Origin of the sequence: Hymenobacter terrestris (assembly GCF_013377905.1) — a bacterium.
Taxonomy (GTDB): domain Bacteria; phylum Bacteroidota; class Bacteroidia; order Cytophagales; family Hymenobacteraceae; genus Hymenobacter; species Hymenobacter terrestris.
Map to the genome: position 1 here is coordinate 1 of NZ_JABKAV010000027.1, position 44,623 is coordinate 44,623.

Sequence of the window (44,623 nt, forward strand, 5' to 3'; positions counted from 1 at the left end):
CGCCAATGCGAGTGCGCACGAGCTTCGTGAGGTGGGCCCCGCAGTGCAGCGCTTCGCCCAGGTCGCGGGCCAGGCTGCGGATGTAGGTGCCTTTGGAACAGCTAATGCGGAAGTCTATTTCAGGCAGCGCAATGCGAGTCAGCTCGAAGCTGGCAACGGTTACCTGCTTGCTCTTGATAACGGCCTCCTCACCGCGGCGGGCCACCTCGTAGGCCCGCTCGCCGTTCACCTTCACGGCCGAAAATACCGGGGGCGTCTGGGTGATTTCGCCTATGAACTGCGTCACGGCGGCCCGGATGTCGGCTTCCGTGAGGTGCTCATAGGGCCGCTCCTGGTCGACGGGCGTTTCTAAGTCGAAGCTGGGCGTCGTCTGGCCCAGGCGGAACGTGCCGGTGTACTCCTTTTGCTGGGCCTGAATCAGGTCGATCTGCTTGGTCTTTTTGCCGGTACACAAAATCAGCAGGCCGGTGGCCAGTGGGTCGAGGGTACCGGCATGGCCGATTTTGCGGATGCGCAGCGTGTTCTTCACCTTGCGGACCACATCAAACGACGACCAGGTAAGCGGCTTATCGACGAGCAGGACTTCGCCGGTTTCGAAGTCAAAATCGGCTACTGTTTTCTCGCTCATAGTAGTTGTAAATCAACGCCCAGGCCAATCATCAGCAACAGAATGCCGCCCACAATGATGCGATATATGCCGAAGGCCCGGAATCCGAACTTGGTTACGAAGCCAATAAAGAGCCGAATGGCCAGCAGCGCCACCACGAAGGCTATTACGTTACCGAACAGAATCAGCTTGACATCGGCGCTGGTGAGTTGGCCGCCGTCCTGGTAAAAGTCGAGCAGGTCTTTGGCGGCGGCGGCGGCCATAGTGGGCATAGCCAGGAAAAAGGCGAATTCGGCGGCGGCTTTGCGAGTGAGTTTCTGGGTGAGGCCGCCAATGATGGTGGCGGCCGAGCGGCTAACCCCCGGCACCACGGCCAGGCACTGGAACACACCAATCACGAAGGCCTGCCGGAAGCCGGGCGTTGTAACCGGGCTGCCGCCCTCCTCAATGCTTTCCTGCGGAAACCACTTGTCCACAAACATCAGTACTACGCCGCCCATCAGTAGCATAAGGCCCACTGTCGTCACCGATTCGAGCAGAATATCAATGTACTTCTTGAGCGTGAGGCCCACCACCACAACCGGCAGAAACGCGACCAGTAGCTTTAGATAGAAGTCGAAGCTCTGGAAAAACCGCCGCCAGTACACCACCAGCACCGACAGGATGGCTCCAAGCTGAATGACGACCAGGTAGAGCTTGGTAAACGGGGTGGCCGGAATGCCCATCAGGGCCGAGGCGATAATCATGTGCCCGGTGCTGGAAACCGGCAGAAATTCGGTCAGGCCTTCCACGATGGCCAGAATAAGGGCTTGCCAGTAGGTCATTAATAAGGAGCTGGGTAACGTAAGGTCCGGGGAACAGGGGTGCGGGGCAAAAAACGCCTGTCATCCTGAGCCATGCAAAGCATCCGGACAGAAGCCAGCCAGTAGCTTCGGTGTAGATGCTGCGCGCAGCTCAGGATGACAGCGGGTTTCCTTTGCCGACTACCGCTTATAGGTAGGGGCGGTGGGAGCGGCCGGGGCAGTTGTGGCCGGTGGCACGGGCTGCGAGGGCACGGTGGTTACCGTGGCTTCGTCGCGGGCTACCGGGGCAGTACTGCCGGGCCGGGCCATAATGGCCCAGAACTCGATCAGGAAGCCCACGGCCAGCAGAATCGGGCCCAGCGTAATACCCAGAAACCCCAAGCCGTACTCTTCCGAATCGAGGGTCATAGTGATGAAGCCGGCCGCCAGCACGGCCAGCCCGATAAACATAAGGCGGTAGTTACGCGGCCCGAAGGCAAAGCGGGGAGTAGTCGATTCCATGGGGGCAAAGGTAGCGGAGTTGCGGCAAGCCGCCACCGAAATTCAACCAATGAGGTATTTGGGAGAACGAGTGGGGTAGCAGCGACGAACTGAAAGAACGGCCGTAGGGGCGGGGCTTGTCCCCGCCCGCCGTCGAACGATGCGTTGAACAGCTGCTTGCAGGTCCCGCAAAGCACCTGCTAATGGCGGTCAGGGGCAAGTCCCGCCCCTACGGCTTCCAAATCCCCTAATACAGCTCGTCCAGCGACATGCCGGTGTACTTGCGCACGGCGCGCCAGGAGCTGAGGAAGCCGATGCCCATGCCCAGCGCCACCAGCAAAATGCCAAGCGCCGCAAACAGACGGTTGTCTTCGAGCAGGCGTAGTTCGCTAAGCTGCAGGTAGGCGTACTGTAGCAGCGCCGCCAGCAGCAGGCTCGCCAGAATGCCGCTCACCAGCCCCTGCCACACTGCCCGGCGCAGAAACGGCCACTGAATAAAGCCCGGCGTAGCGCCTACCAGTTGCATGCTCCGAATAAGGAAACGCTGCGAAAACAAGGCCAGCTTGATAGTATTGTTGATGAGCACCACCACCACGAACGTGAGAACGGCCGAGAAACCGATGAGTACCAGACTTAAGGTGCGCAGGTTTTCGTTGACCGATGTAATCAGGCTCTCTACGTACTCCACTTCGAACACACCCGGCATCTGGCCCAGCTCCTGCTTGATGCGGGCCAGGTTTTTGGCGTCGGCGTAATCCGCATTCAGCTTGAGCAGGTAGGCGTCGCGCAGAGGGTTGTCGCCCAGAAACTGCTGGAAATCCTCGCCGGTCTGATCGATAAAGCGACGCGCACCTTCCTCTTTGGAGAGAAAGCGTACCTGGGGCTCGTCGTTTTTACGGGCCACGAAGGGCTTGCGGGCCAAATCCTGCTGGAGCTGGAGCAGCTGGGTTTCGGGCAAATCACGCTGCAGGTACACCTGCATCTCCAGGTTTTCCTTCACCAGCCGCGTGCCCTTGTGGGCATGAATCAGCAGCAGCCCGAACAGGCCCACCACCAGCAGGGCCAGCGTAATGCTGAACACCACCATCAGGTGCGGATAACTACCGAGCTTCTTTTTGCGGGCGGGCTGCTTCATGCGGTGAAATGGATGAATGAGTGACTCGGTGAATGAATGGGCTGGTGAACAAAGAAACGTCATTGCGAGCGAAGCGAAGCAATCCGGGCGGGTAGAGCACAGCTCTTTGGTAAGCGCCAAGCCCTTCACGTCTGTGCCTGTCCATAGGGTGTGCGTTTTACAGGGCTTCGCACTTTGCCCGTGCGGATTGCTTCGCGCTGCTCGCAATGACAGCCCTATCAATCAGTCTGTTTTTTACCCCTCATATCTCCGTGCGCGGGTCGTTGTCTACCTGCAGCTCGCGGGCCTTGCGGGCGTCCCGGTCGCGGCGGCTCAGGCGCTTGCGGGCAAACAGCTCGCGGAAGGTGTCGAACTGCTCGGTGTGTAGCAGCGAGATGCCGGCGCGGGCCTGGTTCACGTTCTGGCCCAGGCCGGTAAAGTCGCGGGGGGTGGTTTCGTAGCGCAGCTTGGCCCGGAATTTTCCGTCGGGGCGCAGGTAATATTCCATGCTCAAATCACCGATAACCGAATTTTGGCCCGTGCCCACCGGCACGCCGCCCGCGCTGGTGCCCGCGTTGCTGTTGCTGCCGAAACTGCCGTCGCGCGTGATGCGTAGGCGGCCGTTGAGGAAGGAGTAGCTTAACCGCAACTGCAGGGCCGCCAGGTCGTCGGCCGAGAGGCCGTTGATGTTGAAGCTGATTTCCAGGTTGGGGTCAATCTGCGAAGTCAGCAGCCCAAGCTGGGTGCTTAAAATCTGGCCCAGGCTGTTGCCCAGCGCATTGTTGCCGCCTTCAAACCGGGTAACGGCCAGCGAGCCGGGCGGCGTAAGCTGCCGGAATACCACCAAGCTGAAGACCTGCCGGTTCAGCTCCTGCTCGTCGTTGCGGATGGCCGACAGGAAGGGCGCCAAATCGCCTTCCAGCGACGACGGGATATCGTTAAATTCGAGGTTGAGCTTGATGATGGGCTGCAGAATGGGGCCGGTCAGGTTCATGACGGCCGTAACGGGCACCTGGGAATTATTGGAGTTCGTATTGTTGGTCTGGAACAGTACGGGCGCCAGGCTAGTGCGCTGGGTATAGGTGGCGGTTACGTTCAGCTCGCCGGCCAGCGGGTCGCCGTTCCAGGCCACAGTGCTGCCGGGCCGCACCACAAATTCCTTGTTTACCAGCCCCTGCAGCGTGAAATTATAGGCCCCGCGCACGATTTCCACCTGCCCGTACATGTTGAAGTCGCCGCGGGTATCGATGTTGAGCCGCAGCTGGCCGGTGGCCGTGCCGCGCATAATGTCGCCGGTGCTTTCATCCAGCAGCAGCTCCACGTAGGCATCGGGCGTAATGTCGAGGTTCATGTTCAGCCGCAGGCCCGACAAATCGGCTTTGCTCGTAGTGAGGCCCTTGGGGTTCTGGGCCGCCAGCACCGCCCGCGCCGAGTCGGAGAGGTTGCGGTTGACGAACTTGATGTAGCTAGCCTGCTCAGCCTTGGCGGCGTTGTCAAACGGCAGCGACATGCGCGTGCCGGCCTCGCTGCGGGCCGTTACGTTGATGAACAGGTTGTTGGCCGGACCACGCACCACGGCAGTGCCCGTAGCGTAGGCCTGCCCGAAGTACAGCTCGTTGTCGCGACGGGTGGTGTTGAGCACCTGTAGCTTGCGGAACGAGGCGCTCAGGTCCAGCCGCATATTCTGGAAGCCCCGCTGGTAAATGTTGCCATTGATGACGCCCGAATTACCCTGGGGGTCGCGCATCGTAATATTCTGCAGCGCAATACGGTCCTCTAAAAACCGGATGCGGTCGGCAAACCGGTAAGTAGTGCCCAGGTAAATAAACGTGAGCTGGCCATCCGACACATCAATGTTGCCGGTGAGTACGGGGGCCGCAAACAGCCCATTTACGCGCAAAGTGCCCACGCCGGTGCCGCTCACGTCCTTGAACAGCGTGTTGAGAAAGGGCTCGGCCAGCTTGATGGGCGTCTGTTCCAGCACCCCGCTCAGGTTGAGCTGCTGGGTGTCGGAGCCGGGCGCGATATAGCCGGTTACGGCCAGCACCCGGCGGGCGTCGCGGGCCACATCAAGGTTCACGTTGAGCCGGCCAAGGGCGTTGTCCCAGTCGCCGCGGCCTTCCACATTGCCAATCAGCGTTTGGTCGAGCGTCAGCGAATCTACTTTCAGCGTCGAGTTTATGACCAGCGGGCCGAACACGCCGCTAATGGTGCCCAGCGCATTCACCCGGCCCCCGAATTTCTGGGTGCCGGTGAGGCCGTTGAGCGTGGCCAGCTCGAAGTTGGTAACCGTGAGGGCCAGCGGCTTGTCGGGGTTTTCCGACAGGAAACCCTGGGCACTCACGCTTTGCTCGCCATTGCTGAGTGTCACGTTCTGGAAATCCAACTCGCGCCCGCCGCCCGAAATCACCAGCGAGTTGTCGGGCGCAATCGTCCAGTTCTTGCCCAGCAGGTTCACACCCGACTGCCGGAAAATGATTTTCACGGCATCTTCTAGAAACACCAGCGCCCCGTTTATCTGGGCCTTGTTGGTGGTGCCAGTCTGGGCCAGGGCGGTCGAGAAGTTGATTTTCTCCTGGTCCCACACGCCTTCCACGTAGAAGTTCTCGGTTCGGCCCAGCCCCGGCAGCCGCTGCCGCTCCGACGTGACGCTGGCCTGGGCCAGGATTTCTGGCTGGTAGGGGAGCTTGGAAGTCGTCAGGTCCACATCGGCATTGAACACCTGCACACTGTCGTACTGCACGCGGGCCATCCGGCCGCCCAGCTGGAAAATAGAGGTTTGCCCGTTGCGGAACGAGCCATCGAAACGGGTGGAATCGGAAATACTGAGCTGCGGCACAAACAAGTGCAGCACCGGATTAAACCGCTTCAGGTACAGGTTGAGGCCGATTTGGTAGTCGGGCAGCGGCTGCTGGCGCTTGCGGCGGTAGTAGGCGGCAATGGCGTCGTCGTTGCTCTCGAAGTTGAGCTTGTATTCCTGCACCAGCGTTTTCACGTCGCGGATAACGGTACTAGGCGTAAAGTCGCCGGCCAAGCTCAGGTTAAGTATTTCTGAGCGCACCCGAACCTGGCGCTGCCCGGCCTCCAGCTGGCTCAGTATATCAAGCGTGTCGATGTTTACGGTGCGGCCGGCGTAGCCCACGCGCGAGTTGCGCAGGCGGGCATAGCCCAGCAGCGCATCGAGGCGCAGGCCCTGAAATTTCACATCGGCGGTGGTGGCCACCGTTACGCTTTGGTTGGTGAGGCCCAAGGCCCGCAAATCGGCCTTCTGCACCCGGGCCCGCAAGTCAAACGCCTGCTCGCGGGGCCGCAGGTTAATGGTGCCGTCGGCGTCGAATTTGAGGTTGGGATCGTTGGCGGCAATTTTACCCGTGAACGAGCGGCGGCTATACACGCCGTTGGTGACAATGTTGCGGTAGCGGTAGCCGTTGAGCCAGATCCTTTGCACGTTGGCGTTGGCCGTAAGACGCAGGCTGCTGGCTTCGAAGCCCACGCCCTCTACCCGGCCGTTGAACGCCACGTCGCGCACCACACTCTCGTCGCCCAGCAGCTTGCCCAGCTGAAAGCCGCTGGTGCGCAGCTTGCCCTCGTAGGTCGAGTTGCGCGGGTTGTCTTTCAGCTTGAGGTTGACGTCGGAGGTAACCGAGCCCAGGGCCGTCTGGAACGATCCGTTGGCCACGAAGTCGTTGTAGAAACCCAGAAACTGCCCGTTCAGCTTCACCGTGCCCAGCCGTTGCACGTAGGGCCAGCCCTTGGCCGGAATGTAGCGCCGCAAATCGGTGCCGCGTAGCACCGAGGGCTGCAGCCGCATCACAATAAAGCTTTCCTTGAAGTTGGGCAGCCCTTCCACGTTGATGTCGCCGCGCACCCGTGTGCCCTTACCGTAGCTGATGTCGAGGTTTTTGGTGGTGAAGTTGCGCACGTAGCCCTTCGCCTGGCCCGAAATGAGGATGGTTTCGTTCAGGTCGCGCATGCTGGGCTGGGGCGCGAACTTGGCAATGTCGTCGGAATACAGGCGGCTCGGCTGCAGCCGGGCAATCACCTTCACCGAGTCGTTGAAGCTGGTAAAGTTCAGGAACTGCTCGTACTCAAAGCGCAGGTAATCGTGGATTTTGCTCTTGCCCACCCGCAGCATCAGCTTGTCGAATTCCCAGAATTTATCGGCGTACGTCATGTTCGCCGTCAGCTCGCGCAGACGGGTGCCCGAGGGCGTGTCCACGGTGCGCAGGCCCGTAATATTGGCATGGATGGAGTCGCCCCGCAGCCAGAGCTGGTCGGCATCGACATAGATGCTGTCGAGCTGCATGTGGGCGTAATCCATAGCTCGGCCGTACTCCGGGATACGCGGCACGTCCTGCCGGTTGAGCACGAACTGTCCGTTGCGCAAACTCAGGGCCTCAATCTGAAAATCGAAGGGCTTATTGACCTTGGTGGTATCCGAGGGGCCCAGCAGCCGTTTCATGGAGCTGATGAACTGGTCGAGCGTGGTCGAGTCGGGGTTGTTTTTGTAGGTAACCAGATGAAAGCGCGGCTCCTCCAGCGTAAGCCGGCCCACATGCAATTCGTTGGGTTTGAAGATGCTGAAGAGCTTGATGTCGGCATCGGCCCGGCCGATGTTGAACAGCTCGTTGCCGCGCTTATCGAGCACCCGCACGCCTTCGAGCAGCACCCGCGAGAAGGGGCGCACGTCCACACGGTTCACCAGCACTTTCTGACCAAGCTTTTCGCTGAGCATCAGCGCCGCCCGCTGGGCCAGGTTGGTTTGCACGCTCGGCACCCGCAGGGCCACCAGCGCGCCCACCACGGCCAGCACCAGCAGCAGCAGCAGGCCGAAAAGCACTTTTAGTATAATGGAGAGAAACCGGGGCACGAAGCAAAGTTAGGAGCTTCTGGGGAAGCTAGGAGTCAGGCGTTATAATAGGTGGAGATAGAATAGGTATACCGGAACGACGTAGGGGCGGGGCTTGTCCCCGCCCGCCGTTCGCGCCGCTGCAACGATAATTGTTCAACGATAATTGTTCAACGGTAGCCGTTCAACGGTAGCCGTTCAACGGCGGGCGGGGACAAGTCCCGCCCCTACGTCGTGCAGCTTCGTTGTAGTTTTGCTTTCGGCTCCTCGCTTTCAACTTTTAGCTTCTTTAAAAATGCCCACTATTCTCGCCATCGAATCTTCCTGCGACGACACCTCGGCGGCCGTACTCGTTGATGGCGAGATGCGCTCCAATGTGGTGGCCACGCAGCAGGTACACGTGCAGTACGGCGGCGTAGTGCCCGAGTTGGCCTCGCGCGCCCACCAGCAGCACCTGGTGCCAGTGGTAGCTGCCGCCCTCAAGCAAGCCGGTATCAGCAAGTCCGACCTCGACGCGGTGGCTTTCACGCAGGGTCCGGGCCTTCTGGGCTCGTTGCTGGTAGGCGGCATGTTCGCCAAAACCCTGGCCCTGGCTTTGGGCAAACCGCTTATTGCCGTCAACCACATGCGGGCCCACATTCTGGCGCATTTCATTGAGGAGCCCCGGCCCGAGTTTCCGTTTCTGTGCCTTACCGTGAGTGGCGGCCACACTCAGCTGGTGGTAGTGCGCGGGCCGCTGGATATGGAAATCATCGGCCAGACCATCGACGACGCGGCCGGCGAGGCCTTCGATAAAACGGCCAAGCTGCTTGGGCTGCCCTATCCCGGCGGCCCCCACCTCGACAAGCTGGCCCGCCAGGGCGACCCGTTGCGCTTCCCGTTCCCGGTGGGCACCATGCCGGGCTACGATTTCAGCTTCAGCGGCCTGAAAACGGCGGTGCTCTATTTCCTGAAGAAGGAGACTGCCAGAAACCCCGACTTCGTGCCGCAAAATCTGGCCGACCTCTGTGCCAGCATCCAGCACACCATCATCCAGACGCTGCTGCGCCAACTGCGCCGTGCCGCCGCCGACCAGCAGCTAACCCAGATTGCCCTGGCCGGTGGCGTGGCCGCCAACAGCGGCCTGCGCCAAGCCCTGCAGGACGAAGCCACTACTCAGAACTGGCAGGTGTTCATTCCCGCCTTCCAGTACTGCACCGACAACGCCGCCATGGTCGCCCGCACCGCCCAGTTCCAGTACGAGGCTGGTGATTTTGCCACCCAGCTAGTCAGCTCCGACCCACGCCTGAAACTGGCGTAGCGAACGTCATTCAGAGCGCAGCGAAGAATCTCGCGCGGTGCCGTTGAAACATTACTGGATAGTCAGCACGTGAGATTCTTCGCTGCGCTCTGAATGACGTTCTCCAATCCAACTATTGAAGACATGACCAACCCCTTCCGGCCCGGCGATGAGCAGACGTACCAGCTGACCGTAACGGCAGCTGACTTCGCCGTGCTTAACGGCCGGCTGATTCATCCGGTGCTCAGCACGTTTGCGCTGGGGCAGGCGCTGGAATGGACCAGCCGGCAGTTTGTGGAGCAGATGCTGGAAGCGGGGGAGGAGGGCATTGGTACGCTGCTGACAGTGGAGCACCGGGGCCCGGCCTTCGAGGGGGAAACGGTGGAGTTTCGGGCGGTTTTTGAGGAGTTGCGCGGTGCCGAGCTACTGTGCCGGGTGGAGGCGCTGGTGGGTGCACGGCTGGTGGCCACCGGCCGCACCGGCCAGCGCATCGTCAGTAGCGAGAGGCTGCAGGCCCGTTTTCGGGAGCTGCGGGGGTAAGCCAGTAAGAAAATCGTTCACTAATTCTCGGAACAGCGTCAACGGGAAGGGGCGTATGTATGCCTGCCGAAAATCCTCTCATCCCCTCATGCCTGCTTCTTCACCGCCCGCTCGCTTGCTGCCTCCGCGCTTCTACTATGTAGCCTTGCTGGTTGTACTGGTGCTATTTGCGGCTTCGTTGGTGGGGCGCTACGCGCATTTCGATGATGCCTGGTCGGCGGAAGAGGCCTTTTGGCTGCTGCGCGACGGGTATGTGCACTCGGAGCTGTTCCGGGGGTTTGGGGGCTGGGAAAACCGGCTCTACATCTTTCATAAAGGCTACATCTACCTGATGGCGGCCGAGCTGGCGGTGCTGGGCGAAAGCCTGGTGGCCGTGAAGTCGGTGGCCCTGATTTCGGCCGCCGCCACGCTGGGGCTGCTGCTGCGCTACTTCAGGGCCGCGCCCGCCGAAGCCCGCTGGCTGGCGGCGTTGCTGTACGTGGGCTGCGGCTCGGTGATGATGTTCGGCTTTGCGGGCCGGCCCGAAACCACAGTGGCCCTCTGCGGCTTCGCTTCGTACCTGGTGCTGCACCAGAACAACGGCCGCCTGGGCCGGCTGGCCGCTGCCGGGGCGCTGGCCGGGCTAGCCGGGCTGGTGCACCCGAATGGCACGTTGTACATGGCTGCCGGGGCCCTATGGCTGATCTGGTACCGGGCCGGCTGGCGGGCGTTATTCAGCTTCTCGGTGCCCGCCGCAGCAGTGCTGGCGCTGTTTGCCCTCGATGCTGCTTTGGTGGGCGAGCTGCCCGTGCTGGCCCACCAGTTCGTGAACTACCCGGTAGTGGCCCCCAACCTGCACCTAGCCGATAAGCTGCGGGTAATGGCTCGGTACCACAGCATTTTCTTTCATAGCGCCGGCGAAATTGCGCTTTCGGTGGTGGCGCTGGTGGCGCTGGCCCTGGCCTGGTTGAGCCGTCGCGCAATTGTGGAGCAACTGCCGCTGCCAAAGCCAGTTTTGCGCTACATCCTGCTGCTGCTGCTGCTGTTCTGGCTGCTCACCAAAAGCCCTACGGCCTATTATTACCTGCTATTTGTGCCGTTTTTGGTGGTACTGGTGGTGGAAACTACTCTGTTGGCCGGGCAGTGGAAGCCGGGGGCGCGGCGGGTGCTGCTGGCGCTAGTAGTGCTGTACCCGGTGGGCACGCTGGCCCAGCTCCTGTACGTGCGCCAGCTCAACCAGCGTAGCCCCGATATCATGGCCCTCAATGCCCGGCTGGCCGCCCAGATGCCCATACGCGGTGCCAAAGTCATTGCGCCACTCGACTTCATCTTCGGGCAGATTGACAATTACCAGATCCGTGGCCTCACCTTCCTGACTGCCCCGACTACGCCGCTCGACTCAGTTTTTGCCCGTGCCGCCTTCGATTCGGTGCAGTACATTATTCCCGACTACAACACCGGCAACGACGTCTACCACATTCCGCCCACTGCCCCGGCCCGCATCGGGCAGTATCAGCGCGTGTACCAGGACCAGTGGCGGGCGCTGTATGTGCGGCAGCCTGAGTAGTCTTGAGGTCGGGCCGGGCAGCAGGCGGCGCATCTTCCAACCCCGGGCGGCAGCCCGCCGTTAAGCCTTTTTTACGTTCCTTGCGCGGCGGCAAGGCTCCGGAGCCATTTTCGGGGCGGGCCGCTGCCAGCTTTTTATCCTATGGCCCACGCCAAAGACGACAAACCCAAGCACATCAACATCCAGAACCGCCGCGCCCGGTTCGAATACGCCTTTCTGGTTAATTACACCGCCGGCATAGTACTGAAGGGCACCGAAATCAAGAGCATCCGCGTGGGCAGCGTGCAGCTGGCCGACGGCTTCTGCGTGTTCCACCCGGATGGCAGCCTGTGGGCCCACAACATCACTATTGCCCAGTACACCGAAGGCACCTACAACAACCACGAGCCCACCCGGCCCCGCAAGCTGCTGCTCAACAAGCGCGAACTAAAGCAGCTGACCGGTAAAAACCAGGAGCAGGGCCTCACCATCATTCCCGTGCGCCTGTTCGTGAGCGACCGGGGCTTTGCCAAGCTCGAAATTGCGTTGGCCAAGGGCAAGAAGCTCTACGACAAGCGCGACGACCTGAAAGCCAAAGACCAGAAGCGTGAGATGGACCGCGCCCGGGACTTTTAATAAACCATTGTGGAACACGGAATTTGCGCCCTGAGCGCCGTGCCGGTGCGGGCCGAGGCCGCCGATAAGGCCGAAATCGTTACGCAGCTCATATTTGGCGAGTGCTACTCGGTGCTGCTCGTGCAGGGCAACTGGCTGCAGGTGCGCCTGGCTGCCGACCAGTACGTGGGCTGGATTGATGCCAAACAGCACCGCCCCGTATCGGCCGACTACTTCCGGCGCTGGCAGGCCGAAGACCACCCGCGCACGCTCGATGTGGTGCAGATGGTGAGCGACGACAGCACCAAAATGCCCGTTACGCTGGGTACCCGCTTGCCGTTTTTCGATGGCATGACGCTGCACCTCGGCGACCAGCCCTACTTCTACAACGGCTCGGCCACCAACCCGCGCAATGGCCACGGTCCTCAGGGCCCCACCGATGTGCGCCTGAAGCTGCTGCAGAAAATGGCCCTGCAGTACCTTAAAGCCCCCTACCTGTGGGGCGGTAAGACCCTGTTCGGTATTGATTGCTCGGGCCTCGTACAGCAGCTCTACGGCTTGGTTGGGGTGCAGCTCCCGCGCGATGCCCATCAGCAGATTGAGGCCGGCCAGCCGGTGCACTTCGTGGCCCAGACCCGCCCCGGCGACCTGGCATTCTTCGACAACGCCGAGGGCCGCATCGTGCATGTGGGCCTGTTGTTGGAAGACCAACAGATTCTGCACGCCAGCGGCGAAGTGCGCATCGACCCGCTCGACCACAACGGCATCTTCCGCCGCGACCAGCAGCGCTACAGCCACAAGCTGCGCCTGATTAAGCGCATTCTGAGCGAGTAGTAGGGAAACAGCGCGGTGTAACGGTTGTCATTCTCCGCCCCTTTCAGAAAGACAGTTTCTACCCATCTACCCGCAACCAGAACAGGTTTCCTATTGTTAATGCGCTTAGAATCATCTAGCTTTCAGCCAGGGTAGGTTCCTTTTCTTCGCGCTGTATGGACCACAAGGTGCTTGTACTGAACGGCGACTACACGGCCATTACGCTGTGTAGCGTCCAGAAAGCTTTCGTGCTGCTTTATCTTGAAAAGGCTGAGCTTATTGCTAAGTCGGAGCACGGCGTGCTGCGTACCGTGAGCCGGTCGTACCCCAAGCCCAGCATTATCCGGCTGCAGCGCTACGTGCGCGTGCCCTACAAAGGCATTGCCCTAAGCCGCCACAACGTAATGAAGCGCGACAATTTCGAGTGCCAGTACTGCGGCTCGACCAAGAATCTGACGCTTGACCACGTAATCCCCCGCAGTAGGGGCGGCGACTCCAGCTGGAGCAATCTGCTCACGGCCTGCTCGCGCTGCAACCACGCCAAGGGACATTACACGCCCCAGGAAGCGGGCCTCACCATTCGGCAACAGCCCAAAAAGCCTACCCTCACCGGCTTCCTCAAGCTCAGCGCCGGTACCCTCGACCAAAACTGGCACCCCTACTTGCAATAAACCCGGACAGCCACGAGGCTGCCGGGTTTTTTTATTTATCACAAGCCCCATTCTTTTGCTATTGGCCAATGCAACGTTAGTTCGTTGTGAGTCCTCCTATATAGTAGATAAACGTGTTATTCATTGCCACTATGAAACAGCTAGCTCTACTTCTGCTTCTGGGTTTAGGAAGCCTGTTGCACATTTCCTGCAAAAAAGAACCGGCTGCTGGCGAAGTCCTTATTCGCGTGAAAAATGCCAGTAGCTACCAATTTCAAAGTGTCCAAGTGATAGCACCTGGCGGTGAGAATAGCTACGGTGCTTTGGGTACTGGGGAAGAAACGGCCTATGCTGCCTACCCAACTGCTTACAAGTATGCTTATGTGAAGGTGTTGATTGATGGCCAGGAGTTCGTTTTTCAGCCGATTGACTACGTAGGAGAAGCGCCGTTAGGGCCCGGCAAATATGCCTATGTGCTAAGCGTAGCGAACATAACGCAAGGCAACCTCACGCTCACGCTCGAAAAGCAGTAGTTCTACACCAGAGAATCTCAGCCATATTCACATAGTAATGCCCCAGCAGAGCATGCATAGCTCCGCTGGGGCATTGTTATGTGAATATGGCTGCCTACTAACTACTTAGTACCTGTCGGCAGTTTTCTGCACATCGCCGCCATGTACAAAGGTTATCAGGTCGCGGTTGAGGCGTTCCTTCTCGGGAATGAACAGCCCGTGTGGGGCCCCGGCATATTCAATGAACTCGGCATGCGGTACAAAACGGGTCATTCGCTCGCCGCTTACCTTGGCCGGTACCAACTCATCGTCGCCGCCATGAATGACCAGCGTGGGAACCTGAATGGTGGCCAAATCTTGGCGGAAATCGGTTTCCGACCATGCCCGTGCGCTCAGTAGCGTGGCCCGTGGGTCGGCAACTTCGCACATACGTTGAGTCCAGTCGAGAGCCGCTTCGCTCACAGGGTTGCTAAGCATCCCTACGCCATAAAACTTCTTGCCGAAGCCCTGCAGAAAATCAAAGCGGTCCTTTTTAACGCCCTCCACCATATCATCAAACACCTGGCGGTCCACGCCTTCGGGGTTGTCGGCGGTTTTGAGCAGGAAGGGCGTAACGGCTGATATAAAGGCCACCCGACTGACGCGGGCTCCGCCGTGGCGGCTCATGTAGCGGGCTACCTCGCCACCGCCCATCGAAAAGCCCACCAGTGTCACGTCCTGCAGGTCGAGCTTATCGAGCACGGCCTTCAGGTCGTCGGCGTAGGTATCGTAGTCGTGGCCCTCGAATGGTTTGCTGGAGTTGCCGAAGCCGCGGCGCGTGTACGCCACCACCCGGAAGCCCTGCTCGGTGAGGGTTGTGAGCTGGTACTCCCACATTTTGTACGTGGCCGGCCAGCCATGAATGAGCACCACCGGCTTACCTTGGCCATGGTCGATGTAGTCGAGCTTAACGTCGTTTCCGTGGGTGTCTTGCCCCGCAATGATGTGATTCATAGGAAAGTATACAAAGGATGAAAAAGAGGCCGAAAATTCTGGCCTGATCCGTGTTCGTACATACGCAGGGCCAAGCTGGACCGATGAAACAAAGCCAAGAAAATACACGCCGCCGAATGAGTGCCGTCAATATGCTTTCTTTGGGGGCTATGAACCTACTATCCCGCTTCCGCCCCGCTTCGCTGCTCCGGCAGCTGCCTGCACCTTTGGCCCTCGGCCTGTTGCTGCTGAGCGCCTGTAATTCCGGTACCGAGCAATCGGGGGCGGCCACCGATACTGCTGTTCTACCTGAGCCTACTGATGATGCCGGCTCCTGGTACCGGCAGTACCGTGGCCTGCTGCCCGGCACCACCGACAGCGTAACATTGCACTTGCAGCGCCTGAGCGCCGAATCCGGCGACATCAGGATGGCGCGCATCGTAGGGTTCTATGCCGACGCTTCCGGCCGGCCGTACGAGTTAGGTGGCGACACCGGCAGTAAGGGCGACAGCCTCATCTTGCGCGACCTGAGCAAAGGGCTGGCTGCGGCCGTTGCCAGCGGTGATGCCGACGACGAGGACGAGCCCCTAGAAACAGATCCTCAGTGGCTTTTGAAAGAAGATGCCAACCAGCTGACGGGTACTTACAACGGCCAGCCCACGCGGTTGCGGCGGCTGCGGCCAAGTACCGGTGTGCGTTTTGCGGCCCGTAATTTTGTGGCCGATGTAGTGCCGCGCCCCGACCATCCGGAAGACAGCATCCGCGGTCGTCGGGTGATGCATGCGCTTGTGCCCTTCATGGCTCCCAACCAGGAGCTGCTGGCTTCCAATATCCGTCGCGGCCTGCACGGCGACACCGTTGATACGGCGCCCGTCCCGGCTCTCGACTCCATCTGGCGCGAGCAGTTGCGCGCCTTCACCAAGGACTATCGCGCCGATGCCGGCCCGTTGCTGGCTGCCGCCGCCAAAGACAAAAGTGAGGAGTACCGCCCGTCCGAAAGCCTGGCTTACGAGCAGGAAGTGAACACCTATGTCCTTTGGAATGAAGGCGACCTGCTAAGCATGGGCTTCTTCGGCTACGATTATTCGGGCGGCGCGCACGGCCTTTACGGCACTTACGTGCAAAGCTTCGATACCCGAACCGGCAAGTCGCTGCGCTACGATGATATCTTCCTGGCCAGCGCCAAGCCCAAGATGGAGAAGCTGCTGGGCCAGTACGTGCGCCCCACCCTGGGCATAGATGCCGCTGCTCCACTGTCAAAAACGCTGCAGGTGAAAACGCTGCCCGTTACGCGCAACGTGTACCTGACCAGTGGTGGGGCCGTTTTCGTGTACCTGCCCTATGAAATTGCCGCCTATGTGTATGGGCAAATCAGCGTGTTCGTGCCGTTTTCGGCCATGGATGGCCTACTGAAGCCGGGCCTGCCGGTCGGCAGTAACCCTGCCCTGGCTACCCGCTAGACGTAATTCCCGGTAAGCTGCCTGCAAATCCGCGGCACTCCGAACCAAGCAAAACCCGGCCCCTATGCCGGACGCGCCTAGTTCGGAGTGCCGCGGATTTTTATGTTCCTATCGGAGTCGAAGCATGAAGGGTGAGTGGCTCTTTATTTACGGTGTAGGGGCGGGGCTTGTCCCCGCCCGCCGTTGAACGACGCCGACAGAACGAACATATGGAAACGGTATAGGGGCGGGGCTTGCTTCCGCTCGCCGCTAGGCTATGCTATTGCTCAGAACCAACCGCAGCTGTTCAAGGGGCGGGCAAGGACAAGCCCCGCCCCTACACCGGTCTTCATAGCTACATTTTGCTCCCCTCTCCAGTTGAGCAGAAAAGTAAGCTGTGGTACTTGGTCCCAAACCGAGCGTTGTGTAAAATACCGGGCTTTGTGGCAGAAGCCAGAACAAGGCTGTCGGTTGGCTGTATCTTTGTATACCAAGCTGTAGTCCCCGTTGGGACACCACCTGACCCTAGCTGCGCCACGCCAACGGGCCGGGCAGTAGGTAAGTCCCTCGTTTCCTCTTTAGTACCCCACCCCATGCATGCCCCCAAATTTGCGGCTTCCCGCTCCTTCCATCAGGAGCTGAAGCGGCGCACGGCCGATTATTTTGCCGAGGCCGGTAAAAGCACCACTGGCGGAAAAGCCTTGTTTTTCAAGGCTTTGCTTCTAACCAGCGCTTTCGTTGGCGTCTATCTGCACCTCGTGTTCTGGACGCCGCCGGCGCTGTTGGGCATGATCGAGGCCGTTGTACTGGGCCTGCTGGGCGCGGCCATCGGCTTCAACGTCATGCACGACGGTGCCCACGGCTCATTCAGCAAGCGCAAGTGGATGAACCAGTTTGCGTCCTTCACGCTCAACGTGTTGGGTGGCAACTCCTTCATGTGGCATAACAAGCACAACCTCATTCACCACATGTACACCAACGTGGAAGGCGTGGACGACGACCTCGACGCCCAGCCCTGGCTGCGCCTGAGCCCCGAGCAGCCGCGCCGGTTATTGCACCGCTTCCAGCACTTGTACTTCTGGTTCTTCTACGCTCTGCTATTCATCGCCTGGATCTTCTTCATGGATTACCAGAAGTATTTCAAGGGCAAAATCGGCGACATTGCCATCAAGAAAATGACCGCCTCCGACGAAGGCGTATTCTGGGGCTTCAAGGCGTTGCACCTCATCCTGTTCGTGGTTCTGCCTATCTGGACGGTTGGTCTTGTGAGCTGGCTGGTAGGTTTCCTACTGTTCGCCGCGGTGGCTGGCTTCACGCTCAGCATCGTGTTTCAACTGGCGCACACCGTCGAGCACACCTCCTTCGTTGTGCCCCACGAAACCACCCGCAAAATCGAGGACGAGTGGGCCATCCACCAGATCCGCACTACGGCCAACTTTGCTACCGACAGCAAGCTCATCAGCTGGCTGGTAGGCGGGCTCAACTTCCAGGTCGAGCACCATCTGTTCCCCAACATCTCGCACGTGCACTACCCTGCTCTCAACAAAATCATCCGTCAGATGTGCCTGGAGTTCAACGTGGAATACAACGAGTACCCTAAGATGCGCTACGCTGTAGCCTCGCACGTAGCACACCTGCGGGAACTGGGCCGCCGGTAGGCCAAGGTTTAAGAAATCGGAGGAGCGCCCTCTTCTGTTGTTGGTTTTAACGAACTGATGGCAGAGGAGGGCGCCTCTTCAGTCATAAGCTTTATCGCTACCTGTCGGGCCGCCCGCTCCGCCGCGTATCGTTCATCGTCTTCTCGCTCTTGGCGGCGGCTGTCAGGCGCTACAGCTACAATGATAAGTAGCGTGGAAAGAAGCGGTAGCATTATAGCTGGTACAGCCCACCACCACGACCGATGATAGGAGCGAGCAATGTAAATGGTAGTCAGGGTTGAAAATAGCCACCCAGCTTTCAGCATGTATATTTCCAAGCTATTATGATAAGGCGTTTTTAGGAAGAGTGCCCCGCACCATTCTACCCCCGCACCTTGCCGCGCTTAATCAGGTAGGCATGCAGCACCTTGTCAAATGGCTCGCGGACATCAACCGGCACGAAGTCGATTTTGTACTGGCCGCAGCGCAGGGCCAACTCTTGCTCGTAGCGGCGCATGGCGGCCTGGTACTGCTCGCGTACTTGGTTGGGCTGCAGCTTCAGGGTCTGGCCGGTTTCGAGGTCTTCGAACAGATAGGGACGGTCCTGGAAGCTGAAATCGGCCTCGGTAGCGCGGTCCATTACATGGAACAGCAGCACCTCGTGGTGCTGATGGCGCAGGTGCTGCAGAGCGGCCAGCATATCGTCCTGCTCCTCGGGGGCGCGGCCCAGCATGTCGGAAAACAGCACCACCAACGAGCGTTTCGGAATTTGCTGGGCGATGGTATGGATGACACCCGCCACGTCGGTGCGGGCCCGGCCGGGGGAGGCGGGCCGCTCCAGCAGTTGTTGCAGCGTGAGCAGCAGCGTGTGGCGGTGGGTACTGGTCGAGCGTACCGGCGTCTGCAGCTCCACGGTATCGGCAAACGTGACGAGACCCACCGCATCGCGCTGTCTCTGCAGTAGCGTGGTGATGGCCGCCGCGCACAGCACCGCGAAGTGCAGCTTGTCGTGGCCGGGGGCGGGGTAGTACATGCTCGGGCTAACATCGAGCAGCAGGTGGCAGCGCAGGTTGGTTTCCTCCTCGTAGCGCTTTACAAACAGCTTGTCGGTGCGGGCAAACACTTTCCAGTCGAGGTGGCGGGTGCTTTCGCCGGGGTTATAGAGGCGGTGCTCCGAAAACTCGACCGAAAACCCGTGGTAGGGCGACTGGTGCAGGCCCGTAATAAAGCCCTCGACCAGTTGGCGGGCCAGAAACTCGAGGTTGGTAAAGGAGCGGACGGCGGCTAAATCGAGCGGTTGGGCCATAGCGGGCAGGAGTGGAGCAGGATGAAAAGCAAGATACGGCCGAATCGGGCGCAACCCCGGGCATTGCCGTTTGGCACACGGCGCGGCACAGCACGACACGCAGGTGGAATACCCGTTATAATCTTGTTTTCGTACGGCTGCTGGTTTGGTGGCTGCTATTAATAATCCCGGTAGAAATCAATTAACAGATGATTTTTACTGCTGCTGGGTTATAGATAAGAAAAATAAGGCCTCAGAACTTCCTAATCTTGTGGCAACTCCGTATTTTGCATTCGACTTTGATCATCTTGGAAAAACCAAACTTTAACAGAAAGGACAGTGGAAGACCGCTACGAACAGGAAGAAATTTACTCCCAACGCATTAAAGCTGGAAAGCGCACGTACTTTTTCGACGTGAAGGCCACGCGCGGGCAGGACTATTATCTGACCATCACGGAGAGCAAGCGCCGCCTGCGCGACGACGATACATTCTCGTACGAAAAGCACAAGATTTTCCTGTACAAGGAGGACTTCCTCAAGTTCGTGGATGCCCTGCAGGACGCGGTGGACTACGTCCGCGAAGAGCTGCTGACGGCCGAGGAAGTAGCCGAGCTCGACCGCCCGCGGCCCGTGTACGATGACCGGGAAGGCTACCGTGACAACGGTAACGGCAATGGCAACCGCGATAATCAGAGTGGTAACGGCTACATAGCGCCCGATACCACTTACTAACCCTCTTGCTAATCCTGCGCCTAGCGAAACAAACTTACTTCTGCTGTACCTCAGCGCGTGTCCGGCCCCTGCCGCGGCACGCGCTGCTGGTTTCCGGCGGGTTCGGCCGGGGGCATGCTTTCCTTGGAAAAGCCCCGTACCTTTGCCCCTGAATTGCCCGGCAGCTCATCCGCCCGATTCTTACTTCCTACTTCAAAATTCTTACTTCCATAAAATGGGTCTCCGCTGCGGTATTGTCGGCCTGCCAAATGTTGGCAAATCCACACTTTTCAACGCTCTTTCCAACGCTAAAGCCGAATCGGCCAACTACCCGTTCTGCACCATCGAGCCCAATGTGGGCGTGATTACGGTGCCCGACGAGCGGCTGCGGATTCTGGAGGAGCTGGTGAACCCCAAGCGCGTACTGCCCACCATTATCGAGTTCGTCGATATTGCCGGCCTCGTGAAGGGCGCTTCCAAGGGTGAAGGCCTGGGCAATAAGTTCTTGGCCAACATCCGCGAGGTGGACGCCATCATTCACGTGGTGCGCTGCTTCGATGATGAGAACATCGTGCACGTGGCCGGCGGCGTTGATCCGGTGTTCGACAAAGATGTGATTGACACCGAGCTGCAGATCAAGGATCTGGAGAGCGTTGATAAGAAGCTGGCCAAATCGGAGCGCTCGGCCAAAAGCGGCGACGCGGCGGCTAAGAAGGAAGTGGTGGTACTGCAGAAATTCAAGGATGCCCTGGAGGCCGGCCAGAATGCCCGCGCCCTCTCGGCCACGCCCGAGGAGCTGGAGGCAGTAGCCGATTTGCAGCTGCTCACCATCAAGCCCGTGATTTATGTGGCCAACGTGGATGAGGGCAGTATCCAGAACGGCAACGCCCACGTGGCGGCCCTGCAGGCCCACGTGGCCCAGGAAGGCGCCGAAGTAGTGCTGGTATCGGCCGCCATCGAGTCGCAGATTGCCGAGATGGAAGACCCCGAGGAAAAGGAGATGTTTCTGGGCGAGTACGGCCTCACCGAGTCGGGCCTAAACCGCCTGATTCGCGCCTCCTACTCACTGCTCAACCTGATTACCTACTTCACGGCCGGCGTGCAGGAAGTACGCGCCTGGACGGTACACCGCGGCGACAAGGCCCCCGCCGCCGCCGGCGTTATCCATTCCGATTTCGAGAAGGGCTTCATCCGCGCCGAGGTAATCAAGCTGCCCGATTACCAGCAGTATAAAACCGAAGCCAAAATCAAGGAAGCCGGCAAAATGGCCGTCGAAGGCAAGGAGTACGTGGTGCAGGACGGCGACATCATGCACTTCCGCTTTAATGTGTAGTTGAATTCTTATAAGACCGTCATGCTGAGCGTAGTCGAAGCATCTCTACCGGTTCGTTGAATTATTAGTGCAACGAAGCGGTAGAGATGCTTCGGCTCCGCTCAGCATGACGGTTTACTTTTCACGCCAATAGTCCCTTCCCTCATGGATGTTAAAGACAGCAACGGCAACCTGCTCGGCGAGGGCGACTCGGTAACGCTGATTAAGGACCTGAAAGTAAAGGGTTCCTCACTCACGCTCAAGCGCGGCACGGTGGTCAAAAACATCCGCCTTACCAATAGCCCCGCCGAAGTAGAAGGCCGGGCCGGTGGCAGCACCATGGTGCTCAAAACCGAGTTTCTGAAGAAGGCGTAACCTTTCCGCATTATGCCGCTGTGGTTTTGCCGTGTCTGCGGCCTCGATTACGACGAGTCGCCTTGGGGCCCCGCGGGCCGCACACCCGACCACACGCTGTGCGGCTGTTGCGGAGCCGAGTTCGGCTATCACGATGCCACGCCCAACGCCGCCCGGCAATGGCGGGCGCAATGGCTGGCTGCCGGAGCTGGCTGGTTCTATCCCAACCTGCAGCCCGCCAACTGGCAGCTAAGCGAACAGCTGACCCAGATTCCGGTTGCTTATCAATAACCCATAACCACTGCCCCGCTTCTTCATGGGAATTATTGATAACCTGCTGTTTGCCCTGCCCCTCTGCCTGCTTTCGGCCCTGATTACCGTGTACATCGCCCACATGTATGGGCGGCGGTTCTGGCCCTGGCTGCTGTTTGGCTTCTTCGTGCCGCTACTTTCCACTTTTGTGGCCATTGCCCTAGGCATCCGCGACGCCCGCCGGAATGGCGAGTGAGTTAGACAATTCAGTTAAGTAGAGAGCCCCTGAAGTCCATATTGGCATCAAGGGCTCTCTGCTTTTTCAGGCTGTTTCACCGCTTCACCCCAACGACTGCCACAGGTACTTGCTGGCCAGCGTGCGGTAGGGGCGCCAGGGCTCAGCCAGCTCAGTCATCCGGCGCAGCAGGGCGCGGCCGGTTTCTTCGAGGCCGTAGTGGCGGCGCATGGCGTTCTGGATGCCCAGGTCGCCCTCCGGAAACACGTCGGGCATATCCAGCGCGAACATGCACAGCATCTGGGCTGTCCAGCGGCCCACGCCTTTTATCTGGGTGAGGTGCTGGGTCAGCTCTTCCTCATTGAGCTGGCTGAGGCGGGCGTGGTCAAGTTCATCGCGCAGAGAAAAACCGGCAATGGCGCGCAGGTAGCCGGCTTTCTGGTGCGAGAGGCCGGCAGTGCGCAATTCCTCATCCGAAAAAGCCAGTAGCGCTACCGGCTCGGGGTATCCTTCGGGACCGAACAAAGCCTGAAACTTGCGCCAGATGGCGGCGGCGGCTTTGGTAGAAATTTGCTGGCCCACGATGGCCCGTAGCAGACCCAGGTACAGATCTTCGTGGGCGGCGGGGTCAATGGGCTGGCCGGCATCAATGAGGCGGGACAGCACCGGGTCGGCAGTGCGCAGGTGTTGCACGGCGGCTTCGGAAGCGGAGGTGGGCATGGGGCGGGAGGGAAGCGGCTAATCCAAGTCGATATCGAGCGGCGAGGTGGGCACCCGGAATTCGGCCAGCACCTCGCCGGCAGGGGAGAGGCGCACGCCCGTCAGGCCCCGGTTCAGGTAGGCTCCGGTGTCAACGTACAAAGCATTGGTGAGTGAGTCGAGCAGGATTTTACCGTCTGGCGTGGGGGTGTGGCCCACCACCTGGCGGCGGTTCTCCAGGGCCAGCAACGGTCCGCGCCGCCACAGCACGCCGTCGGGGTCGTTGGGCTCCAGGGGCGTGGGCGTAGCGCCAAAGCCGGCGTGGCTCACTACAACCTGGTCGTTGGTCCAGAACAGGGGCCGCTCGTGCAGCCAGGCCAGGTGCTCGCGCAGCGTGGCGGGCCGGCCCCGGTATTGGTCTACGGTGGTCTGGCCGCCCCAACTCAGCCACGGCCGGTACGGACCCTGGGGGCCGTAGTGGCGCAGCATGCAGTGCTCGTGGTTGCCCAGCAGAAATACCGTGCGGTCGGGGTGGGCAGCTTCCAACTCGCGGGCCAGCGCCACGCACTCGGGCGCGCCGTGGCCCCGGTCTACCAGGTCGCCCACCTGCACCAGCAGCTCCTGCTTCGGCTGCCAGTGCCGAAGCACCGCCCGAAACGTATGGTAGCACCCATGCACATCGCCGATAACGAATAAATTCATGGTTGGATAGCTGCAAGCCGCAAGCTCTCTGCACGGGCTTGCAGCTTGCGGCTTGCAGCTTAAAAAATCTAGTGCATTCCTGGTTCAGACGTCGTGCTGAGCCCCAGTTTCTTCACCAGCGGCCCAATAGTGAGGCCCTGCACGATGATGCTGAACACCACCACCACGTAGGTAGTGCCCACAATCAGGTCGCGCGGCATAGTATCGGGCAGCGACAGGGCCAGAGCCACCGAAATACCGCCCCGCAGGCCGCCCCAGCTCAACACCTTCAGCGTGTTGAGGTCGAAATCGGTGCGCTTGCGCAGAAAGCTGAGCGGCAGGGACACCGAAATGACGCGGGCCAGCAGCGTGAGAAAAATGGCGGCTACGCCTACCAGCAGTACCGCACTGCTGATGTCAAGGATCAGCATTTCGAGGCCGATGAGCACGAATAGTACGGCATTGAGGATTTCGTCGAGCATCTCCCAGAACTTATCCAAGTACTCGCGCGTCAGGTCCGACATGCCCTTGGAGCGGCCCTTGTCGCCCACAATCAGCCCCGCCACCACAATGGCCAGCGGCCCCGAGGTGTGCCAGGCCGAAGCCAGGGCAGTACCCCCCATCACCAAGGCCAGCGTAATGAGTACTTCCACCTTGTAATTGTCGATGGTGCGCAGGGCCCAGTATCCGGCGTAGCCCAGCACAACGCCCAGGATAATGCCGCCCGCCGCCTCGCGCAGAAACAACTCGCCGATAAACGAGGCCGAAGCTTTATCGGTACCGTTCAGGGCAATCTGGAAGAGGCTGATGAACACCACCACCGCAATGCCGTCGTTGAAAAGCGACTCACCTACAATCTTGATTTCCAGGTTTTTACTGATGCGGGCCTGCTTGAGAATGCCCATCACAGCAATAGGGTCGGTGGGCGAAATAAGGGCCCCGAACAGCAGGCAGTAGATGTAATCTATCGTGAAGCCCATCAGCGGCAGCAGGTAGTACATGCCGGTAGCCACCAGCACCGTCGAAAATAGCGTACCCACTACTGCCATGGTGCATACCGCCCCGCGCTCCGCCCCCAAGGTGCGCACATCGACGTGCAGGGCACCGGCAAACAGCAGAAAACTCAGCATCACATCCATGAGCACATCATGAAAGTCGATGCCGCGTACCAGCTCGCCGGCTGTAAGCACCCACTGCACCCCCAGTCGCCCCAGTCCGATGGCAATAAGCGAGGAAATCAGGGCCAGAATCATGAGGCCAATAGTGGCGGGCAGGCGCAGAAAGCGGTGGTTAACGTAGCCAAAAGCGGCGGCTATCACTAGCAGCAGGGTCAGCGTATTATATAATTCCATGCAGAGCAAAAAGGGAGAGAGGCAGTAAATGACGGGAATTCAGCGCGAAACTATCAGCTACTATAGCCCGGCCAGCGCCGTTTCCACCCGAGTCAGCATGGCGTCGTCGATGTCGAGGTGGGTTACGAAGCGAATCAGCTGGGGACCGAACGAGGAGGCCCGGATGCCGTGCTGCTCCAGGTATGCCAGAAACTGCTCGGCGGGCATCGTATCGGCGAGGCGGAAGATGACGAGGTTGGTTTCGACGGGCAATACCTCAGTGACGTAGGGGCGAGCGGCCAGCGCGTCGGCCAGCTGCCGGGCGCGGCGGTGGTCGTCGGCGAGGCGCGCTACGTTGTGTTCGAGGGCATATAAACCGGCGGCGGCCAGGTAGCCCGCCTGCCGCATGCCGCCGCCCATCACCTTGCGAATACGCTTACACTTCTCGATGTAGGCCGCCGAGCCTAGCAGCACCGAGCCCACCGGCGCGCCCAGGCCCTTGCTCAGGCACACCGAAATGGTGTCGAACAGGCGGCCGTATTCGCGGCTGTCCTGGCCGGTGGCCACTAAGGCATTGAACACCCGGGCCCCGTCGAGGTGCAGGGGTAGGCGGTGGCGCTGGGCTACCTCGGCCAGCGCCGCCAGCTCGGGCAGCGCATAGCAACTGCCACCGCCGCGGTTGTGGGTATTTTCAAGCGAAATCAGGCGGGTAATCGGGTAGTGCACGTTCTCGGGGCGGATGGCGGCCTCCACCTGCGCGGCTGTCAGCCGGCCCCGGTCGCCGGCCAGCAGGGCCACCGAGGCACCCGAATGAAAGGCAATGCCGCCCACTTCCCACAAATAGATGTGCGACGTCTGCTCGCAGATAACCTCGCTCATCGGCTCGGTATGAGCCTTGATGGCTATCTGGTTGGTCATGGTGCCCGAGGGGCAGAACAGGCCGGCTTCGAGGCCGAAGCGAGCGGCCGTTTCGGCCTCCAGGGCTCGCACGGTGGGGTCTTCGCCGTATACGTCGTCGCCGACGGGGGCCTGGAACATGGCCTCCAGCATGGCGGGCGTGGGGCGGGTAACGGTATCGGAGCGCAGGTCAACGGTGGGTTGGGTCATGGAAGGTAGAAAAGGTAAAATCGTGGAAAGGTTTTCGGGTGTCAAATTTAGTCCTTACTTTTGCCCCTCAATTACCGAAAGACTTAACCGACCCGGAAAAAATGAGCGTTACCCGTCTGAAGCGGAAGCACCGCAAGAACATTGCCCGCGCCAACAACAAGCAGCGCATCATCAAGCAACTCCTCCTGACCCCCGTTCTGAAGAACGTGGACCTCGACGAGCTGAAGTCGCGCTTCGGCAAGAGCGAAGCCAAAACAGAAGCCGCCGCCTAATACGCGCCGCCTCTGGCTGCCCGTATCCTGGTGTCGGTGGGTTTGCTAGCCAGCCTTTACAAAGTGCCTTTTCTATAGCAGAGGAGGCACTTTTTGGGTTGTCAGAGTAGCGAGCAGTGGTACACGGGTCATTCATTTGCCCACGCCGCGTGGCCCCAGCTCTACGGCCTGCAGCTGCTGCACCTTGCCGCCCGCTACTTCGAAAAGCAGTAGCGTACGCACCTTATGAAACCCGTGGCGGCCGGCCGCGCCTGGGTTCAGATGCAGTAGCTGGCGGGTTTTATCGGGCATTACTTTGAGAATGTGCGAGTGGCCACTGATGAACAGGCCCGGCCGATGCTGATCTACCAGAGTGCGGCCGGCGGGGCTGTAGTGGCCGGGGTAGCCGCCAATGTGCGTCATGAGCACCCGCAGGCCCTCCAGCTCGAAGCTTTGTACTAGTGGCTGCGTCAGGCGTACGTCGCGCCCGTCGATGTTGCCGTACACGCCCCGTAGCGGTGCCAGTTGCTCCAGCTCTTCCACAACGGCCGCCGTACCGAAGTCGCCGGCATGCCAGATTTCGTCGCAGCCGCGCAGATGGTGCAAAATCCGGTCATCGAGGTAGCTGTGCGTATCCGAGAGCAGGCCTATTTTTTTCATGCAGCGAAGAAAAGGCGAAAAGCCGGGATAGTAAAACGGGATATTTGCCGGACAATAGGGCGGGCTACGCACCTGGCACCGTTCGGCACCTGAATCATCAGCTCCCTAATCCTTTCCTTCTTCAGTTTCCGGTCTTCCCAACCCAACCGGCTACTTCGCGTATCTTGCCCGGCCCGGGGGCCTTTTCGTTTCCGGAGAAATATGCTGTGCTTTGCAGCCAGACGCTTTCGTTTTCACACGCCTCCTGCTCACCCCGCCGAGATGAACGTTTTCATCAACGACATTCCGCTGATAATTAAAAAAAACAGCGAAAAGATTTACAAGCATAAGTACGACCTGATTCTGAATCCAGAAGACGAATTCTCGTCGAAGGACCTGATTGGCGACGTACTGGTGCGCGACGTGACCGATGGGTTCGTTGACCGGCTGCTGCGGCTGATGGAGGTAAAGAAGCTGAAGAAGCTGACCTCGCTCACGCTGCTGGCCCGCAAGAAAAAGCGCCTCATTCTGCACCTTAAAGACCAGTTCCGCATCGTGAAAGCGGCCGGTGGGCTGGTGGAGAAGGATGGAATGGTGCTCATGATTTTCCGCCTCGGTAAGTGGGACCTGCCCAAGGGCAAGCTCAAACGAGATGAGGATCCGGCCCTGGGGGCGGTGCGCGAAGTGGAGGAGGAGTGCAATGTGAAAATCGAGCTGGGCGAAAAGCTGCCCAGCACCTGGCACTCCTACGCCTACAACGGCAACAAAATTCTCAAAAAAACGAACTGGTATACAATGCCCTGCCTCGATGATACGCTCATGAAGCCCCAGGCAGAGGAGTACATTGAGGAAGTGCGCTGGATGACGCCCCAGGAAGCCCTGGCCGTGCTCGACGACTCGTACGCCAGCATTGCATTGGTCGTGCGGCACTACCTGAGCAAAATGGCTGGCCAGGAGTCGCCTAGCCCCGAAAAAACAGCTTAATCACAGCCTTAAATCTGTTTCCTATGCGTCCGAACTTATACTTTGCCCTGGTTCTACTGGCGGCCCTCACTACTGCCTGCAGCGGCTCGCAAATAGCGGGCGAAAAAAGTGCGCCCGCCATCGGTAGCCCCGAAACCGGCCGTAGTGCCTCCGTCGATGTACCGGCGCTGATGGGCCGCAACATCGACCAGCTACGCCGCACATTGGGTGCGCCCAAGGAAACCCGCGAGCAGGAAATTGGCCTCGAGCCCACGGCTGCCCAGATGAAAGCTACCCGGGGCCAGGACTGGATCAATACGTTTGAACGCAACGGCACCACTCTGGTCGTGACCTTCGATGCCAGCAACCGCAAAGTGCGCGACATTGTACTGCTCGGCAGCGACGAGGATCTACTTATGCGCGAAGCCAACCTGAGCCTTACTTCGTCCGACTACCTCGTGTTGCCCGTTATGAGCCCGACTAATAACGCCGAACTCATTGGTATGCGCGTAGTTGCCCGGCGCTAACGGGTAGCCCGAACACTGATAGCCAGCAGAAAAGCCGCTGTGTTTCTCCTTTCTGAGGGGAATACAGCGGCTTTTCTGTTGGCTATTGGGTTGGCTCAGGCCTTGGGCTTAGGCAGGGCAAAGGGCACAAAATCGTCGACATTGCCACCGAAACGGTGTATTTCGCGGATGATGGTACTGCTGATGGCGGCCAAGGTAGGCGAGGTGATGAGGAATACTGTTTCGAGGGCCGGGTTGAGGTGGCGGTTGGCCTGGGCAATGGTGTTTTCGTACTCGAAGTCGGTGGTGTTGCGCAGGCCACGCAGTAAAAACCGGGCGTCTACCTCGCGGGCGAAGTCGGCCGTCAGGCCCTGGTACTCCCGCACCGACACCCGTGGCTCGTCGCGAAAAACTTCCTCAATCATCCCAATCATCTGCTCCACGGGCAGGTAGCGCTGCTTGCTGCTATTGTTGCCGATGGCAATAATAACCTCATCGAACAGCACCGTGCCCCGCTGCACCACATCGAGGTGGCCGTTGGTAAACGGGTCGAAGGAGCCGGGAAACAGGGCGATGCGCATGGGGTGAGGAGTTGGTGTTCAGGAAGGAAGAAGGAGCCGCCGGTACAGACAGCGCGTTAAACGCAGCATTTTTGCCGCTCGCTAGTTCAGCTACTCGCAGAGATGCAGGGCAAATAGCTCGAAGTAGCGGTACTCGAACAAGTCGTTGAGGCGGTAGCTGTAGGCCAGATCGAAAGGGCGGTTGCCAAAGCGCAGGTAGCGGATGTACTTGCGCAGAATGGTGAAAAGCTCCGAATCGTGCATCAGGTCACCCCAAATAACCACCGGGTCCTGGTCGGGGTCGAGCTGCAACTCCTGCATCACCAGGATAACGTAGTAAATCAGGTCTTCGGGCGTGCTGAAGGGGTACACGTTGCAGAGCCGCGGCTGCTTGCCCTGCATCACGAGTACCGTAAGCTGGCCGGGGCCAATGCTGAGGTAGATGCGGCTGTCCCCACTGGCCTCGCTCTGCTGCACCACTCCCTGCAGCAGGGCGCTGGTGCGGTGCACAAGTCGGCCGGCGGGGTAAGCCCGCCCGAACCAGTCGGTCAGCTTCCGGTCGGCCGCAAACACGCTCACGATATCCAGCCCGCTATGCGCATAGGCGTGCACCGACTCGTGTTCGGGGCTGAGGGCATGATGCAGGCCCAGGTAAGTGGCTTCGTCGCCGGGGCGGAAAAGGGCGGCGGGCAGCAGCGTAAAGGCCCGATTATGCACGGCCAGCCGTACGCGGTGCCAGCCGCTACGCCCCAGTAGGTCGTGCTCGGCGGCCAGCGCCTCCAGCTGCTGCGCGTAGCTGAGGCCGGCCTCGGGGGCAGCGTACTCTTCCAGCACCAGAAATTTGTTGCGCCGCGCATCGGCCACGCCCAGGCGCAGACCGGCCGGCCCGACCGTAATGTAGAGGTTGTAGCTGGCCAGCTGCTCGGGGTCCAGCGTTTCGTCGCGCAGGCGGTGTAGGGCCGCCGGGGCCAGAGAAGCGGGAGCAGAAGTTGACATGGGCAGCAGGAGGGGAGAGGGTAAAATAAAAAGGGCCGACACGCCCACCAGGTAGCATTCCGGCCCTTAAAGGTACAAAGGGCGGGGTTTTACTGAAACCGGATTTGCGGAATGAACACGTCGTCGGAACTGATGAGGTCGCGCAACACCGGATGCACCTGCCGGGGCAGTAACTGGCCTAGCTGCCGTGGGCTCACGAACTCCAACTGCGTGAGTAGCTGCTCGTCGGGGCCGTGCTCGGGGTCGCGGCCAAGGCGGGGCACGGCCGCGGCATCAAGCGGCAGCACCTCAAAAAATAGCTCCAGCGCCTGCAGGGTCGGATCCTGATACTCGTGTAGGTGCAGGAACCGCCCTACTGCCACGCGCAGGCCAGTTTCCTCCTCAAATTCGCGCTGCAGGCATTGCCGCAGGGTTTCGCCAAACTGCCAGCCGCCGCCCGGCGGCGACCAGAAAGGCAGCCCGTCGGAGAGCAGGCCGCGGTGGGCCGTGAGCAGCAAGGCACCCTCGCGCACGAGCAGGCCGCATACCCGCACCCGGGCCCGGCCGGCGTAGGCCTCCAGCAGTTCGGTGGGCGGGGTAGTAGAAAGAGCATCCATGAGCGGGCAAAGCTACGGTATGCAGCCGTAACGCATGTGGCAGCCTGATATTTCGTTGGCCCGCGGAGCGAACTGATGCGTCGCAAACGCGCCGAAAGCCCCAACTTTGCCCCATGACACTCTCCGACTCTCCCGAACCGCTCGAAGCCCTGCAAGCCCGCATCCGTCGCAAGCTGGTCCGCCAGCACTTCATGCACCACATCGGCGCCGACCTCACCCTGATAGCGCCCGGCCGCATTGAAGCTGAGCTGGTGCTCGAAAAGCAGCACCAGCAGCACACCGGTTTCGCCCACGGCGGCCTGGTAGCCACTATGGCCGACCTGGTGGCCGGTTTCGCGGCCGTTACACTGGTGCCCGAAGGCACGGGCGTCGTTACGGTGGAGCTCAAAACCAGCTACCTGCACCCCGGGGTGGGCCAGCGCCTGCGGGCCGTGGGCTGGGTGCTCAAAGCCGGCCGCCGTCTGCACTTCTGCGAGTCTGAGGTGTGGTGCGACGACAAGCTGATTGCCAAAGCCACAGCGACAATGGCCGTTATCGAGCCGAATTAATACATGGAGGACAAAGCAAGTTATTTCGTGAGTTGGTTGCGCTGGCAGCAGCAGGATAGTTACGCGCTGTGGATTAATAAGCCCGAAAGTGAGCTGTATTGGGCGGATGCTCAGGACAATATTCCTTTGTTTGCAACCAGTGAGGAAGTCTGCTTATTGGCTGATGAGCTCGGCGTTCAGATATATATACAGGCAGAAAATCCTCATATGATTGATGTGGACTGCGTGTGGCAATGGCTGCAGCAGCCGCAGAAGCGTCCGCCCAAAGAGTGTTTGGCTATCTGGAGTACGTTCAGCGACGTAGGCTCGGGAGTAGGTGTGCCATTTGATGGCGACCGGAAAAGCCCGGTGCGCAACCGGGTCTTCGACAAGCTGTATTTCAACGACGGTATTTTTCAGATAAATCAGGATGGGAAAATGGACTTTCATGGTCCTCATACTAAACCTTGGATACCAGGCTGGCGGCGGGAGGAGCGTAAAAGGCTGAAACGCGACCTTCAGCAAGGATTTCGGCTGTGGCAGAGGTACACCTACCGCACAACACTAGACGCCGTGCCGCTACCGTAGACCCGCACGGCGATACTGTATCTTTGTATGGTATGCTAAGTGTCAGAACCCCGTCCGTCCGCGACTATTTTCCGTTTGAGCCTACCCAGGACCAGGCTGCCCTGTTTCAGCAGCTCGACGGGTTTTTGAAGGACGATTTGCCGGGCCGCAAGGCGTTTGTGCTGCGGGGCTACGCCGGCACCGGCAAAACCACCGTGGTAAGCGCCCTTGTGCAGTGGCTGCACCAAATGGGCCGCAAATACGTGTTGATGGCCCCCACCGGCCGCGCTGCCAAAGTCATGGGCACCTATTCGGGCGTGGCCGCCAGCACCATTCACAAAAAAATCTACCGCCAGACCAGCGGCCAGCCGGCCCAGGGCCTCACGTTCCAGCGCCAGCCCAACCGCGCTCAGGATACGCTCTTTATCGTCGATGAGGCCTCGATGATTTCCGACGAGAAAGCGTTTGGCTCGACCGGCCTGCTCGACGATTTGATGAGCTACGTGTTCGAGAAGACCAGCAACCGGCTGCTGCTCATCGGCGACACGGCCCAGCTGCCGCCGGTGGGCCAGCTGCTCAGCCCCGCCCTCGACCCCGACCTGCTGCGCGACCGGTTCCGGGCCGAGGTGGGCTCAGTGGAACTGCGCCAGGTGATGCGTCAGGCTGAGAAATCGGGCATCCTGATGAACGCCACCGTGTTGCGTGAGGAACTCCGGCAGGATGAGCCCAACATCCAGTTCTTCACCAAAGGCTACCCCGACATCTTCTCGATGGGCACTGATAAGCTCGAAGATGGCCTGCGTTGGGCCTACAAACACTTCGGCTACGAGAACAGCACCATCATCTGCCGCTCCAACAAAAACGCCAACCAGTACAACCAGTACATCCGCCGCATCCTGTTCGAGGCCGAAGACGAGATTGAGTCGGGCGACTACCTAATGGTGGTGCGCAACAACTACTACTGGCTCCCGCGCGACTCCGACATCGGCTTTCTGGCCAACGGCGACTTTGTGCAGGTGGTCAAAATCATTCGTTTAACGGAGGAGTTCGGCTTCCGCTTCGCCGATGCCCGCGTGCGCCTCGTCGATTATCCCGATGAGCCCGATCTGGAGGTGAAGCTGCTACTCGACACGCTGCACACCGAAAGCCCCGGCCTGCCCGCCGACCGCAACAAAGCCCTCTACGAGGCCGTCAGCGAAGATTATAATCACCTCACCACCAAGAAAGAAAAAAGCGCGGCCCTGCGCAAAGACCCGTTTCTGAACGCGCTGCAGGTGAAGTTTGCCTACGCCCTCACCTGCCATAAAGCCCAGGGCGGCCAGTGGCAGGCCGTTTTCGTCGACCACGGCTACCTGAAGGAGGACATGGTAAACTCCGAATTCGCCCGCTGGCTCTACACGGCCGTCACCCGCTCCTCAGAAAAGCTGTTCCTACTCAATTTCAACCAGAAGCTGCTCGGTGACCCCGCCGAGGACTAACAGCGCTAGTGTTGTCCGATGAACTTCACCGGCTGCCGACTGCGTTAGGCAGCAATAAGAGTGGCCTGAAACTTGGTAGGCACGCCTCGGTAGAATTTTCCGTACTTTCAACTGTCATTTACTCATCTGTCTTATGAAAAACGTTCTTTTTCTGGCTCTGTCGCTGTCGGTGATGGGCCTGAGCGCTCAGGCGCAATCTGTGAAGCCGGCCAATGCCCAGGCGAAAGTAGCCGGTGCGCAAATCCAGTTTGAAGAAAGCAAGTTCGAGTTCGGAGCCGTGAAAACCGGTGCTGTCGTCGACCACACTTTCAAGTTCAAGAACGTAGGCACCCAGCCGCTGGTCATTTCCAACATTGGCGTTACCTGCGGCTGCACCACGCCCGAATGGACGCGCGAGCCCATCATGCCCGGTAAGTCGGGCACGGTGGTAGCCAAGTTCAATACGGCCGGCAAATACGGTATGCAGAACAAGGTGCTCACCGTCGAGTCGAACTCGGTAGGCGGCAACGCCATGGTGGCCTTGGTAGGTGAGGTGAAGGAAGAAGGAGCCGCCATGCAGGCCCCGCCCGCCAACGCCGAGTCGATGGTAGACCAGAGTGCGCCCGATGGCAAGCAGAAATTGAAGATGGACGACAATAAAATCAAGGCCAAGAAGAAGTCGTAAGGCGGATTCCTGCAAATGAAAAAGGCGCTTTCCCTGGCAGGGAAGCGCCTTTTTTGTGCCAACTAAGCAGAGCCATCAGAACAAAATCTAGCAGCTGTAAGCTAATGGCTAGCAGCTCAGAGAAACCTACAGTTGCCGGGCCGCCAGCAGCAGCATAATCCAGCCGGCAATGAAGAGCACGCCGCCAATGGGCGTAACCGCCCCCAGCTTGGTGATGCCCGTCAGGCAAAGCACGTAGAGCGAGCCGCTGAAGATGAGAATGCCACCCAGCCACAGCCAAGCCACGGTACCCAGGCTCTTCAGCTCCGGCCGCAGCAGCAGCAGCAACCCAATGCCCAGCAGCGCCAACGTATGGAAAAACTGATAGCACACAGCCGTTTCGAAGGTTTCAAAGCGCCCGGAGGCCTCCAGCATCTTCCGTAGCCCGTGCGCCGCAAAGGCCCCGATGCCTACGCTCAAAGCGCCCAGCAACGCCGCCAGTTGAAGGATAAGTTTAGCAGTCATGGTGTTGGATTTTGGTGGGGATGTTATTTCACTTTTAAAACGTCATGCAGATCGTAGCGAAGCATCTCGCAATGGTGACTCTGTTATTTAGTGACTCCGGTAATGTCATCAAGCGAGATGCGTCGCTACGCTCTGCATGACGTTCCAGCGAAACCAGTTCCTACCGGCGGCCAAAAATAGCGCTGCCCACCCGAATCAGGGTGCTGCCTTCGCGCACGGCCAGCGCATAGTCGGCGCTCATGCCCATCGATACCTCCCGGAACGTGGACTCACCGGCGAAATACAGGGCTTGAAGCTTATCGAAGTAGCCGCGCAGCTGCCGGAACTCGCGGCGCACCTGATCCTCATCGTCGGTGTTGGTGGCAATGCCCATCACGCCTGTCAGGCGCACGTGGCGCAGGGCACGGTACTCCTCGGAGCGCAGGATTTCTTCGGCTTCGGACAGCGTGAGGCCGGTTTTGGTGTCCTCGTCAGCAATGTGAAACTGCAGTAGACCCTCGATTACCCGGTCGTGCTTGGCGGCCTGCTTCTCCATTTCGAGCAGCAGCTTTAGGCTATCTACGCTCTGAACGGTGTGCACGAAGCCAGCAATGTATTTCACCTTGTTGGTTTGCAGCTGTCCAATTAGGTGCCACTGCACATCGTCGGGTAGCTGGGGCTGCTTTTCGGCCATTTCCTGGGCCCGGTTCTCGCCAAACAGCCGTCCGCCGGCGTCGTAGGCTTCCTGCAGCAGTCCTATGGGGTGGGTTTTGGTAACGGCTACCAGCCGGGCGTTGGTGCCGGTCAGGGTTGCTTCGATGCGGTTCAGGTTTTCGGCAATAGACATGCGGGCAAGTTCGGGGTTTCGGGGAGAAAGGGCATTGGGGCGGGTCACTGGGGGCTCTCAAAGCCGCCGCTGTGTAAAGCAACCAGGGAAGCGGCGGTTGTGTTGAAACCAGCCTGGATCTGTATTTTTATGCACCCGCTACGCCGGTGAATGATTTTCCGCTGATTAATCAGCATCTAGTGTTGCTCTACTCCAAAAAAATAGGCAATTACAACTCTCGATTATCAGGATTCAAGTATTATGAATGAGGTTCTGGGTTACGATGAAATCGGGAAACTACTTGGTTCGTATGCTGCAATCGAAAAACGGCTTGCCGAACTATTGCTTGAAATAAAGCCGCAAAAACCCGGGCTATTTGCGTTTCTGAAGTGTTTGTTGTCATCCAAATACCCCTATATCGGCCAGTCTGAGCCTATCTGGCGCCAGGAAACGGAGGATATTGTCCGGGCACTTGCAGTAAATGATAGGCAAGAGCTAGCCTCGCTAATGAATCTGCATGCTCTAAACGCTGCCATTGAAGCAACACGCTATCAGGATTCAACTCTGGTCCGGCACGCGGAGGTACTACGCCGCTATTCTGAGCAGGTCAGAAACTTTACAGTCAAGCAATAAGCAACCTTTTCATTCCTGCCCCAAACTCCGTATCTTTGCGCCCCTGCCAGGGTGGCGGGCCGGCGCTTTAGCGTTGGGTATCAAGCAAAAACGCGTTCCGGGGGCGGGCCCTGCGCCGGACGTGTACATAAGGGCCAGTGCTACAATCATGGCAGAATTAGTTGACAATTTCGACTGGGACAACGTAGACGCCAGCGGCTTCGGAGGTAATTACACCTCCGAGCAGCGCGCCGAAATGGAAGAGATGTACAGCGGTACACTCACCACCGTTCAGGAAGAAGAAGTAGTAACCGGCACCGTAGTTGGCATGACCGACCGCGACGTGATCCTGAACATCGGCTTCAAGTCCGATGGTCTGGTGCCCCTGTCTGAATTCCGCGACCTGCCCGACCTGAAGGCCGGCGACACAGTGGAGGTATTCATCGAGGAGCAGGAGAATGCCAACGGCCAGCTCATCCTGAGCCGTAAGAAAGCCAAAATCAAGCAGGCCTGGAAAGCCATCTACGACGCACTGGAGAATGATTCGGTGCTCGAAGGTGTGGTGAAGCGTCGCACTAAAGGCGGCCTCATCATGGACCTCGACGGCGTAGAAGCCTTCCTGCCCGGCTCGCAGATTGACGTGAAGCCTATTCGCGACTTCGACATTTATGTGGGTCGCCGCATGGAAGTGAAAGTGGTGAAAATCAACGCTGCGTTCGATAACGTCGTGGTATCGCACAAGGTGCTCATCGAGAAAGACCTCGAGAAGCAGCGCGAAGCCATCCTCAACAACTTGGAGAAAGGCCAGATCCTGGAGGGCGTTATCAAGAACATGACCAACTTCGGTGTGTTCATCGACCTCGGCGGTGTCGATGGTCTGCTGCACATCACCGACATCTCGTGGGGCCGCATCGCTCATCCGAGCGAAGTACTGCAGCTCGACCAGAAGCTTAACATCGTGGTACTTGACTTCGACGAAGCCAAGAAGCGTATCAGCCTCGGCCTGAAGCAGCTGACCCCGCATCCGTGGGATTCGCTGCCCGAAGACATGGGCGTAGGCACCAAGGTGAAGGGCCGCATCGTGAACGTTGCCGACTACGGCGCGTTCATGGAAATCATCCCCGGCGTAGAGGGCCTGATCCACGTGTCGGAAATGAGCTGGAGCCAGCACCTGCGCAACCCGCAGGACTTCATCAAGCAGGGCGACGTAGTAGAGGCGCAGATTCTGACCCTCGACCGCGAAGACCGCAAGATGAGCCTCGGCATCAAGCAGCTCAGCGAAGACCCATGGACTCGTGGCGACTTCTCCGAGAAGTATGCCATCGGTACCAACCACAATGGCCTGGTGCGCAACCTGACCAACTTCGGCCTGTTCGTAGAGCTGGAAGAGGGTGTAGACGGCCTCGTGCACGTTTCGGACCTGTCGTGGACCAAGAAGATCAAGCACCCCTCCGAAATGGTGAAGGTGGGCGACCGTCTGGACGTGGTAGTACTGGAGCTGGACGTGAGCAACCGCCGCCTGGCCCTGGGCCACAAGCAGCTGGAGGAAAACCCTTGGGATACGTTCCAGACGGTGTTCACCCCCGGCTCGGTACACACGGCCACCATCATCGACAAGAACGACCGCGGCGCGGTGCTCGAGTTGCCTTACGGCATCGAAGGCTTCGCTTACCCCAAGTCGCTCCAGAAGGAGGATGGCTCGATGGCTGAGAACGGCGAGTCGCTCGAATTCCGCGTGATTGAGTTCTCGAAAGATGACCGTCGCGTTGTGCTTTCGCACCAGGCTGTTTACAACAAGCAGGCTGAGGAAGAAGGCCGCGCTGCCAAGTTCGCCAAGAAGAAGCCGTCGGCCGGTGCCGCCGGTGCTGCTTCGCAGGGCGAAGGCAAGCTGAGCGACATGAAGAAGACCACCCCGGCCGAGAAATCGACCCTCGGTGACCTCGACGCTCTGTCGGCTCTGCGCGACAAGATGATGGATAACGAGTCTTAAGACTCAGCGTTCAGTACAGATAGGAGAGGCCCCGGCGCAAGTCGGGGCCTTTTTTTGCCGTTGATGAAGTAACGCCATTCAGAGCGAAGCGAAGAATGACGTTACTTCAATAAGCTCTACCTCTAAAAAGAAGCCACACGTCGCCAACGACTTACCCGCGTACGACCCAAAAAAGGCGGCTAGGCTTTGGCCGGCTTCGGATTAAGGCGTATGTTTGCATCCTCAAAGCCCTCCCGGTGACGTGACCGAGCGGCTAGGTAGAGGTCTGCAAAACCTCCTACGGCGGTTCGAATCCGCCCGTCACCTCTCTTTTTGCTCATTGCCTGAACCCCGGTTGATTCGTTTCAATCGGGGTTTTTTGCGCCCACATGAAATCGGTGGGCAGCGGAGGCAATGAAGCGGAAGGCTGCCACGCAATTACGGTTTTTTGAAGCGAAATTTAGCGTCTCGGCTGTAGTTAACCCGTGCATTATCCTTACATTCCGTTCCTGCGTAGAACGCGCACCAACTCGTCTTCTCTCTTCTCTTTCTCTTTATGAAAATTGTGAACCTGCGCACTATGCGCGGCCCCAGCTTCTGGTCTGTTAAGCATTACCGTTTGATTGTAATGAAAGTGGATTTGGAGGATCTGGCCGACAAATGGTCGAGCAGCATTCCGGCGCTGGCCGAGCAGCTACCTGGCCTGCTACCCCGCCTGACCGACGCACCACCCTCCGACGCGGATAAGGCGATACTAAAGAAACCCCCGCTTACGGCCGAGCAACTCACCGACGGCGAACCGCTGGGCTACGTGGTGCAGCACGTGGCCCTGGCTCTGCAGCGCACGGCCGGCATGCCCGTGTTCTGGGGTAAGTCGTACCCGGCCGAACATGAGCCGGGGGTGGAGTTTGTGGTATTTGCCTATCAGGAAGAGCGGGCCGGCCGCATGGCTGCCGAGGCCGCCGTGCAGCTCGTCGATGACATCTGCCAGGGCCGGCCAGTAAGTATCGAGCGCACGATTGAGGAACTGCACGAAATCCGGGAAGAGGAGTTTTTCGGCCCCAGTACCTGGAGCATCGTATCGGAGGCTGCCTCGCGCAATATTCCCTACATCCAGCTTAAAAACAGCAGCATCATTCAGCTGGGCTATGGCGTCAACCAGAAGCGCATCTGGGCCACTACCACCAGCTACACCAGCCATGCGGGCGTGGAGGTGGCCGGCAATAAAAACCGCACAAAGGCCATGCTCGACGCGGCCGGCGTACCTGTTCCTAACGGCACCACCGTGTATTCGGAAGACGAATTGCGTGAGGCTATTGAGGAACTGGGCTTCCCGATCGTTACTAAACCGCTTAACGGCAACCACGGTCGCGGGGCCACCATTGGTATTAAGAGCTGGGCCGAAGCCGTAGACGGTTTCCAGGCCGCCCAGCAGCATTCCAAAAATTCGCGGGCTGTTATTGTGGAGCAGCTGGTGCAGGGCCACGACTTCCGGATGCTGGTGGTAAACGGCAAGCTGATTGCCGCTGCCAAGCGCACTCCGGCTGCCGTAACCGGCGACGGCCAGCACACCATTCAGCAGCTGATTGACAAGGTAAACGAAGACCCGCGCCGGGGGATTGGCCACGAGAAGGTGCTCACCAGCATCAAAGCCGATCAGCACACCCAGGACTTACTGCTTACCCAAAGCCTGACGCTGGATTCGGTGCTGCCTGCCGGGCAGGAGCTGTACCTGAAAACCACGGCCAACATCAGTACCGGCGGTACGGCAACCGATGTAACCGACCTGGTGCATCCGTACAACGTGCTGATGGCCGAGCGCGTGGCCGGCATCGTGGGCCTCGACATCTGCGGCATCGATCTGCTGACTTCCGATATTGCCATTCCGCTGAACGAAACTCGGGGTGCCGTAATTGAGGTGAATGCCGCCCCCGGCTTCCGGATGCATATTTCGCCCACCCAGGGGCTGCCCCGCAACGTGGCTGCTCCGGTTATCGACATGTTATTTCCGGCCGGCAGCAAAGCCCGAATTCCAATTTTTGCCGTTACGGGTACCAATGGTAAAACTACCACCACGCTGTTGCTGGCCCATATTGTGGCGGCCAAAGGCTATAAAGTAGGGCACACTACTACCAACGGCATCTATATACAAGGTGTGCAGCTGCAAAGCGGCGACTGCACCGGCGGCCAGAGCGCCGAGTTTGTGCTGAAGGACCCTACGGTAAACTTCGCGGTACTCGAAACAGCCCGCGGTGGTATGCTGCGTTCGGGTCTGGGCTTCCATACTTGCGACGTGGCTATTGTAACCAACGTGGCGGCCGACCACCTGGGCATGCGCGACATTTACACTGTGGAGGATATGGCGGCCGTGAAGGGCGTGCTGCCGCGCACGGTGCGCAAAAATGGCTGGGCCGTGCTCAACGCCGACGACGACCTAGTGTATGCCATGCGCGAAAAACTCGATTGCCGGGTTGCTCTCTTCAGCATGGATGAGCACAGCCCCCGCATCCGGGAGCACGCCGAGCATGGCGGGCTGGCCGCAGTGTACGAGGAAGGCTATATTTCCATCTACAAAAACAGCTACAAGCTGCGCATCGACCGGGCGGCGGAGTTCCCGGTCACGTTTGGCGGACGGGCAACGTTCAACATCGAAAACGCCATGGCCGCTGCCCTGGCCTGCTACTGCTACGGATTCGAAAAGGACGAAATCAAGCAGGCGCTTCGCACGTTTGTGCCTTCGGGCGTGAAAACGCCGGGCCGCATGAACGTGTATAAATTCCCGCAGTTCGAGGTGATTGTGGACTATGCCCACAATGCCCACGGCATGGAGAAGTTTGCCCAGTTTCTGGAAGCCACCGAAGCCACCCACAAAGTTGGCGTGATTTCGGGCCTCGGTGACCGGCGCGAAGAAGACACGCTGGCTTTTGCCCGAATCGTGGGTCGCGTGTTCGATGAGGTGGTGTTGCGCCAGGACCGCGACTTACGCGGTAAAACGGCTGAGGAGCTGCGCAAGCTGATGACGGAGGGACTGCGCCTCGACGCGCCGGATATCACCATCACGTACATCGAAAATGAGATGGAAGCCATGGACCACGTGTTGCAAACTGCCCGCCCCGGCTCGCTGATAGCCATGTTCACCGAAGACATTAAATCGACGCTGCAGAAGCTTGACGAGTTCGAGGCGCAGATTGCCACGGACCACGGGTAAGCCCCCCCGGATGTTCCGGATTATGTAACCACTAAAAAGAGCCGCCTCGTTAGGGGCGGCTCTTTTTAGTGGTTACGTGTCTGGCTCAGAATTGATAATTGGGCCAGTTGCAACGCTTGTAATTCGGTCGTTCTACTTAAGCGTGAACGTGGTCTTACCAATCAGCACGCCGCCTTCATATAGCTCAATGGTGTGCAGGCCGGTTTTGTAGGCTGCTCCTTTGGCGTAGGTGAATTGCACAGGCTGGCGGGTGTTGTCGTATACGATGTCCTGCTTGGCCGTGTAGAATGCCTCGGAGCCGTCAATCATGAACGTGCCACCGCCGGTGCTCAAGTTGTAGAGCGCGGCGCCATCCGGCTCAATCAGGCGCATCATGATTTCCTTGGTTTCCTTCGGCGACACATCGTTGCGGGCCAGGTTGAAGGTTACTTTAACTTTCTCTACCCGGCGGGCTTTGAACTCGTTATCGGTGTCTTCCTTTTCCTTGTCGCGGCTGTTAACCACGTTTACCCGGATGTTCTCTGCCTGCAGGCGCGAGGCCACGGCCACCTTCTGGCTCAGCTCCTGGTTGGAGCGCACAACCGACGAAATGGTGTCGGTCAGCTTGTTCTGGCGCTCCTTAAGGGTGGTGGTTTCGGTGTAAAGCGCTTCGTTGTCGGCCTTGAGCTGAACGATTTCCTCGTCTTTCTTGCGCAGCTGGGTTTCAAAGTTGGCGGCCCGCTGCTTGAAGCGACGCTGCTCGGATACGCTGAAGCTGCTGGCCCGGAAGGAGCGGAGCTTGAGCAGGTCGGAGTTGATCTGGGCCAGCTTGGCTACCAGCGAGTCGTTGGCAAGGCCCATGCCCTGTACTTCCTGGCTCTGGCGCTCGTAATCGGCTTTCAGCGACTCGTACTGCTTGATCTGGTCTTCGAGCTTAGCGTCCTTACTCACCACATCGGCTTGGAGCATTTCGTTCTGTTTGCTCTTCTGCTGATTCATGTAGAACAGAAAGCCGTTGATACCCAGTAGTACCAGAACGAGGGCCCCAATCAATAGCAGGCGGTTATTGTTCTTCGGTTCGGGGCTCTGATCTTGTTCCATAGAGAAAGGGGTTTGGTGGAGGTCCGGACAGTCCGGACGCGGTAGTACCTTTGGGCAAAAATAACGGAGTTTGCTACCCCGGCAAGTGCCGAAGGTACAACCCCGCCACGAAATGCAGCCTGTCCCCGCTCTCGATACCGCCTACTGGCAGCAGCGCTACGAAATCGGCCAGACCGGCTGGGATGCGGGGGGCATAACGCCCCCGCTGCGCGAATATTTCAATCAGTTGGGTTTGCCCGACAGTCGCCGCATCCTCATTCCGGGGGCCGGCCGCGGCTATGAGGCCGAATATCTGCACCGCGCCGGCTGGCCCGAAGTGTTTGTAGCCGACCTTGCCCCGGCGGCCCTGGAAGACCTGCAGGCCCGTGTTCCGGACTTCCCGGCGGCCCAGCTGCTGCTGGCCGACTTCTTTGCCCTGGAACCTGCCCCGCCCTTCGACCTCATCGTGGAGCAGACCTTCTTCTGCGCCCTCGACCCCGCCCTGCGGCCTGCCTATGCCCGCCAGTGCGCCCGGTTGCTACGGCCCGGCGGTACGCTCATGGGCCTGCTCTTCGATACTGAGTTTGCCCAGGCCGGCCCGCCCTTTGGGGGCTCGCGTGAGGAGTACCGCGCCTACTTCGAGCCGTATTTCGATCTTGAGCACTTCGCCGCCGCTACCAATTCGCTGCCGCCCCGTCAGGGCCGGGAGCTGTTTATCTGTTTGAAAAGGAAACAGAACGAGTAGGGGCGGGACTTGCCCCCGCCCGCCGTTCGCGCCGCTTCAACGGTAATCGTTCAACGGCGGGCGAGGACAAGCCTCGCCCTTACTCGTTCTAGTACTAAAGCTCTAACCATTCTTAATCCAATGCTCGAAGCCCTTACCAACGCGCTGCCGCACTTTCGTAATACCAATTCCGGTCAGTTTTTTCTGATGGCCGGCCCCTGCGTGATTGAGGGCGAGGAGATGGCGCTGCGCATTGCCGAGCGCATCCAGCACATCACCGACAAGCTCCAGATTCCGTTCATCTTCAAAGGCTCGTACCGCAAGGCCAACCGCTCGCGCCTCGATTCCTACACTGGCATCGGCGACGAAAAAGCCCTGCGCATTCTGCAGAAGGTAAGCCGCGAAATAGGTGTGCCCACCGTCACCGACATCCACGAGTCGGGCGAGGCTGCCATGGCCGCCGAGTACGTCGATGTGTTGCAGATTCCGGCTTTTCTGTGCCGACAGACCGATTTGCTGGTGGCCGCCGCCCAGACCGGCAAAGTGGTGAACGTAAAGAAAGGTCAGTTTCTGAATGGGGAGGCCATGCAGTTCGCAGTGGACAAAGTGCGCCAGTCTGGCAACGACAATGTGCTGCTAACCGACCGCGGCAACTCGTTCGGCTACTCCGATCTGGTGGTCGATTTTCGCAACCTGCCCGCCATGCGCGCCTTCGGCGTCCCCGTTATTATGGACGTTACGCACTCACTGCAGCGCCCCAACCAAAGCAGCGGCGTAACTGGCGGCCAGCCCGCGCTCATTGAAACCATTGCCAAAGCCGCCATTGCTGTAGGTGCCGATGGCCTGTTCATCGAAACCCACCCTACGCCCGCCACCGCCAAATCCGACGGAGCCAACATGCTGCCCCTCGATCAGCTGGAAGACCTGCTAATCAAGCTGACACGGGTACGCGAGGCAATTCGGTAAAGAGCTAGCGGTAAAAAAAAGCGCGTCATGCTGAGCGGAGCCGAAGCATCTCTACCGCAATGCTAGTTCTGGTGTCAGGATTAGTATTGCGGTAGAGATGGTTCGACTCCGCTCAGCATGACGTGCTTTCTGCTGCCGGCTAGCAACCAATATGTACCACTATGCCCCAAATACCCGGGTGCGCTCCAGCAGCTTATCCAGCAGGTTGTCGAAGCGCAGGGTGAAATGCTGGCGGGGCAGGTTGGGGCGGAAGAACACGAGGCCGATGTAGAACAGGTCGACGGTGAGCGTGACGTCGGGGTGCTGGCGGATGGCTTCCCAGGCCTGTTCCATTTCGGCCGACCAATGAATGTCGTCGAGTACAAAGACGCTGTTGGGCGTGCGGTGGGCGTTTAGCTGCTCGAAATAGCGCAGCGTGGGCTCGTAGCGGTGGTTGCCGTCGAAGAAGGCAAAATCGACGGGCGTGGGCAGGGTAGCCAGGGCAGGAGCGAGGGTATCGTCGAGGTTGCCTTCGATGAGTTCAACGTTTTGGGCTTCCACGGCCCCGAATGTCTGGCGGGCCACGGCGGCCGTAGCCGGGCAGCCCTCAAAGGTGAGTACGTTAGCCCGCGAGTCGGCCAGGGCGAGGTAGGCAGTGGTGAGGCCCAGAGAGGTGCCCAGCTCCACCACTGTGCGGGGCTGGTAGTGGTTGACGAGCCGGAACAGCAGCTGGCCCAGCTTGGGCGGTTTGGCGGCGGTGCGGGCAATATCGCGCAGGCGGCGCGGCCGGCCGGCCCCGGCCACCCGCGAGCCAGCCCCGAAGTCGCGCACCGTTATGGCCGTGCTGTCGGCGAGCAGGGCGGTGCGGCGGGCCTCCACAGCCTCGTAGGCGGCAAACCGGCCCGAGTGGGTGACAACATCCGTGTAGAGCCCGAATACGAAGGGCGAGTGCAACCCGTGGGCGTTGCCCGAGCGCCCCAGGAAACGGAGGTAGCTGAGAATCTGGAAAAACAAAGCGCGGTTGCGGAGAATTGAGTTGAAGCCGGAAAGGTAGAAACCGATTAGTTGATGAGCGCTTAGAAGCAGGGCTCACCCCCACCCTACGCTGGACAGGCCGGACAGAAGTTGCAGTACGCTGTAGGGGCGGGGGTTTGTTAAGTCTGCCGTGACCGCCCTCGGCTCAGCCTGGGTATTTTATTGGATACTGGCGAGCTAGAGTGCGGTAGAGCATGGCGGACTGCCCGGTGT

45 protein-coding genes and 1 tRNA gene are annotated in these 44,623 nt (G+C 59.4%); 27 read left to right on the forward strand and 19 right to left on the reverse strand.

What is annotated here, in order from left to right:
• The 5 genes from truB to HW556_RS18925 all read right to left on the reverse strand — a co-directional run.
• The coding region (gene truB / locus HW556_RS10575) for a tRNA pseudouridine(55) synthase TruB (RefSeq protein WP_176899994.1) at window positions 1–628 on the reverse strand (628 nt) is incomplete at its 3' end.
• Window positions 625–1,431, reverse strand: a complete 807-nt coding sequence (locus HW556_RS10580; protein ID WP_176899995.1) for an undecaprenyl-diphosphate phosphatase — start codon at window positions 1,429–1,431, stop codon at window positions 625–627. The genes HW556_RS10580 and truB, both read right to left, overlap by 4 nt.
• Before the next feature lie 159 nt (window positions 1,432–1,590).
• On the reverse strand, window positions 1,591–1,911 hold the full coding sequence (locus tag HW556_RS10585; RefSeq protein ID WP_176899996.1) for a DUF3098 domain-containing protein: 321 nt from the start codon (window positions 1,909–1,911) through the stop codon (window positions 1,591–1,593).
• 226 nt (window positions 1,912–2,137) lie between these two features.
• Entirely contained in the window at window positions 2,138–3,025 is an 888-nt protein-coding gene (locus HW556_RS10590) for a cell division protein FtsX (RefSeq protein WP_176899997.1), read from the reverse strand.
• 241 nt (window positions 3,026–3,266) lie between these two features.
• The gene (locus HW556_RS18925) at window positions 3,267–7,874 is read right to left on the reverse strand and encodes a translocation/assembly module TamB domain-containing protein (protein ID WP_176899998.1); all 4,608 of its coding nucleotides are present in this window, start codon (window positions 7,872–7,874) and stop codon (window positions 3,267–3,269) included.
• Between the two features lie 274 nt (window positions 7,875–8,148).
• Here HW556_RS18925 and tsaD point away from each other — a divergent pair, with 274 nt between their 5' ends.
• The 7 genes from tsaD (at window position 8,149) to HW556_RS10630 (ending at window position 13,808) form a co-directional block, all read left to right on the forward strand.
• Window positions 8,149–9,153 carry a tRNA (adenosine(37)-N6)-threonylcarbamoyltransferase complex transferase subunit TsaD gene (gene tsaD, locus HW556_RS10600; RefSeq protein WP_176899999.1) on the forward strand — a complete coding sequence of 335 codons (1,005 nt, stop codon included), beginning with the start codon at window positions 8,149–8,151 and terminating at the stop codon, window positions 9,151–9,153.
• Between the two features lie 93 nt (window positions 9,154–9,246).
• Window positions 9,247–9,672 carry a thioesterase family protein gene (locus HW556_RS10605; protein ID WP_246289615.1) on the forward strand — a complete coding sequence of 142 codons (426 nt, stop codon included), beginning with the start codon at window positions 9,247–9,249 and terminating at the stop codon, window positions 9,670–9,672.
• A gap of 88 nt (window positions 9,673–9,760) precedes the next feature.
• Entirely contained in the window at window positions 9,761–11,218 is a 1,458-nt protein-coding gene (locus HW556_RS10610) for a hypothetical protein (RefSeq protein WP_176900000.1), read from the forward strand.
• Window positions 11,219–11,359: 141 nt separating this feature from the next.
• Complete coding sequence (smpB, locus tag HW556_RS10615) at window positions 11,360–11,833, forward strand: SsrA-binding protein SmpB (protein WP_116940943.1); 474 nt, start codon at window positions 11,360–11,362, stop codon at window positions 11,831–11,833.
• A 9-nt stretch (window positions 11,834–11,842) separates the two neighbouring features.
• On the forward strand, window positions 11,843–12,646 hold the full coding sequence (locus tag HW556_RS10620) for a C40 family peptidase (protein ID WP_317170512.1): 804 nt from the start codon (window positions 11,843–11,845) through the stop codon (window positions 12,644–12,646).
• Window positions 12,647–12,801: 155 nt separating this feature from the next.
• Window positions 12,802–13,296 (forward strand): HNH endonuclease, encoded by a 495-nt coding sequence (locus HW556_RS10625; RefSeq protein WP_176900001.1) that lies wholly within the window; start codon window positions 12,802–12,804, stop codon window positions 13,294–13,296.
• Between the two features lie 131 nt (window positions 13,297–13,427).
• Window positions 13,428–13,808, forward strand: a complete 381-nt coding sequence (locus HW556_RS10630; RefSeq protein ID WP_176900002.1) for a hypothetical protein — start codon at window positions 13,428–13,430, stop codon at window positions 13,806–13,808.
• A 105-nt stretch (window positions 13,809–13,913) separates the two neighbouring features.
• Here HW556_RS10630 and HW556_RS10635 read toward each other — a convergent pair whose 3' ends face one another.
• Window positions 13,914–14,780: an alpha/beta fold hydrolase gene (locus tag HW556_RS10635; RefSeq protein ID WP_176900003.1), complete on the reverse strand. Its 867-nt coding sequence runs from the start codon at window positions 14,778–14,780 to the stop codon at window positions 13,914–13,916.
• Window positions 14,781–14,929: 149 nt separating this feature from the next.
• Between HW556_RS10635 and HW556_RS10640 the strand changes: the two genes are divergently transcribed.
• Complete coding sequence (locus HW556_RS10640) at window positions 14,930–16,219, forward strand: DUF3298 and DUF4163 domain-containing protein (RefSeq protein WP_176900004.1); 1,290 nt, start codon at window positions 14,930–14,932, stop codon at window positions 16,217–16,219.
• 572 nt (window positions 16,220–16,791) lie between these two features.
• On the forward strand, window positions 16,792–17,856 hold the full coding sequence (locus tag HW556_RS10645) for a fatty acid desaturase family protein (RefSeq protein ID WP_176900005.1): 1,065 nt from the start codon (window positions 16,792–16,794) through the stop codon (window positions 17,854–17,856).
• 361 nt (window positions 17,857–18,217) lie between these two features.
• Here the strand turns inward: HW556_RS10645 and HW556_RS10650 are convergent, their stop codons facing one another.
• On the reverse strand, window positions 18,218–19,141 hold the full coding sequence (locus HW556_RS10650) for a DUF58 domain-containing protein (RefSeq protein ID WP_176900006.1): 924 nt from the start codon (window positions 19,139–19,141) through the stop codon (window positions 18,218–18,220).
• A 318-nt stretch (window positions 19,142–19,459) separates the two neighbouring features.
• Here HW556_RS10650 and HW556_RS10655 point away from each other — a divergent pair, with 318 nt between their 5' ends.
• The 5 genes from HW556_RS10655 to HW556_RS10675 all read left to right on the forward strand — a co-directional run bounded on the left by HW556_RS10655 (window position 19,460) and on the right by HW556_RS10675 (window position 22,005).
• Entirely contained in the window at window positions 19,460–19,852 is a 393-nt protein-coding gene (locus HW556_RS10655) for a DUF3276 family protein (protein WP_176900007.1), read from the forward strand.
• A gap of 214 nt (window positions 19,853–20,066) precedes the next feature.
• Window positions 20,067–21,164 (forward strand): redox-regulated ATPase YchF, encoded by a 1,098-nt coding sequence (gene ychF, locus HW556_RS10660; protein ID WP_176900008.1) that lies wholly within the window; start codon window positions 20,067–20,069, stop codon window positions 21,162–21,164.
• 144 nt (window positions 21,165–21,308) lie between these two features.
• Window positions 21,309–21,518, forward strand: coding sequence for a zinc ribbon domain-containing protein YjdM (locus HW556_RS10665; RefSeq protein ID WP_176900009.1), 210 nt, complete (start codon window positions 21,309–21,311; stop codon window positions 21,516–21,518).
• Between the two features lie 12 nt (window positions 21,519–21,530).
• Window positions 21,531–21,788 (forward strand): hypothetical protein, encoded by a 258-nt coding sequence (locus tag HW556_RS10670; RefSeq protein WP_176900010.1) that lies wholly within the window; start codon window positions 21,531–21,533, stop codon window positions 21,786–21,788.
• A 25-nt stretch (window positions 21,789–21,813) separates the two neighbouring features.
• A complete protein-coding gene (locus HW556_RS10675; protein WP_176900011.1) occupies window positions 21,814–22,005 on the forward strand; it encodes a hypothetical protein in 192 nt (63 codons plus the stop codon).
• Window positions 22,006–22,089: 84 nt separating this feature from the next.
• Here HW556_RS10675 and HW556_RS10680 read toward each other — a convergent pair whose 3' ends face one another.
• From HW556_RS10680 to ltaE, 4 genes are all read right to left on the reverse strand, one after another.
• Complete coding sequence (locus tag HW556_RS10680; RefSeq protein ID WP_176900012.1) at window positions 22,090–22,704, reverse strand: DNA-3-methyladenine glycosylase family protein; 615 nt, start codon at window positions 22,702–22,704, stop codon at window positions 22,090–22,092.
• Window positions 22,705–22,722: 18 nt separating this feature from the next.
• The gene (locus tag HW556_RS10685; protein WP_176900013.1) at window positions 22,723–23,385 is read right to left on the reverse strand and encodes a metallophosphoesterase; all 663 of its coding nucleotides are present in this window, start codon (window positions 23,383–23,385) and stop codon (window positions 22,723–22,725) included.
• A gap of 68 nt (window positions 23,386–23,453) precedes the next feature.
• On the reverse strand, window positions 23,454–24,716 hold the full coding sequence (locus tag HW556_RS10690) for a cation:proton antiporter (protein WP_176900014.1): 1,263 nt from the start codon (window positions 24,714–24,716) through the stop codon (window positions 23,454–23,456).
• A 60-nt stretch (window positions 24,717–24,776) separates the two neighbouring features.
• Complete coding sequence (gene ltaE / locus HW556_RS10695; RefSeq protein ID WP_176900015.1) at window positions 24,777–25,802, reverse strand: low-specificity L-threonine aldolase; 1,026 nt, start codon at window positions 25,800–25,802, stop codon at window positions 24,777–24,779.
• A 101-nt stretch (window positions 25,803–25,903) separates the two neighbouring features.
• Between ltaE and HW556_RS10700 the strand changes: the two genes are divergently transcribed.
• Window positions 25,904–26,074: a hypothetical protein gene (locus HW556_RS10700; protein WP_176900016.1), complete on the forward strand. Its 171-nt coding sequence runs from the start codon at window positions 25,904–25,906 to the stop codon at window positions 26,072–26,074.
• A 132-nt stretch (window positions 26,075–26,206) separates the two neighbouring features.
• Here HW556_RS10700 and HW556_RS10705 read toward each other — a convergent pair whose 3' ends face one another.
• A complete protein-coding gene (locus HW556_RS10705) occupies window positions 26,207–26,713 on the reverse strand; it encodes a metallophosphoesterase family protein (RefSeq protein ID WP_176900017.1) in 507 nt (168 codons plus the stop codon).
• A gap of 261 nt (window positions 26,714–26,974) precedes the next feature.
• Here HW556_RS10705 and HW556_RS10710 point away from each other — a divergent pair, with 261 nt between their 5' ends.
• Window positions 26,975–27,676 (forward strand): NUDIX hydrolase, encoded by a 702-nt coding sequence (locus HW556_RS10710; RefSeq protein WP_176900018.1) that lies wholly within the window; start codon window positions 26,975–26,977, stop codon window positions 27,674–27,676.
• 23 nt (window positions 27,677–27,699) lie between these two features.
• A complete protein-coding gene (locus HW556_RS10715) occupies window positions 27,700–28,182 on the forward strand; it encodes a hypothetical protein (protein WP_176900019.1) in 483 nt (160 codons plus the stop codon).
• 95 nt (window positions 28,183–28,277) lie between these two features.
• Here HW556_RS10715 and coaD read toward each other — a convergent pair whose 3' ends face one another.
• From coaD to HW556_RS10730, 3 genes are all read right to left on the reverse strand, one after another.
• On the reverse strand, window positions 28,278–28,742 hold the full coding sequence (gene coaD / locus HW556_RS10720) for a pantetheine-phosphate adenylyltransferase (RefSeq protein ID WP_176900020.1): 465 nt from the start codon (window positions 28,740–28,742) through the stop codon (window positions 28,278–28,280).
• A 90-nt stretch (window positions 28,743–28,832) separates the two neighbouring features.
• The gene (locus HW556_RS10725; protein WP_176900021.1) at window positions 28,833–29,717 is read right to left on the reverse strand and encodes a DUF3822 family protein; all 885 of its coding nucleotides are present in this window, start codon (window positions 29,715–29,717) and stop codon (window positions 28,833–28,835) included.
• Window positions 29,718–29,806: 89 nt separating this feature from the next.
• Window positions 29,807–30,313, reverse strand: coding sequence for an NUDIX domain-containing protein (locus tag HW556_RS10730; RefSeq protein ID WP_176900022.1), 507 nt, complete (start codon window positions 30,311–30,313; stop codon window positions 29,807–29,809).
• A 113-nt stretch (window positions 30,314–30,426) separates the two neighbouring features.
• Here HW556_RS10730 and HW556_RS10735 point away from each other — a divergent pair, with 113 nt between their 5' ends.
• The 4 genes from HW556_RS10735 to HW556_RS10750 all read left to right on the forward strand — a co-directional run bounded on the left by HW556_RS10735 (window position 30,427) and on the right by HW556_RS10750 (window position 33,549).
• A complete protein-coding gene (locus tag HW556_RS10735) occupies window positions 30,427–30,861 on the forward strand; it encodes a PaaI family thioesterase (RefSeq protein ID WP_176900023.1) in 435 nt (144 codons plus the stop codon).
• Between the two features lie 3 nt (window positions 30,862–30,864).
• Window positions 30,865–31,428, forward strand: a complete 564-nt coding sequence (locus HW556_RS10740; RefSeq protein WP_176900024.1) for a hypothetical protein — start codon at window positions 30,865–30,867, stop codon at window positions 31,426–31,428.
• 32 nt (window positions 31,429–31,460) lie between these two features.
• Window positions 31,461–32,885, forward strand: coding sequence for an ATP-dependent DNA helicase (locus HW556_RS10745; protein ID WP_176900025.1), 1,425 nt, complete (start codon window positions 31,461–31,463; stop codon window positions 32,883–32,885).
• A gap of 133 nt (window positions 32,886–33,018) precedes the next feature.
• A complete protein-coding gene (locus HW556_RS10750) occupies window positions 33,019–33,549 on the forward strand; it encodes a DUF1573 domain-containing protein (protein ID WP_176900026.1) in 531 nt (176 codons plus the stop codon).
• Window positions 33,550–33,675: 126 nt separating this feature from the next.
• Here HW556_RS10750 and HW556_RS10755 read toward each other — a convergent pair whose 3' ends face one another.
• Entirely contained in the window at window positions 33,676–34,053 is a 378-nt protein-coding gene (locus HW556_RS10755; protein ID WP_176900027.1) for a DUF423 domain-containing protein, read from the reverse strand.
• 160 nt (window positions 34,054–34,213) lie between these two features.
• Window positions 34,214–34,879 (reverse strand): YggS family pyridoxal phosphate-dependent enzyme, encoded by a 666-nt coding sequence (locus HW556_RS10760; protein ID WP_176900028.1) that lies wholly within the window; start codon window positions 34,877–34,879, stop codon window positions 34,214–34,216.
• 240 nt (window positions 34,880–35,119) lie between these two features.
• Here HW556_RS10760 and HW556_RS10765 point away from each other — a divergent pair, with 240 nt between their 5' ends.
• From HW556_RS10765 to cphA, 4 genes are all read left to right on the forward strand, one after another.
• Window positions 35,120–35,491 (forward strand): hypothetical protein, encoded by a 372-nt coding sequence (locus HW556_RS10765; protein ID WP_176900029.1) that lies wholly within the window; start codon window positions 35,120–35,122, stop codon window positions 35,489–35,491.
• Window positions 35,492–35,639: 148 nt separating this feature from the next.
• Window positions 35,640–37,460, forward strand: coding sequence for a 30S ribosomal protein S1 (gene rpsA / locus HW556_RS10770; RefSeq protein ID WP_176900030.1), 1,821 nt, complete (start codon window positions 35,640–35,642; stop codon window positions 37,458–37,460).
• A gap of 235 nt (window positions 37,461–37,695) precedes the next feature.
• Window positions 37,696–37,766, forward strand: a tRNA-Cys gene (locus HW556_RS10775).
• 229 nt (window positions 37,767–37,995) lie between these two features.
• Entirely contained in the window at window positions 37,996–40,647 is a 2,652-nt protein-coding gene (cphA, locus tag HW556_RS10780; protein WP_176900031.1) for a cyanophycin synthetase, read from the forward strand.
• A gap of 132 nt (window positions 40,648–40,779) precedes the next feature.
• Here the strand turns inward: cphA and HW556_RS10785 are convergent, their stop codons facing one another.
• On the reverse strand, window positions 40,780–41,727 hold the full coding sequence (locus HW556_RS10785; RefSeq protein ID WP_176900032.1) for a hypothetical protein: 948 nt from the start codon (window positions 41,725–41,727) through the stop codon (window positions 40,780–40,782).
• Window positions 41,728–41,839: 112 nt separating this feature from the next.
• On the opposite strand from HW556_RS10785, the gene HW556_RS10790 reads away from it, so the two are divergent.
• Window positions 41,840–42,451: a methyltransferase domain-containing protein gene (locus HW556_RS10790; RefSeq protein ID WP_176900033.1), complete on the forward strand. Its 612-nt coding sequence runs from the start codon at window positions 41,840–41,842 to the stop codon at window positions 42,449–42,451.
• A 120-nt stretch (window positions 42,452–42,571) separates the two neighbouring features.
• Window positions 42,572–43,396, forward strand: a complete 825-nt coding sequence (kdsA, locus tag HW556_RS10795) for a 3-deoxy-8-phosphooctulonate synthase (RefSeq protein ID WP_176900034.1) — start codon at window positions 42,572–42,574, stop codon at window positions 43,394–43,396.
• A 159-nt stretch (window positions 43,397–43,555) separates the two neighbouring features.
• Here kdsA and HW556_RS10800 read toward each other — a convergent pair whose 3' ends face one another.
• Window positions 43,556–44,389, reverse strand: coding sequence for an O-methyltransferase (locus tag HW556_RS10800; RefSeq protein ID WP_176900035.1), 834 nt, complete (start codon window positions 44,387–44,389; stop codon window positions 43,556–43,558).
• Between the last annotated feature and the right edge of the window lie 234 nt (window positions 44,390–44,623).

Coding starts and splice junctions, on each gene's coding strand:
- HW556_RS10645 (WP_176900005.1), top strand. CDS start 16,792: ATGCATGCCCCCAAATTTGCGGCTTCCCGCTCCTTCCATCAGGAGCTG.
- HW556_RS10750 (WP_176900026.1), top strand. CDS start 33,019: ATGAAAAACGTTCTTTTTCTGGCTCTGTCGCTGTCGGTGATGGGCCTG.
- HW556_RS10710 (WP_176900018.1), top strand. CDS start 26,975: ATGAACGTTTTCATCAACGACATTCCGCTGATAATTAAAAAAAACAGC.
- rpsA (WP_176900030.1), top strand. CDS start 35,640: ATGGCAGAATTAGTTGACAATTTCGACTGGGACAACGTAGACGCCAGC.
- HW556_RS10680 (WP_176900012.1), bottom strand. CDS start 22,704: ATGCCCACCTCCGCTTCCGAAGCCGCCGTGCAACACCTGCGCACTGCC.
- HW556_RS10630 (WP_176900002.1), top strand. CDS start 13,428: ATGAAACAGCTAGCTCTACTTCTGCTTCTGGGTTTAGGAAGCCTGTTG.
- HW556_RS10760 (WP_176900028.1), bottom strand. CDS start 34,879: ATGTCTATTGCCGAAAACCTGAACCGCATCGAAGCAACCCTGACCGGC.
- ychF (WP_176900008.1), top strand. CDS start 20,067: ATGGGTCTCCGCTGCGGTATTGTCGGCCTGCCAAATGTTGGCAAATCC.
- HW556_RS10745 (WP_176900025.1), top strand. CDS start 31,461: ATGCTAAGTGTCAGAACCCCGTCCGTCCGCGACTATTTTCCGTTTGAG.
- HW556_RS10640 (WP_176900004.1), top strand. CDS start 14,930: ATGAACCTACTATCCCGCTTCCGCCCCGCTTCGCTGCTCCGGCAGCTG.
- coaD (WP_176900020.1), bottom strand. CDS start 28,742: ATGCGCATCGCCCTGTTTCCCGGCTCCTTCGACCCGTTTACCAACGGC.
- HW556_RS10685 (WP_176900013.1), bottom strand. CDS start 23,385: ATGAATTTATTCGTTATCGGCGATGTGCATGGGTGCTACCATACGTTT.
- smpB (WP_116940943.1), top strand. CDS start 11,360: ATGGCCCACGCCAAAGACGACAAACCCAAGCACATCAACATCCAGAAC.
- HW556_RS10730 (WP_176900022.1), bottom strand. CDS start 30,313: ATGGATGCTCTTTCTACTACCCCGCCCACCGAACTGCTGGAGGCCTAC.
- HW556_RS10670 (WP_176900010.1), top strand. CDS start 21,531: ATGCCGCTGTGGTTTTGCCGTGTCTGCGGCCTCGATTACGACGAGTCG.
- HW556_RS10605 (WP_246289615.1), top strand. CDS start 9,247: ATGACGTTCTCCAATCCAACTATTGAAGACATGACCAACCCCTTCCGG.
- HW556_RS10690 (WP_176900014.1), bottom strand. CDS start 24,716: ATGGAATTATATAATACGCTGACCCTGCTGCTAGTGATAGCCGCCGCT.
- HW556_RS10785 (WP_176900032.1), bottom strand. CDS start 41,727: ATGGAACAAGATCAGAGCCCCGAACCGAAGAACAATAACCGCCTGCTA.
- HW556_RS10665 (WP_176900009.1), top strand. CDS start 21,309: ATGGATGTTAAAGACAGCAACGGCAACCTGCTCGGCGAGGGCGACTCG.
- HW556_RS10580 (WP_176899995.1), bottom strand. CDS start 1,431: ATGACCTACTGGCAAGCCCTTATTCTGGCCATCGTGGAAGGCCTGACC.
- ltaE (WP_176900015.1), bottom strand. CDS start 25,802: ATGACCCAACCCACCGTTGACCTGCGCTCCGATACCGTTACCCGCCCC.
- HW556_RS10790 (WP_176900033.1), top strand. CDS start 41,840: ATGCAGCCTGTCCCCGCTCTCGATACCGCCTACTGGCAGCAGCGCTAC.
- HW556_RS10715 (WP_176900019.1), top strand. CDS start 27,700: ATGCGTCCGAACTTATACTTTGCCCTGGTTCTACTGGCGGCCCTCACT.
- cphA (WP_176900031.1), top strand. CDS start 37,996: ATGAAAATTGTGAACCTGCGCACTATGCGCGGCCCCAGCTTCTGGTCT.
- HW556_RS10625 (WP_176900001.1), top strand. CDS start 12,802: ATGGACCACAAGGTGCTTGTACTGAACGGCGACTACACGGCCATTACG.
- HW556_RS10765 (WP_176900029.1), top strand. CDS start 35,120: ATGAATGAGGTTCTGGGTTACGATGAAATCGGGAAACTACTTGGTTCG.
- HW556_RS10700 (WP_176900016.1), top strand. CDS start 25,904: ATGAGCGTTACCCGTCTGAAGCGGAAGCACCGCAAGAACATTGCCCGC.
- HW556_RS10735 (WP_176900023.1), top strand. CDS start 30,427: ATGACACTCTCCGACTCTCCCGAACCGCTCGAAGCCCTGCAAGCCCGC.
- HW556_RS10705 (WP_176900017.1), bottom strand. CDS start 26,713: ATGAAAAAAATAGGCCTGCTCTCGGATACGCACAGCTACCTCGATGAC.
- HW556_RS10590 (WP_176899997.1), bottom strand. CDS start 3,025: ATGAAGCAGCCCGCCCGCAAAAAGAAGCTCGGTAGTTATCCGCACCTG.
- HW556_RS10610 (WP_176900000.1), top strand. CDS start 9,761: ATGCCTGCTTCTTCACCGCCCGCTCGCTTGCTGCCTCCGCGCTTCTAC.
- HW556_RS10585 (WP_176899996.1), bottom strand. CDS start 1,911: ATGGAATCGACTACTCCCCGCTTTGCCTTCGGGCCGCGTAACTACCGC.
- HW556_RS10755 (WP_176900027.1), bottom strand. CDS start 34,053: ATGACTGCTAAACTTATCCTTCAACTGGCGGCGTTGCTGGGCGCTTTG.
- HW556_RS10740 (WP_176900024.1), top strand. CDS start 30,865: ATGGAGGACAAAGCAAGTTATTTCGTGAGTTGGTTGCGCTGGCAGCAG.
- kdsA (WP_176900034.1), top strand. CDS start 42,572: ATGCTCGAAGCCCTTACCAACGCGCTGCCGCACTTTCGTAATACCAAT.
- HW556_RS10650 (WP_176900006.1), bottom strand. CDS start 19,141: ATGGCCCAACCGCTCGATTTAGCCGCCGTCCGCTCCTTTACCAACCTC.
- tsaD (WP_176899999.1), top strand. CDS start 8,149: ATGCCCACTATTCTCGCCATCGAATCTTCCTGCGACGACACCTCGGCG.
- HW556_RS10635 (WP_176900003.1), bottom strand. CDS start 14,780: ATGAATCACATCATTGCGGGGCAAGACACCCACGGAAACGACGTTAAG.
- HW556_RS10725 (WP_176900021.1), bottom strand. CDS start 29,717: ATGTCAACTTCTGCTCCCGCTTCTCTGGCCCCGGCGGCCCTACACCGC.
- HW556_RS10675 (WP_176900011.1), top strand. CDS start 21,814: ATGGGAATTATTGATAACCTGCTGTTTGCCCTGCCCCTCTGCCTGCTT.